The 50,546-nt window shown below is 48.0% G+C and carries 45 protein-coding genes (1 of these 45 only partly in view); 21 read left to right on the top strand and 24 right to left on the bottom strand.

What is annotated here, in order from left to right; all coding sequences use genetic code 11:
* Positions 1-166: 166 nt before the first annotated feature.
* Positions 167-1,687 (bottom strand): leucyl aminopeptidase, encoded by a 1,521-nt coding sequence (locus tag AC58UW_RS23785; RefSeq protein ID WP_497423065.1) that lies wholly within the window; start codon positions 1,685-1,687, stop codon positions 167-169.
* A gap of 21 nt (positions 1,688-1,708) precedes the next feature.
* Positions 1,709-2,722, bottom strand: coding sequence for an aldo/keto reductase (locus tag AC58UW_RS23780; protein WP_497423064.1), 1,014 nt, complete (start codon positions 2,720-2,722; stop codon positions 1,709-1,711).
* Positions 2,723-3,033: 311 nt separating this feature from the next.
* Between AC58UW_RS23780 and AC58UW_RS23775 the strand changes: the two genes are divergently transcribed.
* Positions 3,034-3,213 carry a hypothetical protein gene (locus AC58UW_RS23775; RefSeq protein WP_497423063.1) on the top strand — a complete coding sequence of 60 codons (180 nt, stop codon included), beginning with the start codon at positions 3,034-3,036 and terminating at the stop codon, positions 3,211-3,213.
* 169 nt (positions 3,214-3,382) lie between these two features.
* Here AC58UW_RS23775 and AC58UW_RS23770 read toward each other — a convergent pair whose 3' ends face one another.
* Positions 3,383-4,810, bottom strand: coding sequence for an anti-sigma-I factor RsgI family protein (locus AC58UW_RS23770; RefSeq protein WP_497423062.1), 1,428 nt, complete (start codon positions 4,808-4,810; stop codon positions 3,383-3,385).
* Between the two features lie 29 nt (positions 4,811-4,839).
* Positions 4,840-5,619 (bottom strand): RNA polymerase sigma factor SigI, encoded by a 780-nt coding sequence (gene sigI, locus AC58UW_RS23765; protein ID WP_127455543.1) that lies wholly within the window; start codon positions 5,617-5,619, stop codon positions 4,840-4,842.
* Between the two features lie 196 nt (positions 5,620-5,815).
* Between sigI and AC58UW_RS23760 the strand changes: the two genes are divergently transcribed.
* Positions 5,816-6,457 (top strand): helix-turn-helix domain-containing protein, encoded by a 642-nt coding sequence (locus tag AC58UW_RS23760; RefSeq protein ID WP_497423061.1) that lies wholly within the window; start codon positions 5,816-5,818, stop codon positions 6,455-6,457.
* Here AC58UW_RS23760 and AC58UW_RS23755 read toward each other — a convergent pair.
* On the bottom strand, positions 6,428-6,841 hold the full coding sequence (locus AC58UW_RS23755; protein ID WP_497423060.1) for a hypothetical protein: 414 nt from the start codon (positions 6,839-6,841) through the stop codon (positions 6,428-6,430). The two genes, AC58UW_RS23760 and AC58UW_RS23755, sit on opposite strands and share 30 nt — an antisense overlap.
* Before the next feature lie 351 nt (positions 6,842-7,192).
* On the opposite strand from AC58UW_RS23755, the gene AC58UW_RS23750 reads away from it, so the two are divergent.
* On the top strand, positions 7,193-8,014 hold the full coding sequence (locus tag AC58UW_RS23750) for a LytR/AlgR family response regulator transcription factor (RefSeq protein WP_497423059.1): 822 nt from the start codon (positions 7,193-7,195) through the stop codon (positions 8,012-8,014).
* A 69-nt stretch (positions 8,015-8,083) separates the two neighbouring features.
* Here AC58UW_RS23750 and AC58UW_RS23745 read toward each other — a convergent pair whose 3' ends face one another.
* Positions 8,084-8,506, bottom strand: a complete 423-nt coding sequence (locus AC58UW_RS23745; RefSeq protein WP_497423058.1) for a hypothetical protein — start codon at positions 8,504-8,506, stop codon at positions 8,084-8,086.
* A 219-nt stretch (positions 8,507-8,725) separates the two neighbouring features.
* Between AC58UW_RS23745 and AC58UW_RS23740 the strand changes: the two genes are divergently transcribed.
* The 8 genes from AC58UW_RS23740 to AC58UW_RS23705 all read left to right on the top strand — a co-directional run bounded on the left by AC58UW_RS23740 (position 8,726) and on the right by AC58UW_RS23705 (position 21,162).
* Positions 8,726-9,136 (top strand): DUF4912 domain-containing protein, encoded by a 411-nt coding sequence (locus AC58UW_RS23740; RefSeq protein ID WP_497423057.1) that lies wholly within the window; start codon positions 8,726-8,728, stop codon positions 9,134-9,136.
* Between the two features lie 9 nt (positions 9,137-9,145).
* Complete coding sequence (locus tag AC58UW_RS23735) at positions 9,146-11,980, top strand: 1,4-alpha-glucan branching protein domain-containing protein (protein ID WP_497423056.1); 2,835 nt, start codon at positions 9,146-9,148, stop codon at positions 11,978-11,980.
* A 30-nt stretch (positions 11,981-12,010) separates the two neighbouring features.
* Positions 12,011-14,419: a sugar phosphate nucleotidyltransferase gene (locus AC58UW_RS23730; RefSeq protein ID WP_497423055.1), complete on the top strand. Its 2,409-nt coding sequence runs from the start codon at positions 12,011-12,013 to the stop codon at positions 14,417-14,419.
* Between the two features lie 73 nt (positions 14,420-14,492).
* Positions 14,493-14,705, top strand: a complete 213-nt coding sequence (locus AC58UW_RS23725; protein ID WP_246069161.1) for a hypothetical protein — start codon at positions 14,493-14,495, stop codon at positions 14,703-14,705.
* 121 nt (positions 14,706-14,826) lie between these two features.
* Entirely contained in the window at positions 14,827-15,387 is a 561-nt protein-coding gene (locus AC58UW_RS23720) for a DUF4912 domain-containing protein (RefSeq protein WP_497423054.1), read from the top strand.
* Positions 15,384-18,305, top strand: a complete 2,922-nt coding sequence (locus tag AC58UW_RS23715) for a 1,4-alpha-glucan branching protein domain-containing protein (RefSeq protein WP_497423053.1) — start codon at positions 15,384-15,386, stop codon at positions 18,303-18,305. The genes AC58UW_RS23720 and AC58UW_RS23715 overlap by 4 nt, the downstream gene beginning before the upstream one ends.
* A gap of 183 nt (positions 18,306-18,488) precedes the next feature.
* On the top strand, positions 18,489-20,453 hold the full coding sequence (locus AC58UW_RS23710; protein WP_497423052.1) for a glycoside hydrolase family 15 protein: 1,965 nt from the start codon (positions 18,489-18,491) through the stop codon (positions 20,451-20,453).
* A 160-nt stretch (positions 20,454-20,613) separates the two neighbouring features.
* Positions 20,614-21,162 carry a winged helix DNA-binding protein gene (locus tag AC58UW_RS23705; RefSeq protein WP_497423051.1) on the top strand — a complete coding sequence of 183 codons (549 nt, stop codon included), beginning with the start codon at positions 20,614-20,616 and terminating at the stop codon, positions 21,160-21,162.
* A gap of 24 nt (positions 21,163-21,186) precedes the next feature.
* On the opposite strand, the gene AC58UW_RS23700 is transcribed toward AC58UW_RS23705, so the two are convergent.
* From AC58UW_RS23700 to leuB, 3 genes are all read right to left on the bottom strand, one after another.
* Positions 21,187-21,576, bottom strand: coding sequence for a glycine cleavage system protein H (locus AC58UW_RS23700; protein ID WP_497423050.1), 390 nt, complete (start codon positions 21,574-21,576; stop codon positions 21,187-21,189).
* Between the two features lie 74 nt (positions 21,577-21,650).
* Positions 21,651-22,199 carry a peroxiredoxin gene (locus AC58UW_RS23695; protein WP_497423049.1) on the bottom strand — a complete coding sequence of 183 codons (549 nt, stop codon included), beginning with the start codon at positions 22,197-22,199 and terminating at the stop codon, positions 21,651-21,653.
* Between the two features lie 587 nt (positions 22,200-22,786).
* Entirely contained in the window at positions 22,787-23,866 is a 1,080-nt protein-coding gene (leuB, locus tag AC58UW_RS23690; RefSeq protein WP_497423048.1) for a 3-isopropylmalate dehydrogenase, read from the bottom strand.
* A gap of 377 nt (positions 23,867-24,243) precedes the next feature.
* Here leuB and AC58UW_RS23685 point away from each other — a divergent pair, with 377 nt between their 5' ends.
* Positions 24,244-25,101 (top strand): SDR family oxidoreductase, encoded by an 858-nt coding sequence (locus AC58UW_RS23685; RefSeq protein WP_497423047.1) that lies wholly within the window; start codon positions 24,244-24,246, stop codon positions 25,099-25,101.
* Between the two features lie 16 nt (positions 25,102-25,117).
* On the opposite strand, the gene AC58UW_RS23680 is transcribed toward AC58UW_RS23685, so the two are convergent.
* The 6 genes from AC58UW_RS23680 to ilvB all read right to left on the bottom strand — a co-directional run bounded on the left by AC58UW_RS23680 (position 25,118) and on the right by ilvB (position 32,379).
* The gene (locus tag AC58UW_RS23680) at positions 25,118-25,573 is read right to left on the bottom strand and encodes a DUF2269 family protein (protein ID WP_497423046.1); all 456 of its coding nucleotides are present in this window, start codon (positions 25,571-25,573) and stop codon (positions 25,118-25,120) included.
* 245 nt (positions 25,574-25,818) lie between these two features.
* Positions 25,819-27,015 carry an aminotransferase-like domain-containing protein gene (locus tag AC58UW_RS23675; protein WP_497423045.1) on the bottom strand — a complete coding sequence of 399 codons (1,197 nt, stop codon included), beginning with the start codon at positions 27,013-27,015 and terminating at the stop codon, positions 25,819-25,821.
* A gap of 94 nt (positions 27,016-27,109) precedes the next feature.
* Positions 27,110-28,657 (bottom strand): 2-isopropylmalate synthase, encoded by a 1,548-nt coding sequence (locus AC58UW_RS23670; protein WP_497423044.1) that lies wholly within the window; start codon positions 28,655-28,657, stop codon positions 27,110-27,112.
* A gap of 332 nt (positions 28,658-28,989) precedes the next feature.
* Positions 28,990-29,982: a ketol-acid reductoisomerase gene (gene ilvC, locus AC58UW_RS23665; RefSeq protein ID WP_497423043.1), complete on the bottom strand. Its 993-nt coding sequence runs from the start codon at positions 29,980-29,982 to the stop codon at positions 28,990-28,992.
* A gap of 160 nt (positions 29,983-30,142) precedes the next feature.
* Positions 30,143-30,634, bottom strand: coding sequence for an acetolactate synthase small subunit (ilvN, locus tag AC58UW_RS23660; protein WP_145659093.1), 492 nt, complete (start codon positions 30,632-30,634; stop codon positions 30,143-30,145).
* Entirely contained in the window at positions 30,634-32,379 is a 1,746-nt protein-coding gene (gene ilvB, locus AC58UW_RS23655; RefSeq protein ID WP_497423042.1) for a biosynthetic-type acetolactate synthase large subunit, read from the bottom strand. The genes ilvN and ilvB overlap by 1 nt, the downstream gene beginning before the upstream one ends.
* Positions 32,380-32,896: 517 nt before the next feature.
* Here ilvB and AC58UW_RS23650 point away from each other — a divergent pair.
* The 3 genes from AC58UW_RS23650 to AC58UW_RS23640 are packed head-to-tail and all read left to right on the top strand — an operon-like array spanning position 32,897 to position 36,815.
* On the top strand, positions 32,897-34,417 hold the full coding sequence (locus AC58UW_RS23650) for a spore germination protein (protein ID WP_497423041.1): 1,521 nt from the start codon (positions 32,897-32,899) through the stop codon (positions 34,415-34,417).
* A gap of 24 nt (positions 34,418-34,441) precedes the next feature.
* Positions 34,442-35,665: a Ger(x)C family spore germination protein gene (locus AC58UW_RS23645; protein WP_497423040.1), complete on the top strand. Its 1,224-nt coding sequence runs from the start codon at positions 34,442-34,444 to the stop codon at positions 35,663-35,665.
* 28 nt (positions 35,666-35,693) lie between these two features.
* The gene (locus AC58UW_RS23640) at positions 35,694-36,815 is read left to right on the top strand and encodes a GerAB/ArcD/ProY family transporter (RefSeq protein ID WP_497423039.1); all 1,122 of its coding nucleotides are present in this window, start codon (positions 35,694-35,696) and stop codon (positions 36,813-36,815) included.
* Between the two features lie 56 nt (positions 36,816-36,871).
* On the opposite strand, the gene rplT is transcribed toward AC58UW_RS23640, so the two are convergent.
* From rplT to AC58UW_RS23620, 4 genes are all read right to left on the bottom strand, one after another.
* On the bottom strand, positions 36,872-37,231 hold the full coding sequence (rplT, locus tag AC58UW_RS23635; RefSeq protein WP_127455519.1) for a 50S ribosomal protein L20: 360 nt from the start codon (positions 37,229-37,231) through the stop codon (positions 36,872-36,874).
* A 48-nt stretch (positions 37,232-37,279) separates the two neighbouring features.
* Positions 37,280-37,483 carry a 50S ribosomal protein L35 gene (rpmI, locus tag AC58UW_RS23630; protein ID WP_497423038.1) on the bottom strand — a complete coding sequence of 68 codons (204 nt, stop codon included), beginning with the start codon at positions 37,481-37,483 and terminating at the stop codon, positions 37,280-37,282.
* Positions 37,484-37,513: 30 nt separating this feature from the next.
* On the bottom strand, positions 37,514-38,014 hold the full coding sequence (gene infC, locus AC58UW_RS23625) for a translation initiation factor IF-3 (protein ID WP_497423037.1): 501 nt from the start codon (positions 38,012-38,014) through the stop codon (positions 37,514-37,516).
* Positions 38,015-38,239: 225 nt separating this feature from the next.
* The gene (locus AC58UW_RS23620; RefSeq protein WP_497423036.1) at positions 38,240-39,475 is read right to left on the bottom strand and encodes a glycosyltransferase family 2 protein; all 1,236 of its coding nucleotides are present in this window, start codon (positions 39,473-39,475) and stop codon (positions 38,240-38,242) included.
* Between the two features lie 810 nt (positions 39,476-40,285).
* Here AC58UW_RS23620 and AC58UW_RS23615 point away from each other — a divergent pair.
* Positions 40,286-40,813, top strand: coding sequence for a phosphatase PAP2 family protein (locus AC58UW_RS23615; protein ID WP_497423035.1), 528 nt, complete (start codon positions 40,286-40,288; stop codon positions 40,811-40,813).
* Positions 40,814-40,818: 5 nt separating this feature from the next.
* The gene (locus tag AC58UW_RS23610) at positions 40,819-41,946 is read left to right on the top strand and encodes an MGDG synthase family glycosyltransferase (RefSeq protein ID WP_497423034.1); all 1,128 of its coding nucleotides are present in this window, start codon (positions 40,819-40,821) and stop codon (positions 41,944-41,946) included.
* Between the two features lie 68 nt (positions 41,947-42,014).
* Here AC58UW_RS23610 and trmB read toward each other — a convergent pair whose 3' ends face one another.
* Positions 42,015-42,761, bottom strand: coding sequence for a tRNA (guanosine(46)-N7)-methyltransferase TrmB (trmB, locus tag AC58UW_RS23605; RefSeq protein WP_497423033.1), 747 nt, complete (start codon positions 42,759-42,761; stop codon positions 42,015-42,017).
* A gap of 729 nt (positions 42,762-43,490) precedes the next feature.
* Positions 43,491-44,099, bottom strand: a complete 609-nt coding sequence (locus tag AC58UW_RS23600; protein ID WP_497423032.1) for a WGxxGxxG-CTERM domain-containing protein — start codon at positions 44,097-44,099, stop codon at positions 43,491-43,493.
* A 152-nt stretch (positions 44,100-44,251) separates the two neighbouring features.
* On the opposite strand from AC58UW_RS23600, the gene mnmL reads away from it, so the two are divergent.
* From mnmL to AC58UW_RS23580, 4 genes are all read left to right on the top strand, one after another.
* Positions 44,252-45,214: a tRNA modification radical SAM protein MnmL/YtqA gene (gene mnmL / locus AC58UW_RS23595; RefSeq protein WP_497423031.1), complete on the top strand. Its 963-nt coding sequence runs from the start codon at positions 44,252-44,254 to the stop codon at positions 45,212-45,214.
* 81 nt (positions 45,215-45,295) lie between these two features.
* Complete coding sequence (locus AC58UW_RS23590) at positions 45,296-45,919, top strand: c-type cytochrome (RefSeq protein ID WP_497423030.1); 624 nt, start codon at positions 45,296-45,298, stop codon at positions 45,917-45,919.
* 41 nt (positions 45,920-45,960) lie between these two features.
* Positions 45,961-46,539 (top strand): tRNA 5-(aminomethyl)-2-thiouridylate-methyltransferase MnmM, encoded by a 579-nt coding sequence (gene mnmM / locus AC58UW_RS23585; RefSeq protein WP_497423029.1) that lies wholly within the window; start codon positions 45,961-45,963, stop codon positions 46,537-46,539.
* Between the two features lie 78 nt (positions 46,540-46,617).
* Positions 46,618-47,583 carry a type I phosphomannose isomerase catalytic subunit gene (locus tag AC58UW_RS23580; RefSeq protein ID WP_497423028.1) on the top strand — a complete coding sequence of 322 codons (966 nt, stop codon included), beginning with the start codon at positions 46,618-46,620 and terminating at the stop codon, positions 47,581-47,583.
* Between the two features lie 95 nt (positions 47,584-47,678).
* Here the strand turns inward: AC58UW_RS23580 and AC58UW_RS23575 are convergent, their stop codons facing one another.
* From AC58UW_RS23575 to AC58UW_RS23565, 3 genes are all read right to left on the bottom strand, one after another.
* Positions 47,679-49,178 carry an IMP dehydrogenase gene (locus tag AC58UW_RS23575; RefSeq protein ID WP_497423027.1) on the bottom strand — a complete coding sequence of 500 codons (1,500 nt, stop codon included), beginning with the start codon at positions 49,176-49,178 and terminating at the stop codon, positions 47,679-47,681.
* 96 nt (positions 49,179-49,274) lie between these two features.
* On the bottom strand, positions 49,275-49,697 hold the full coding sequence (locus tag AC58UW_RS23570; protein ID WP_497423026.1) for a pyridoxamine 5'-phosphate oxidase family protein: 423 nt from the start codon (positions 49,695-49,697) through the stop codon (positions 49,275-49,277).
* Positions 49,698-49,838: 141 nt separating this feature from the next.
* Positions 49,839-50,546, bottom strand: the end of a protein-coding gene (locus tag AC58UW_RS23565; protein ID WP_497423025.1) for a B12-binding domain-containing radical SAM protein. 1,056 nt of this gene lie beyond the right edge of the window; the window shows 708 of its 1,764 coding nt (coding positions 1,057-1,764); its start codon lies beyond the right edge, outside the window; the stop codon is at positions 49,839-49,841.

Here is a 50,546-nt window from a genome sequence, read left to right as displayed (position 1 = left end):
GCAAGCGAATCCACGGTGCGATAGGTTACATGTCACCAGCTCGCTTTGCTGCGCAGTTCAAGAACAAAAAAACGGGATAAGAGTGTCCACTTTCTTGACAGAGGTCCAAAATTCCATTTATTCATGCTGTTACTGTGTTACTCCACTAAATAACGGTAGTATTTCCCTATAATATATAAGTGGCGCTTTGATCGCCGCATAAATAAGCAGCTAATGTCCGGACCATAACACCCGTTGCCCCTTTGGGCTCAATGCCTTTGGCTGACCATAACCAGGCGGTGCCGCCTGTATCCAGATGAATCCATGGCGTTTCTTCGGCGAAGTACCCGATGAAAAGTCCTCCGGTGATAGCCCCCGCCCAGCGGTCTGATGAGGCTTGATTCTTGATATCGGCCACATCGCTTTTCAGCATATCGCGATATTCCGGGTAGTTTGGCAGCTGCCAGAGCTTCTCTCCCGCTTCACCAGCCGCTTGAAGCAGCGGTTTCAGGAACTCATCATCGTTCGTCACAGCCCCCGTCGCTACATCGGCAAAAGAGATTAAGATAGCTCCTGTCAAAGTAGCTACATCAATCAGACGGTTCGCTCCGAGCTTCTTCGCGTAGGTAATGCCCTCCGCCAAGATAATACGGCCTTCAGCGTCCGTATTCAGCACTTCTACGGAGTGTCCGCTTAGCATCGTCACGATATCGCCTGGACGATAAGCCGAGCCGGACGTCATATTTTCCGCTGACGGTATGACGACGACAATGTTAATCTTCGGTTTCAGCTGCCCGACGACGTGAAGAGCTCCAAGCAGCGTTGCGGCTCCGCCCATATCGCTGATCATCTCTTCCATGCCGTCGGGGCTTTTCATCGAGATGCCGCCGGTATCGAAGGTCACGCCCTTACCGACGAGGCCGAGCACGTCGGCTGAGTCCGGATCACCCTTATACTGCAGGGTGATCATCCGTGGCGGGTTGGCACTACCAGCGCCAACCGCGATCAGACCGCCCATCCCCCGGGCGGCGATCTCGTGCTCGTCCAGCACCTCGCAGCCGAAGCCGTAATGCTGGGCAAGCTTCATGGCTTCCTCTGCGAGGGTAGCCGGAAGGAGCTTATTGGCCGGGAGGTTCGTGAGATCCCGGGCATAGTTCGTGCCCTCCGCAACCGCCTCAGCGGCTGCGATCGCGGATGTCAGAAGCGCTGCATCTGCAGCCGCATCTGTGAGCAGTACCGCCCGGCGCAGCTCTGCGCGCGCCGGCTCGTTAATGCGGTACACCGCGATGCGGTATGTACCGAGAAGCAGCCCTTCGGTCAGCGCCGTGACGGCGGACCTGCTGTCGATGCCGCTTGGCAGCTTCAGCGCCAAGCTATCGAGCTTCAGCGCGAGTGCCTCGCGCGCTGCATGCACGGCGGCTGCTCGCAGCGTATCGCGCGATGTTGCGGGGCCGATCCCCGCAACGAGCACGTACGCGTACGGCAGCAGCCCGTGGGTGGGCAGCGCCTCGAGCTCGCCTGAGGCGCCGGTGAAGATGCCCTTCGCGCGCATGCGCTGAAGGGCTTGGTCGAGCTGCGGCTCGCCGAGGACGGTGTCCTCGCGCAGCTCAGCTTCACTTAGGCAGACGAGGACGGCGTCTGCCCCTTGATCGTTATGCGTGAATGACGTGAACACGCCTGTCGTAATTGCTGTGTTTTTTGCAAACATAGTGTCATTCTCCCTGTTAGCTTAATAGAAAGATGCTGCCTTCTGAATAACTGACTGCATGGGCAGGTGATACGGGCATTTCTCTTCACAAATCGGCTTCTCTTTGCATGGATCATGGTCAGCACAGCCTACTATTCTATCCTTTTGTCTTTGGAAAAATCCCTCACCCTTCGGCAGCAAACCAAATTTCTCCCTGAATCTGCTCGCAATCATCACATCCGGAATGGCGATTTCGAGTGGGCACGAGCAGTAGTTGCAGCGTCTGCAATCGTGCTGACCGAGTTCAACAGCCAATTGTTCGAGCTCTTGGCGCTCTTCCGTCCCAACCTCCTGCTCTTGAGCAGCCAGGTTTTCCTGCACTTCCTTAACGCTGACCATCCCCGAAATGGTAACATGTACGTTCTGGCTGTACGGATATCGGATGGCACGGTCAACGGGCTGAATGAATCCGCCTGATAAAGGCTTCATCGCAACTTTCATTAGATCCATCTCTGTCGCTTTGGGAATAAGCTCCTCTAAAGCAAAAGGCTGAGCTAAATTCAAATGAAACAAAATTTGATCGAATTGCCCCTTAGCGATCCATTTCGTTAGCAAATCCGGTCGGTGTCCGGAAATGCCGATGAAGCGGACTTTGCCTTCTCGCTGAGCTTCCAGAGCGGCCTTGTAAGCACCTTCGATGTCCATTGCCTTTTTAAATTCAGTTACGTAGTTTACATAGTGAATTTGGAGTAAATCGACATGGTCCGTTTTCATCCGCACCAGGCTTCGCTCAATCTCAGCCTTCGCCGTTTCATAATCTCGCGCCCCTGTTTTCGTCGCCAAGAAGTACTCGTCCCTGCGATGCGAAATGCATTCGCCGATGATCTCTTCGCTGTTGCGATAGGCGGCTGCGGTGTCGATATAATTAATGCCGTGATCCAAGGCATAGTTCAATGCTTCTCTAGCCTGTTCCAGGGGGACATTTGGAAGATTCATTGCACCAAAGCCCAGTGATGATACGTTATAACCGGATTTACCGAATCTCGAATATCTCAAGCCAATATCTCCCTTCCATTCCGTTAGCGAGGATAAGAATAATTGCACATGCAACTATTGTAATACAACTTTATCCTACTTTCCACGAGATCGTGCATGCTTGGGGGAACTACAGGGCGCTATATCATTAAAAAGCAGCCAAATGGAAGGCTCGTGGGAACTACAGGGCGTTATTCCCTCAAAATGAGTACCAATTCTGCGTAAATCGGAGAAATAAGAGATCAGAGTTCCGCTACCTGCGTCCAAACGCCTGATTTGCAATAAATAGAGGACCATAGTTCCCCTTATGTGTGCGGGGTGTGGGGTGTGGGGTGTGGGGTCCGTGGTGTGGGGTGCGGGTTACGGGTTACGGGTTACGGGTTACGGGTTACGGGTTACGGGTTACGGGTTACGGGTTACGCGTTACGCGTTACGGGTTACGGGTTACGGGTTCGGGTTACGCGGTACGGGTTACGGGTTACGCGGTACGGGTTACGCATTGCCGGTTGTGAATTATGAGTTGCAGATTGCCGGTTCTACACTCACCGCTCCTCGTTTCCCGTTCTGCACTCCCCGTTTCGCGCGCTCTACTCTCCGTTCCCCGCTCATCATTCACCATCCTCCACCTCTCTCCACACAAAAAAAACCCAGGCCACTCCAAAGAGTGTACCCGGGGTCTCATCAATCGTCCTTGCCATCATTCTTCTGGCCCCAATCCCGATTGCCCCAATTCCAATTGAAATTGTGATCATTCCCTGACTTTGGAGTCGATGTTGGCTTCGTTGTTGCCGTTGGTTTTGCTGTCGGCTTCTCCGTCGGTTTCGCCGTCGGTTTGCTCGTGCTTGTTGGTTTAACGGTCGGCTTTACACTAGGCTTCGGAGTCTCTCGTGGCTTAGACGATGATCCATTTTTCGGATCATCGTCATTGTCGTCCCCACGGCCTGGCCTTGGTGTATTTTTGTTATCATCGTTATTATTCTTGCCGTTGTTATCCCTGCCATTGTTATCTTTGCCGTTTTTATCATCGTTGTCGTTCTTGCCAGTTTTGTCGTTGTTATCGTCACGACCGTTTTTACCATCCTGGCCGTTCTTGTTGTCATTGCGATTGCTTCTAGGTGTCGGCGTAGGTGTCGGCTTCACGCTAGGCTTACCATTGTTATCGTTCTTACCAAGTTTGGTATTGTTATTAGTGCCATTGCCGTTCTTGTCATTCTTATCAGGGCTTGGATTGCTTTTGCCTTTATCCCGGTCGTCTTGAATTTGCTGAATTCGCGCGTTCAATTTCCCTGATTTTTCATCGGCGACAAGTCTTTGCAGCGAAGACTTATCGATAGGCTTCGATGATGGCACCAGCTTATCTATCCCACCGTTTTCTTTGGCTAACTGATGGATGGAGACGCTTTTGATGTCATCCAGAGATACTTTTGCCCCATTGTCTACGGCATTGAGATAAATGGCATATTTACCTGCGGATACACCGCTGGCTTTTGCTTCTTGTCTTACTTCTTGCGGTGCTGCGAAAGCAGTCACTTCATAATTCTTGACTTGCTCGGGATGAGCTTGCTCAATATGTTTGCTAACCTGATTCTTCATCTTCGTGGCTATCGCTTCATCATTCACTGCTGCTTTTTGTTCTACGACTGTAGATGAGATGATGATATCGCCTTCCCCTTTGGCAAGGGCTCCCTGCTCCGCTTTATCCAAGATGTCTGAGGTAACAGCTTCTAGCGACTTGCCCTTGAACACCAAGGTGCTGATTAACTCATCGCCGTCTGAATTTAATCCCTGTAAATCTTGAACAACCTCTTCGTTATCAATACCAATCTCGATACTTGGATTGATATCTATGGTTACGTAAGCAACCACTTGGCCACCTGGCACACTTCCCGTCAATGTGGATACCAAGACGAAACACAAGACAATTGCAGCAGTCAAACCAGATAGAATCCCTATTTGCGGTACCCGGAAACGCCTCGTCGCAGGTGCAAACAGTATCTCTTCCCCTACTTCACAATTTCGTGTTCCCCTAGGGAGCTTCTCAAATCGACCCTCTGGACTCATGACAATAATGGAGCTGTCGCTTATTTCCATTACGATTCCCTTGTTCATGCGCTGTTCTTCCTTTCTTAATGCAGTCCTCATTCTCGAATATGTAAATAATCCCGCAAGTAAGGGTATGGACCGTTGTAAATGAGAGCAATAGCAATCAAATATTTACGGTTGCGCTCCAAGGTTTTTCTAGAAACCTGTACTTGCTCCAGCAGCTCTTTAATGGGTAGCTGCCGTTTCGTTAGAAGAGTCCGCATAAGTTCCGCATCCTGTGCCAGCGTCCGACCGATGCCGAAAAGCATCTGTCTGGAATCGTCATGTTTAGGAGAGGCTTCCGTCAATTCAGAGAAATCGATATCAAAATCACTTAAGCAGCGACTGAAATCCATGATTTCACTTCGCCGTTCTTCAAGTCCTTTTTGCTTTTCATAAGCTTCTATGGCTTGATGAACCTCAATCGGATTAAGTAGGTTATCTTCATCATCTTCCTGATCGAATGAACTATAAGGAATCTGTCCTTTGAAACGTTGTTCTTTACGCAAGAAATCAATTAATCTTCTCCGCATAACAGTTTCGGCAAACCCGAGGAAAGATCTCCCCATAACCGAAGAGTATTGATTAATGGCTTCGTTAAATGCCCCTAAAGCAATGCTGAATTCATCATCCCTAGCCGGATCTATATATCTTTTACAGAACCTGCTTGTCACTTTAGCCACATAAGGCTGATAGTCTGAAATAAATTGATTCCTAAGTCTTAGGTCTCCTGATTGAATTTGATGTATGGTAACCTCAAGGGAAGAGGCATAGGATTCACTTTGACCCTGGGATTCCTTTTTTCCAAGGAACCTTTTGAATAGTACCAGTAGCACCTTTCCACCTCACAGTATAGTATTTTCGTCCTTATGTATATCAATTCGGGGGGTACAATATATGTAAATCAGAAATAAAAAGCAAATTTATTATAACATAGATGTCCAAATGAGCACCTACTGGGAAATAAAACCTTTGTAGACGATTTCATTTTAATCTAGAATCCTTTACAATTAAGGTAAGGAGGTGTTTCATTTGGAACAAGGTAATCAATTTGGCAAGTTTCTAGAGACGCTGCGAGGTAAAATGTCCTTGCGCAAGGTTGCCAGCAAAAGCGGCCTATCTCATGCGTACATTCGAGATTTAGAGCTCGGACGTAATCGTACCACGAATGACATCATCAAGCCATCCCCTGACACCTTAAGGAAGCTTTCGCAAGCCTATCAATATCCTTACACGGATCTTTTAATGAAAGCCGGATATCTGGAAGAAGCGTCATCTTGGCAGACGCCTAACGAAATCCGTTTAGATAATGTCTGGTATGTGGAGTTCGGTACGAAATCGATCAAGTACGTCTCGCAAGATGGAATTGTGGAAGAAAACGTAGAATCTCTCGTGGCTTTTACTAGTTTCATAGAAGCATTAATGGATCTTCAATTTGTAAAAATGGATATGCATTTGTTCGTTAATCTGAACAAAATAAAAAAGTATGCCCCCTCAGAAGGCAAACTTTATTTTGATACTTATGAAGACGAGCCTTGTGTCACCATCGCTGCTATGGCGCAGATGAAATATCATCAAATGCTTGTGGACTATGTAGCTCGCAACACAGGTACAGCTGCCCAGACCGATGGCGATATCCGCCACTTATCGTTGAAAGCTAAGCTCCTTACCTAGCATAACATAGATGAATAGAGCTGTTGCGATACCAAGCATTTGAATCGGCATCAGTGCGCTTAGCACACTGTCTGGATAGGAATGTCGGTAAATAATTCCGATGATTACGACAATAATGAACAGGTAGAAGCCTGCATTTTCTTTGGTTGGTAATATTCGTGTGTAATGCGTCAGGAACGTAAAGCCCAACCGAAGCTTGTGTATGCCTACAAGAATGCCGCATTTCACGCATATCGCCAGCAGCAGGATGATAACGGTGTTACCCGGATCATTTTTCATGTCAGCATAGGAAGTGAGCGGGGTCAGTTCCCATATCGCGAGGACACCTGTAGACACAATCACAGACAGGATGTACCCGGATAATGCGAGGATGACCGCGGGCATTGGGTAAAATCTCCACACAGATACTAGCAGCACACATATGATACTTATATATAAAATAGGCCTTTGGCCAAGGTATGTGACCAACGTTCCAGCAAGGAATGCCAAAGCAATCGGCATCCAGTGCGGCTTTATTTTTTGTCTGAATAGAACCAATGAGAATAGAATCATGGGAACAAAATCAAGACAGGTCAAGATAAATATCGCCCATGTAAACAAATACTAACCCCTCATTTCTAAGCTTGCTCTTAAGAAATTACGTCACTTAACTCTACAACTAGAATTATACAGGATAATAGATCTTTTGCGTTCAATGTGGACTAAGTTGGCTGTTTCAGAGCATGAGCTGACAGAATGCATGGATGGATGAAAGAAATGGAGTGCGATGATCGTATGGGGCATCATTACACCGTTGCCATTGTGGAAGATAATTATTGGGTTGGCAAATTACTGGAAAGCTATTGTCAGCAGTGCGGACTAGACGTCGTCTCGATCGCCACGGATGGCGAACAATTCATTCGGATGTATGACCAGCTTCTTCCGGATGTGCTGCTCGTCGATATTGGCCTGGAAGGCAAACTGGACGGGATTTCCATGGTACAGACGCTACGAAGAGCTGGTTATCAGCAGAAGGTCATCATGGTTAGCGGAACTACAAATATAGATCATATCCTCACGAGCTTTCATGACCTAGGATCTCTTTATTTCTTATCTAAGCCCGTGATGTTGCCTAAATTTCAAGCTGCCATTCGCAAAGCAATTGCCGAAATTCAATTGGAACGCAGTCATACGCAGCAAGTATCACCCCCAATGAAAACAACTTGGATCACCGTGAAAAACCAAAAATCGCAGTTACCCATCTCGGAGGAGTCGATTCTCTTCATTGAAAAAGAGGACAAGCGATTATCAAGAATTCATCTCATGAATGGTGCACACATGGATTCCAGCACCAATTTATCGGATATCTTATCTCAGAGCTCGCCTATGCTGTTTAGTCCCTTCAAGGGCTTTCTAGTCAATATGCGACACGTTGTAAGTTATGTGAAGGAAAGCGGTTTTCCTACATCCCGCAGATTTCTTATTCACTTGAATCACACGCCGGTTAAAATTCCTTTAAGCAGAAGTTTGCAAAAAGAGTTCGGGCGATTGCTCCAGGGCATTCATGACCACGTCTAGTCTCGTCCAAACAAAAAGCCGCTCCTTCTTCCGTTGGGAGAATGATAGCGGCTTTTATCGTTATAACCTCTACATGGGCTTAGAGGTTTTTTTGTTTTTTAGCTTATCGCGGCGTACACTCAGCATTTTCAATCGTTTCATGAGCTGCTCTTCCCATTCGGCATCCGCAAAAGATTTGGCCACCATAAGCAGATCCAGCGCCATATCAATTTGGCTGCGCACAATATCCATAGGCTCTTCGCCTTCATGATTAACACAATTGTCATGCAGCAGATGGTCTTTCCCATCTACATACTCCACAAAATCAACCTCAGCCGCCCCATCGCCGTGGGCATATTCTGCCAATATCTCGTATTCGCTCTCTACCAGATAGTGAACCTCAATGTGGTGACATACCGGGCAGAAGAGAATAGGCACATTATGAATTTGTGTACGGATGTGCTTCAATGTACCTTTTGTTCCAATCATACTAGCGCCACAACAAAAACTCATCGATATCACTCCCTTTGAGCTTTCCGTGAGGAAAACTTGCATCGTAGCATCATCTTTGTCACCCGGATTAATCCAATATATTCGCCTTAAAAGTGCGAAATTCCTTTTTTACGAGACATCTAGATTTTAGCAAACCACGCATATTTTTCTGTCGAAAAGCGAATGCTTTTACAAGAAAATGGTCATCGAATACACGATTTCCAGAAAAGAGGAATGGCCTTGAAAACTTCACCAATCTCGGAGTATGAGGTTCCTGGGAGATATGACAAGGACTTACTCCATCTTATGATTGTAGGTGCAAATTCGCTTTATGTATATTGGGAAATATCTGATAGACGCAGGTGGCTGGTGTCTCAGCATTTTGAATGTGACTTTGGCGCCATGCCGTCCGTCCTCCGCTTGTACGATGTGACCCATTTGCTCTTTAATGGACATAATGCCCATGCCTACTGGGATACAACCATGTTGCCCGAAACAACTCATTCGTACATACATCAAGCTGGGGCTAATCGCAGCTATATCGTGGATGTAGGTACGTACACGTGGGAGCATGAGTTCATCCCTTTACTTCGATCCAATTGTGTCGTAACCCCCAAAGATTCGGAAGAGGATTGGGGAGAACCGAGGTGACGATAAGTTTTGATTAATCGCATGAAATCAAAGCCTGAGATTAAGGGGTATTTCGCCCTCGTACTGCATGCCCATCTTCCTTATATCAGCCACCAAGGCCCGGACGTTGCTTTGGAAGAGTGTTGGTTTTTTGAAGCCATGACAGAAACGTATTTGCCATTATTGGAAGTTATGCATCAGCTATCACAGGATCAAATTGATTTCCGGATGACCTTTTCCATAACTCCGACACTCTTATCCCTGTTCAGCGACCCATTCTGGCATGCCAAATATCGCGCTTACCTCCAAGAAGATATTGCGCTAGCAGACAGCGAGAAGGTTCGATTACAACAGGACCCCGTTCTCCTTCCGGTTGCCAAACAGTACTCGCAGAGACTCCAAAAGCTTCAGAATCTGTACGAGAGTTATAACGGGAATGTCATTGTTGCCTTCAAACATTTTCAGGAGTTAGGATACATTGAAATCGTAACTACCGCCGCAACGCACGCCTATCTGCCGCTCTTGCAAACGGAAGAATCCATCCGAGCGCAGGTCCTAACGGCTGTGAAAGACTTTGAGCGTTATTTCGACCAAAAGCCACGCGGCTTCTGGTTACCCGAATGCGGCTATACGCCAGGGATTGAGCGGATGTTGAGCGAAGCTGGGATCCAGTATTTTTTCACGGATGCCACCGCTGTTGCTTTTGCTTCCCCTCACCCCCACCGGGAACAGTTAGCTCCTCTGATGACGTCGCCGGATGGTGTGACGGCTTTTCCGTGCGATCCGGCATCTGTTCACCAGATTTGTTCCCCTGAGGATGGCTACTGCAACGATTTCCTCTATCGAGATTATTATTCGGATAACGGCTCTGGCTTCAAATACGACCGCAATACAAGTAAAGGCCGACTCAAAATGCCCTATCATCCAGCACTTGCGTTAGAAAAAGCGGGCGAGCATGCGGATGATTTTCTCAGACATCGCCAAAAGCAGGTACAACAAGCGCATCGCTGGCTGGATCGAAAGCCGGTCATCGTCTCCATTTATCAAGCGGAGCTTTTTGGGCATTGGTGGTATGAAGGTCCCCACTTTCTTGATCAGCTTTGCCGCAAAATGTTTCTCGATCAGACGACATTGAAAATGGTAACACCCAGCGAGTACCTCGATGAGTATCCAGCCGCTGGTGTCGGCCAATTGAACGCTTCCAGTGCAGGGCGTAACCACAGCTCTGAAACATGGCTGCAAGCATGCAATGATTGGATCTACCGTCATCTTCACGAAGCTGAAGGACGGATGATTCAGTTAGCCACCAATCAGGAGCACATCATCCACTCTGATAAAGAGAATGCCGACGTGTTCAAGCGAGCCTTAAATCAAGCCTCCAGAGAGCTCATGCTGGCTCAGAGCAGCGATTGGGCGTTCATGATGGACATGGCAACCTACACTGATTATGCCAGCCGCCGGATAAAAAAACATCTTGGCTGCTTTCACCAGCTTTGCGATCAATTGGATCGTAATCAGATCGCTGAGGATTTCCTTGCTGCTCTGGAGGAACTCGACTATTGCCTTCCTGATATCGAGTATCAATCTTTCAAGAGCATCAACCTCCAATCACCTGTGCCAATTATTCCGAGCAGAAATGATTGGGAAACCTTACTGGAGGAAACAAAGCATCACCCCAATGTGTTCATGCTGGCCTGGGAATATCCGCCCAAACAGGTCGGCGGCCTATCGAAAGCCGTCCATGAACTATCGGAAACCCTTGCTTCTCGCGGAGAAATAGTCCATGTCATCACGACGTCCTATGAAGGGGCACCTTCTTTTGAGAAGAAAAATGGCGTCTATGTCCATCGATTGCCCGTCCAGCACTCCGGAGATACTTCTTTTTACCACTGGACCTTCGAAATGAATCTAGCCATGACGGATCATCTGGTCAAATGGAAAGAAAACGGCGGCCGCATTGATCTTTTACATGCGCATGATTGGATGGTTTTTCACACAGCGAGAGAAATAAAAATGAGTTATAACATCCCTCTAATAACGACGATTCACGCAACGGAATGGGGAAGAAATCAAGGGCATTTAGGTTCCGACTTACAGCGCAAAATTCATCAATTAGAGTGGAAGCTGACTTATGAGGCCAGCCGTGTTTTTGTTTGCAGCTCCTATATGAAAAATGAAGTTGTCCGAATATTCAATTTGCCTGTGGATAAAGTCACCGTTCATCCGAATGGCATTCAGCTCCCTCCAACATCAAGTAAGGAATCAGGGAAACGTCCTCGTGATCTTGCGAAACAGGATAAAGTCATTTTCTATATTGGCAGGCTTGTTTATGAAAAGGGAGTTCACACGCTTATCCATGCCATGCCAGGCATCCTATCGCATGTGCCCCAAGCTAAGCTCATCATAGCTGGCTCAGGACCGATGGAGCATGAACTTCGCACGTTAGCAGCCCATTTAGGAGATCGCGTCTTATTTACAGGCTTCATTGACGAGAACTACCGTATCCAGCTCTATCAATATGCCAATGTTTGTGTCATTCCGAGCTTGTATGAGCCATTCGGAATCGTTGCCTTGGAGGCTATGGCGAGCCGGCGGCCGCTCGTACTCTCGGATACAGGCGGTCTGGCGGAAATCATTCGACATGGCGTCGATGGTTATAAAGCTCTGCCAGGACACGTTGATTCGCTCTCATGGCATATTACCGAAATGCTGCTGCATCCCAAATTGGCCGCCAAAATGGCCGACAGCGCCTACCAGCTGCTTGAGAAAACCTACCAATGGAGCCATATCGCTGCGCTCATTCAGGAGGATTACCGCAAACTGATCGACAATCTCTCCGACATTCCGGTTACAGCAAAAAGTTGAGCAAATGCTTTAAAGTGAGGAGGACCCACTATGAAGGCTGTTATTATGGCTGGAGGCAAAGGCACGCGGCTTCGCCCCCTTACTTGCCATCTTCCCAAACCCATGGTGCCTCTCCTGGGAAGACCGTGCATGGCCTATATTATTGAACTGCTTCACAAATACGGCATCCAAGACATTGCCGTCACGATGCAGTATAAACCTGAAGTGATTCGCGACTATTTTGGCGATGGAGAAGCGTTTAACGTCAATCTCCACTATTTTGAAGAGACGAGTCCCCTGGGTACAGCCGGAAGCGTCAAGCAGGCGCACGAATTTCTAGACGATACCTTCGTAGTCATTAGCGGTGATGCCCTAACCGATTTCGATCTGGAGCAGGCGCTCGCTTTTCATAAAGAAAAACAAGCCAAAGCCACGTTACTGCTGACCCGTGTCCCTCATCCGCTAGAATACGGCGTGGTCATGACCGATCAGAACGGCCTGATTACCCGCTTCATGGAGAAACCAAGCTGGGGAGAAGTATTTAGCGACACAGTTAATACGGGCATCTACATCATGGAGCCAGAGCTGCTAGAGCGCGTGCCGCTGGATCAAGAATTTGACTTTAGTCAGCAGCTTTTCCCGGCATTGCTTCAAGAAAACAGAGCGCTCTTCGGCTACGTAAGCTCCGGATACTGGATGGACATTGGCAACTTGCAGCAGTATCGACAAACCCAGTTTGATATGCTTGATGGAAAGGTGCAGCTCCATATCCACGGCACTGAGATCCGGCCTCGCGTATACATCGCGGATGACGTAGAGACCAGTGATACAGCCCGCGTGGTTGGGCCTGCTTTTATCGGCAAAGGAAGCAAGATTGAAGATGGGGTGGAAATCGGAGAATACTGCATCGTCGGGGAAAATAACAGGCTTTCCAAGGGCATCAAGCTAACGCGCAGCGTGCTTTGGGACCATAACCACATCGCCCCCAACAATGAATTAGCAGGTTCTACGCTAACTAGCCGCATTGTTTGTAAAGAGGCCTCATATCTCGGAGAAGGCTCGGTCGTTGGCAATCATGTCATCATTGGGGAAAAGAGCCGGATCGAACCTAATGTGAAAATATGGCCCCATAAACAAATTCGTGATAAATCCCGCCTTCACACTTCTCATATCTGGGGGGAGCATGCTGCCAAAACGTTATTCAAAACCCGCGGAGTAAGCGGCCTTCCCAATCTCGAATTAACGCCTGAGATGACCGCCAAATTCGGAACAGCCTACGGTGCAACCCTTGCTGCCGGCAAAACGCTCACAGTAAGCTGCGCTCCGCATACCTTCACTCGTTTGCTAAAGCGCGCTTTGACAGCAAGCTTGCAATCCGTCGGCACGCATGTCATTGATTTGGGAGATTGCTTAGCACCGGCAGCCTCGTTTGCCATTCGTCACTTGGGTGCCGCAGGCGGTATCCATCTGGACTGGTCAGGCAACGAGAACGATCGGTGCCTGCTAGCTTGTATGGATGCCGAGGGAATGCCTATTACAAGATCAGCCGAGCGCAAAGTGGAAAACAGCTTTTGGCAGGAAGACTATGGACGGGCATCTATGAATCACCTAGGCAGCTATAAGGACGAAACACATTGGTTTCAAACCTATATCCGCACATTGTCCGAGGAAATCGCAGACGAAGGTGATGGATTACCCCTATCGACGATGAAGATCGTCATTGAGGCCAGCCCTTGGCTGCAGCCTTATCTGGTGCCATTTTTCGAGAAATTAGGGATTGAAGCGATTCATGTGACTACTGTAAATAACCAAGAACCTCTTCCTCTATTCACATCGCTAGCCAGGGCTAATCTGGGTTTGCGCATTTTGGACGATGGCCGCACCCTGCAGCTTGTGACGGAGAAGGGAGCGCTTGTCGATTCGGATCTGCAAACCGTTTTCTTGTACCTGTGCTACCTGCACAGCCGGCCAGGAGCAACAATCGGTGCTCCCGTCAGCGCGCCTGAACTCCTCGAGAGCATGGCCGAGGGGCTGGGCGCGACAATCGTTCGTACCAAGGAATGGGAACGCGCCATTCTCGAGGCCACCGAGCAAGCGCGGATGCATCCGTTGTTCGACTCGCTTTTTGCCATTGGACTTGTCGTTCTTCATCTAGGCAGAACCGGCTTGCCGCTTTCTGAGCTTCTGGCTCTGATTCCGACTTTCTATCTGCACCGTGAGCAAATCGATTGTCCTTGGGACGCCAAGGGTGAAGTGATGCGGAGCATGATGAACAAGGCGAAGGATACTCCAGTTGATTTGGTGGACGGAATCAAATTTTATCACGAGAATGGATGGATTTTGCTGCTGCCCGATAGTGAAGATCCTGTATTTAGGCTTGTCGCCCAATCCCAAAATCCAACTCTTGCCGAGGAGCTAATCCATTCCTATCGAGACCACATTCTAAATGTGTTGCAATAAGCATAATATATGACAGATATATCCATTAGCGGGTGATCCGAAGTCTTAAGATGAAGGGGAGAGCGGCGTGAATATGATTCCAAGTGTTTCCAGGCAGATCGCTTTTGTGCAGTATGACGATCAATCCTCCAGTATGACGGTTCAATATCATACCGGTTTCAAGGCATCTTATACGAATATTAATCAGGATGATTATCTGTTGATTCTGAGCTCTGTCAATCGATATGATTCTTTAATGAGGCTTACGGAAACCCGGTACATGGAAGGTCAACCTCCAATCAAGTAAAGCACATACAGGAGATCTCCCCCTTCTTGAAAGGAGGAGATTTTTCGTTTCCTAAGCGTGTATGCTACAATGTTGTCCAAAAGGTCAATACCATTTATTTCCCATTATGACCTAAGAAAAGGTGAGTCTGATTCCTACCCAAGCTTTCACTGCCCATCACAATGACAGGGACACACTCCACTTGCTGGTGCAGTCATCGGCTACTCTTTTTGCCTATTGGCAGCTTTCTTCCAGAAAGAAAAAAATGGTGCAGGATCACTTCGGAGCGGACTGGCTCCTGCTTCAGCCTACGCTGCGTTTTTATGAATCTACGGTCGAACAAGCCGTCAGCACTCATCTATCGGTTGCGATTTCTGAACTCCCCCTTCCCCAAGGAGAATGCTGCTTCCTAAACGGTTTTCTACCCGGCCAGCTTTACTTCGCAGAACTCGGCATTAAGAATGAGCAGGGACAATTTCTCCCGCTTCTGCGTTCTAATACGATTCAGACTCCCCATATACATACGAATCAAGAACTTCCTTCAAACGCTTTAACACTGGATAACCAAGTTACCTACAGGCCTGCTGTCGTTTCCATTCAGCTTAAGGCTTCTATAGCTCATGAGCAATTCTCAGCCTATTCCGTGTACTTACCCAAGTGCACACCCCCAGCAGATTCGGAATTCGGAGGCGATCTCGATTGAGCACAAACGTACACGGTTATGTTGCTTTGCTTCTGCATGCCCATATCCCTTACGTGCGTCATAATGAAGCAGAAATTACGCTAGAAGAACGTTGGTTTTTCGAAGGGGTTGTGGACAGCTATCTGCCTTTGATTGAAATGATGGATCGGCTGCTTGAGGAGAATGTACCTTTCGGGCTGACTTTATCCCTGTCTCCGCCGCTTCTTGCCATGCTCGCTGATGCCGGCTTACAGAAACGGCTTCGCAAGCATCTAGCCTCCCTTTGCGAGCTGTCACAGCGCGAAGTGATTCGCCTATGGGGTCATGCCGACTTTGGCCCCACGGCCAGGCTTTACGCCGATCACTATCATCGGCTGCTTGCTTTGTACGATCGCCTGCGGGGCGATCTGATCGGTAAATTCCGCAGCCTAAGAAGCTCGGGCTGCTTAGAACTAATCACGTGCGCTGCGACACATGCCTTCTTGCCCCTGGTCAAGAATGACGCCGCGCTGCGCGCGCAGCTTGAAGCCGCCGTCCAGGAATTTAGGCGGCATTTCGGGTCCTCTCCGGCAGGCATCTGGCTGCCGGAGTGCGGCTATACGCCATCTGTGGAGCCCCATTTGCAGGCGCTGGGGCTGCGCTATTTCGTTGTTGATGCCCACGCGTTTGCTGCGTCTGGGGCATCAACAAGCTATCCCCTGCGCACGCCTAGCGGCGCCTGCGCTTACGCTCGGGACCTCGAAGCCGGCGCTCAAGTATGGAGCGCCGAAAGCGGTTACCCGAGCGACCCCGACTATCGCGAATATTACCGCGATATCGGCTTTGACCTCGGCCGCAGCGGCGGCGCCGAGTGGGAGTACTTGAAGCCCTATGTGCTGCCGGACGGCGCACGCATTCATACGGGCTTCAAGTACCACCGCGTCACCGGCCCAGGTGACGCCAAAGCGCCCTACCACCCGGCGCAGGCCGCGCAGAAAGCTCAGCAGCATGCTGAGCATTTCGTCGCCAGCCGGGTGGCGCAGCTGCGCCGCCTCGAAGCGGCGCCGCAGCCACCGGTCATCGTATGCCCATACGATGCCGAGCTGTTCGGGCACTGGTGGCACGAAGGCCACCAGTGGCTAGAGGCGGTGCTGCGCGGCCTGGCGGCTGCGCGCTGCGAGACGGCGACATTAGGCGGCTACGCAGCCGCCAATGCGCCGACGACGGCGGCCACGCTGCCGGCGTGCAGCTGGGGCCGCGGCGGCTTCGCCGAGGTCTGGCTGCAGCCGCGCAGCCAGTGGGTGCATCCGCTGCTGCACGCAGCGGAGGATCGCTTGGTGCTTGCGGCGCATAAGCACCGTAAGCCAGAGCTGCTCAGCAGCCTGCAGGTCCGAGCGCTGAATCAAGCCGCGCGGGAGCTGATGCTCGCGCAAAGCAGCGACTGGACCTTCATCCTGGATGCGGAAACTGTAACCAGTTATGCCGTGAAACGAATCGAGACACATCTCGCTTCTCTCCATAAATTGGTAGATGCTTTTGACGATGATAAAGCTGGGATCACAGACAGAGTGCTTTCTGAACTTGTGCTGACCTTGGAGCGGCAAACTCCCTTTTTGCCCGAGGTTCATTACCGCTTATTTCAACCTGCTTCATCGATCAGCTTTTTTCGTGATGCCGCCCAGCGTTCATTCGACACTCCTTCCCAACCTGAAGCTCAACTGCCTATTCGCGTTCTGATGCTTGCCTGGGAATATCCGCCACGTGTCATCGGAGGTCTCGCCAGAGCCGTCCGTGACCTATCTGTACAGCTTGCTGCAAGCGGTTTGGAAATTCATGTCGTCACATGCTTGGCTCCTGATTGCTCGTCCTACGAGCTGCTCGATGGTGTGCATATTCATCGCGTAGACGTATTTTCATCCGCTGAGCCCCTCCATTTCCTTGATTGGGTGTTTCAGATGAACTTGGCTTTCACGGATACCGTCCAGCACTTATCAGCTCAAGGACAGCAATTCGATATCATTCATGCTCATGATTGGCTCGTCTACTATACCGCCAAAGAGTGTAAACAGTTCCTGCACATCCCGCTGCTGGCCACGATTCACGCGACGGAGTCGGGACGCAATCTAGGCAAGCTGGATACGCCAGCCCAAAAGCGCATTCATGCGCTAGAACATAAGTTAGCACACGAAGCCGACCATCTTGTGGTCTGCAGTCCTTATATGCTGCAAGAAGTTATGCACCTTTTTCATACTCCTTTTCATAAAATGACCCATATCCCTAATGGCGTTATGCCCTTTCAGGTACCTGATGCAAAAGATGTGACCGCTAACCCGGTACTTTCTCATCTACTTTCGGTTCCGCATGGAGATGTTCCTCGTCCCATCCTTGCTTTCCTCGGAAGGCTTGTCTTTGAAAAGGGTGTACATCTCCTCATTAGCGCCATGCAGCATGTTCTTAAGGAATTTCCTGCTGCTCATTTGGTTATTGCCGGTACGGGGCCAGAGCTTGAAACGCTCCAACTCTTGGCCGCTCCGCTGAGCGACAATATCAGTTTCACCGGCTTCTTGGATGAAACCGACAAAAACCTGCTATTACACCGCGCTGAGCTCTGTATATTCCCTAGTCTCTACGAGCCCTTCGGCCTTGTTGCTTTGGAAGCTATGGCTAGCGGTACGCCGCTTATCGTTTCGGATACGGGCGGTCTATCCGACATCGTAGACCAGGGAATTAACGGGTATAAGGTTCCTCCAGGAGATGCTAACCTGCTTGCCATGCAAATTGTTCAGCTTTTACAAAATCCCGCTGCTGCTTCTGAACTCGCTGCTCATGCTTTGGCCAAAATCCACGAAAGCTTTGGGTGGGAGCAGATCAGTGCCATAACGGTAACTGTGTACACAAAATTAATCGCTCACGAGCAACCATCAGGTATAATCCCGCATCAAAAGGAAATAATCAAATAATATGGGGAACTATGCCAAATGAAAGCGTGTCCAGTTGAAATTTTCAGGATTTTTTCAAAGAATCATTGATTCCTTGGTAATTATTAGGTAACCTATTGGCAGGCCTTGTGCTAGCGATGTTCTGTACTGAACATGATTTGAACTTGCTGGACAATCAAACAAAAGAGTGGGGAAGTGATTGTATTGCCTAGACATCTGGTCATCGGAAACGGAAAATTTCTTATTAATCTCGATCAGCATTCCTATATGCGAGATCTGTACTATCCTTTCGTAGGCCAGCTTAATCATATTGGCGGTTATCAATGCCGTGTCGGTATTTGGGTGGATGGTGACTTTGCCTGGCTGAATTCCCCCGAGTGGCAGTTCCAGCTTGGTTATGTGGAGGATTCTCTTGTCACTGAAGTAAGAGCTACGCATCCTGGTCTTGGCATCACCTTACTCATGAATGACGGGGTTCATCAGCGCGAGGATATTTATCTTAAACGTATCCAAATTACGAATCACAAACATACCGTTCGCGAAGTGAGGATGTTCTTCAATCAGGACTTGCTTATTAATGAGACCGAGGTCGGCGACACTGCTGCCTTCTATCCATTGACGAACACGGTATTCCATTATAAAAAAGACAGATATTTCATGTTCAACGGCAGCACCGGAACAGAAGGCATTTATCAATACTCTACAGGTGTCAAAAGATTTTATAACGCCGAAGGCACGTGGCGCGATGCGGAAGACGGGCATTTGATGGGCAATGCCATCGCTCAAGGGTCTGTCGATAGCACGATCTCCTTTCGACTTTTCGTGCCGCCTAATGCCGACCAAACGCTCTACTACTGGATGGGCGCAGGCAAAACGCTCGAGGAAGTCAAGAAGCTTGACGCCTACGTCAAAGACAGCCACCCCGGCAAACTGCTTGATCGCGTAACCGTATACTGGCAGCGCTGGGCGAATAAGATCGAACGGGATTACGGAGATTTGAATGTAGATGTGCAGCGCCTCTTCAAACAAAGCTTGCTCCTTGTAAGGACGCAAACGGATGTGAATGGTGCGATTATCGCCGCGAACGATTCGGACATCATGCAGAGCAACCGGGATCATTACAGCTACATGTGGCCTCGGGATGGCGCCTTAATTGCTTACTCCATGTCCATGGCCGGCTACCAAGGGATGATTATTCCTTTCTTCAACTTCTGTGCGAACGTGCTGTCTCCTGAAGGTTACTTGCATCATAAATATAATCCGGACGGCACCGTAGGCTCCAGTTGGCATCCCTATATTCACTCCGGACGTGTCCAGCTCCCTATTCAAGAAGATGAAACAGCCCTTGTTCTCTTCGCTCTCTGGGCAGACTTCCAGAAAAATGGAAGCCTTGAGTTCGCGCAATCTCTCTATCGCAATTTAATTCGCAGAGCGGCCAGATTCATGTCCACTTACATTGATCAGGAATTGAACCTGCCGAAGCCAAGCTACGATCTATGGGAAGAGCGTTACGGAATCTACACGTTTACCGCTTCAGCTGTGTATGGCGGACTTATCGCGGCTTCCAACTTCAGCAACCTCTTCGGGGACGAAGAGCGCAGCAACCGCTATAAGCATACGGCGGAGAAAATTAAAGCCGGTATACTCAAGCATCTGTGGGATGAGAATGAAGGCCGATTCGTTCGCGGTTTGTACATGGAGGACGGCGAATGGGTCAAAGATATGACGCTCGAAAGTTCCGTTTACGGTATTTTTGAATTTGGCGTCCTGCCTGCGGACGATGAGCGTGTTGTCGGTACGATGAAGGCGAATAAAGAAGGTCTTAGAATTAAAACAGAAGTCGGTGGCATCGCCCGCTATCATCATGATTATTACTTCCAACGCTCCACCGATATCGAAAATGTACCAGGGAATCCTTGGATCATCTGTACGCTTTGGATCGCTGAGTGGGAAATCGAATACGCCAAAACACTGGCTGATCTCGAAGCCCCCCGCCAAACGTTAGAATGGGTCGTCAAACACGCAATGGAAAGCGGTGTCCTGTCGGAGCAATTGGATCCTTTCACAGGCGATCCGGTGTCCGTCGCCCCTCTTACCTGGTCGCATGCGACTTATGTGCTTGCCGTTGTGAAGTATTTAAACAAATACAAACAACTCTCAAAGCAGTAATTTATGTTGAACCGCAGGGCTAACACTTTGTTTGAATAAAGTGTAGCCCTGCGGTTTTTTGTTGTTGCCTTTAACTTCGATTTCCTACGCGATATTGTTTCCGAGAAACTTTATTTGCTGGAGCTTTTTTGCTATACTTATCCTGAAAAGAGAGGCAGGTATGACTATGATCGATAAGCAAAAAGAGCCCTTTGTGCGTGAGATCATCGCTTCTTTTACGAAGCTGGCTCAGCGCATTCAAGAGAATGATGATGAAGAGCATCAATGGCTTATCCAGCATTGCAGCAATCCAGCTCTCATTGACATCATTAAAGAGATGACCGTTACGATGCTGCACGTGCTTGATGCCGTTGGGAAGCTGGAACCGGTAAATGGCATTACCGTCTCCAAAAGATTCGACATTCCGAAAGGCAGCGTTTCCAAAATCACGAGAAAATTAATAACCCTAGGGCTCATTCAGACAGAATCTCTACCCGATAATAAAAAAGAAATCATATACCGCACCACTTCGCTCGGCATGGAGCTCTATCACCTGCATGCTCAGCTAGATCGCCACTTGGAAGAGCGTACTTTCCAAGTGATGGACAAATACGATGCCGATCAGCTTCGCTTCATTACCACTTTTCTGCAGGATCTCGTGCAGAGTTCCTGGATAGATCAAGAGCAGCCACCTGCGCCAACAAAAAAGCCACAGGACCCTATAAAGTAGTCCTGCGGCCCTGCGGCTGTTCCCTCACTCAAAGGAATAACTCGACGCATACGTCTGCGCATCCCACAGCTGTTCCAGCTCCGAAGGCTCGCTGCATGCTACTCTGAACAGCCACCCTTTATCATAGGGCGACTCAATCAGCATCATCGTAGCCCGCTCCAGCAGCATGTTAACAGCAATGACTTCGCCAGATACCGGCGCAAGCAAATCATGCTCACTTTCGGCGGTCTCCAAGGAACCAGCATAAGAGCCTTGCCCCAGCACCGCTCCACGCTCCGGAAGCTCGATGAATAAGACCATCCCCCACGCAAGCAAGCCGATTTCCGTCAGGCCGATGACGGCCTCATTCCCCTCTTTACGTATCCAATAATGATCTCTTGTATATTGCAGATGCGTAGGTACGGTCACGTTCATTCTCCTTCATGAAGAAAAGCTCCCCCGCCGCATTCGCATGCCAGCTAAGAGGAGCTTCTCTATGTATGAAAAGCTTATTTTACGACAAGGTTTTTGTCGCCTGGTTTCCAGTTCATTGGGCACAATCCGCCGGATTGAAGCGCTTGAAGCACGCGAAGTGTTTCTTCTACGCTGCGGCCTACATCGTTGTGGTTAACAACTTCGTATTTCATTTCGCCTTCTGGATCGATGATGAAAAGACCGCGAAGCGCGATACCTTCTTCTTCGATTAGAACGCCGTAGTCACGTGCTACGGATTTCGTGATGTCAGCAGCAAGTGGGAATTCCAATTTGCCAAGACCATTGTCGTTGACAGGTGTATTGATCCATGCTTTGTGAGTGTGGATGCTGTCGATGGAAACGCCAAGAATTTCAGTGTCCAATTCTTTGAATTGAGCAGCAGCATAGCTAAGCGCTGTAATTTCTGTCGGACATACGAATGTGAAGTCCAATGGGTAGAAGAACAATACTAACCATTTGCCTTTGTAATCAGACAAAGATACTTTACCAAACGCTGTACCATCACCTGTAGCTGTCTCCATTGTAAAATCTGGAGCTTGTTTACCAACTAAACGCTCTGCCATGTGTATAATTCCTCCTCAAATCTATCTTCTTCGTATAAAATGGTATCATCCGAATAGATGAAAGTCAATAATTAGACCTCATACAATATAATAATTACTTTAAAATATGAAAGGTCCTTGAACAAGCGTAATTCCGCTTCCTTTTCCATATATGTTGACGCTGGGCTACCTTCGACCGAGGCGAAGAAACCTGCTTCATGCACCTATTTGTTCCCATAGGCTTAGCTAGAATCACTTCTCAAGCGCAAGCATAGACGGTCTCATTCTATGTTGTATTTTGTACAACATTATCCCGAGATTAGGGAGCAGAATGCCCCGCTATTGTACTTTATGCAACATAGAGGGGTGAAAAACGCTTATATTCGAACTTTTGAGCTCAAATGGTTGCACTTTGTACAATGAAGGAAAGCATAGCCTGGTAAAGACCGCTTCTATCTTGTACAAAATGCAACATAGGCTACGATGTTGAGAAGCCCTCGAAGCCCATCGTTATGATACAACGCTGCCAACCCGTTTCCTCCCACGCAAAACAAAAGAAAGAGCTTGCTCGCTGCAGCACAGAATGCTTAGCGGGCAAGCTCCTATTCCTATTTGCGCATTGCGTCTACAATCAGTTGGCCCATAGCCAATGTTCCGATTGCTTTGCTCTTATCGACAGCGATGTCGCCTGTGCGGTTGCCTGCATCAAGCACTTCTTTCACGGCGCGTTCAATTGAATCCGCTGCATCGTGATAGCCGAAAGTCAGACGGAACATCAAAGCAACGGATAGAATCGTCGCGATTGGATTGGAAATACCTTGGCCTGCGATATCAGGCGCAGAACCGTGTACCGGCTCATACAAGCCGAAGCTGCCTTCGCCAAGCGATGCGGATGCCAGCATCCCGATGGAACCTGTCAGCATCGCAGCTTCGTCGCTTAAGATGTCGCCGAACATGTTCTCTGTTACGATGACGTCGAAGGAAGACGGACGGCGCAGCAATTGCATCGCACAGTTGTCTACAAGCACGTGCTCAAGTTCAACATCCGGATAGTCAACCGCAATACGGTTAACCGTTTCACGCCATAGGCGGGAAGTTTCCAGAACGTTTGCTTTATCAACGGAAGCAAGCTTTTTGCGGCGCGTGCGAGCAATATCAAACGCTTGACGAGCAATACGCTCGATTTCGGAAACGTTATATGCGCATGTGTCCACAGCTTCATGACCGTTCGCAGTTTCACGACGAAATTTCTCGCCGAAGTAGATACCGCCTGTCAATTCACGAACAACGATCAGATCCGTACCTTCAAGTACTTCTGGTTTCAACGTAGAAGCTTCTTTCAAGCAGTCAAAGATGAAAGCTGGACGAATGTTAGAGAACAAACCAAGCGCTTTACGAATACCCAGAAGACCTGTTTCCGGACGAGTTTCTTTAGGGTTGTTATCCCATTTTGGTCCGCCTACAGCACCTAGAAGAACAGCATCTGCAGATTGACAAACTTTCAATGTTTCTTCCGGAAGCGGTGTACCTGTCTCATCAATGGCAATTCCACCAAACAACGCGTGCTCTGTTTCAAATTGATAACCGAATAGTTCTTCTGTACGTTTCAATACTTTTTCCGCTTCTGCAACGACTTCTGGACCAATGCCGTCTCCAGCGATTACAGCAATTTTTTTCACATCTGCCATGACTGTCATTCACTCCTTAGAATAGTAAAGCTGCTTGGTAAGCATCTCTATCGACTATATGATGCTCTCATTGTAACATAAGATAACCCTTTTCATTAGATATAAAAGCTATTGCTTTAATAGGTTCCTCCTATAACAATAATAAGGCTTCTTTCAAAAGTTGGATATTGACACCGCTTCAAGTAGTAACTATAATTGTTACAACAGTAGTTAGAGCTAAGTGAGGCTCTTTCCGCTATGGAACACAGGCTGGCACAACCGACTTTGAGGTAAATAGGAGCTCCAATCCGAGAGCTTTTATTTTATATCAAAGTTGTAACAGTTATTGTTATAACAATTAGCATGACAACAACAAATTATTTTAGGAGGATTAGAAAATGAAAATTTTAGTCACAGGCGCAACAGGTAAATTGGGAATGAAAGTTGTAGAAACGCTGTTGAAAACAGTACCGGCAAGTCAGCTGGCTGTCAGTGTCCGTAATCCAGAGAAAGCGGAAGGATTGCGTGCTCGTGGCGTAGACGTTCGTCTAGGAGATTTTGATCGTCCAGAAACATTGGAAACTGCCTTTGCAGGTATTGATCGCTTATTAATGATTTCGGCGGATGGAGACACGGAAACAAGAATTCGGCAGCATACCAATGCTGTAGCTGCAGCAGAGCTTGCTGGCGTTAAACTTATTGCCTATACCAGCTTAGCCAATGCAAGTGACAGTACCATTTTCCTTGCTCCGGTGCACCGTACAACAGAAGAAGCTATCGTCAAAACAGGCATCCCTTATACTTTCTTACGCAACAACTGGTACTTGGAGAATGAATTGTCGAGTATTGGGGGCGTGATGGCAGGAGCTCCTTGGGTGACCTCTGCTGGCTCTGGCAAGGTGGGTTGGGCACTGCAACAAGAATACGCGGAAGCGGCGGCCGCTGTATTGGTTGGGAACGGACACGAGAATAAAATTTATGAGCTTTCAGGTAAACTGATCACTCAAGCTGAACTAGCGTCTGCACTTGGCGTGGTAGTAGGCAAGGAAGTTCCTGTACAGCAGGTCGATGACGCCACTTATGCCGACATTTTGAAAAGTGTCGGCGTCCCCGACTTCGTCATCCCAATCCTTGTAGCTATCCAGCAAGGCATTCGAGAAGGTACGCTTGAGGTCGAAAGCGACGATTTCGAGAAGCTGCTCGGCCGCCCAGCTACGCCGATCTATGAAGCCCTGACTCAGATCGTTAACCCGTAGTAATTTTCACCTTTCACTAGCTAGGCTTTACAATCATAAAGATGAACAAGATAAGACCAATAGCCGATGCACCATAGAAGTAGTTGCGAGCCTTTACCCATTGAACGAGTTGCTCAGCTGGCAAGTTAGAAGCCTTTTGGTTGGCTGGGTCAAGCACCCAGCCTCCGAGCTTTTTCTGATATGGCGTGGCGAAGCCAATGGCAATAATCTGAATCAGCACGTAGGCAACCAGTGATCCGAATAGCCAAATTTGCATGAAGGAGCCGTAATCGCCCAGCCAAATCAGCAGCAACCCTGTCAATACAGCCAGTGTTCCTCCTATTTTCGGAAAAATTTCAAGCCGTGCCCCTACACGTAAAGACGAGCGAAGTTCATCTAACGATTGATTTTTCCTAAGAAGCACATGGGCGAAATACGTCGGCCCTACCCCGATGATGGCTGATAGCACATGAATCAGAACCAGAAGCTTCATTCCGAACACCCTTTCGTTTGTAGTATAAAGATAACGAACTGCTTCATCATACAATCGAAAGAATTGTACCATCCATGTTTAATTTGTTAGATCTGGTTTCTCGATCCAGTTAAATGATTAAGTTTTCATCAAATTTAAATCCGTGGTTTCCTCTCCTGTCACTTGTCTAGTTCTCAATAGCACATGATATAAGAAAGGGACTATCTCAAAGTAGAAAAATCTACTCTCGAGACAGTCCCTTTTTTTTATACGCTTTGTAGGTAAGATTCCATGGCTTTCGCCAGTTTTTGCATACCGAGAATCGTGTTCTCGCGATCCGTGTGTGTGTAGTTCAGGCGCATGGTGTTGTACTGTGGATTCTCCGCATAGAATGTGGATCCAGGAACAAAAGCAACGCCTTCTTTTACTGCAATTTTCAGCAGATCCTCAGCGCGAATATGTGGCGGAAGTTCGACCCAGATGAACATGCCGCCCTTCGGTTCTTCCCACTTCAGACCCGGCCAATTCAACTCTTTCAAAAGACCTGACATGAATTTCATCCGATCCAAATACTGCTCACGAATCAAAGAGATGTGCGCGTCTAGATCGAAATGCTCAAGCAAATGGTACAACGTTTGCTGATCAATCGTACTGGAGTGCAAATCGGCCGATTGCTTAAAACGGGCGATTTGACGAATGATTGTCTCGTCCCCCATCACCCAGCCTGTCCGGAAAGCAGGCGCTACCGTTTTGGAGAAGGTACTCGTGTAAACCACATTACCGCCTTCGGCTTTACCGCCAAGCGAGAAAATGGATGGGTACGTTTCATTTTCATCAAATTGAATTTCACCGTATGGGTCATCCTCAAGAATCAGCACATCCGCTTCGCGGCAAATGTTTAGCAAGCCCTGACGGCGCTCTAAGCTCCACGCACGGCCTGCCGGATTCGAAAATGTCGGAATGACATAAACGAGCTTCGGATTATGCTCGGCGACTTTGGCAGCCAAATCTTCCAGAATCATACCATCGTTATCGCTATCAACGGAATAAATCTTGGCACCTTTAGCTTGAAAAACTTGAATCGCCGCCAAGTATGTCGGTCTTTCTACCAAAATGATATCGCCTTCATCAATCATTACGCGTGTCAACAAATCGATCGCTTGCTGGGAGCCAGTCGTTAACAGCATCTCGTCTGGTGTGACGTGCATGTTTTTGGCAGCCATACGTTTGCATAAGGACTCGCGCAGCGGCTTGTACCCTTCGGTTAATCCATATTGCAGCGCTGACTTCCCGCCGCCAACAACTCGTTTAAACGCATCGCTCACCGCGTCCAATGGGAAAAACTCTTCAGCTGGCAATCCGCCGGCAAAAGAAATGATCGAGCTGCCCTGTGTCAGCTTAAGAATTTCTCGTACCGCCGAGGATGAGAAACCTTCTAGCGATTTAGAAAATCGATATTTCATAATTGGACGCATCCTTTCGCATTTGTAGAAAGCACCCCTCCTCTAGCTTGGAGGTGAGGTGCTTATCCAGTAGTCCCGTGGACTTAGGGTGATATTAAATCAACGTAACGTTGCTTCTATTGCTTGTTGGGGTTTTGCGTTTATCAATGAGTCTGTTCACAGCGTCCAGATAAGCCTTGGCGCTTGCTTCAAGAATATCTGTCGAGATGCCGCGTCCTTGAACGGACACATCGTTCTGCTTCAGAACGACATGCACTTCCCCGAGCGCATCTTTCCCGTGAGAAACAGACTTGATGGAGTAGTCATCCAACTCGACTTCTTCCTTCGTTGCTTTGTCAATGGCGTTGTAAATGGCATCAACAGAGCCGTTACCCACAGCACTTTCCGCCACTTCGCTGCCGTCTTGGAAACGAACATGCACGGTAGCTGTTGGTGTCATTTGATTGCCGTAGGTCACTTGAAGCGTACCAAGCGCGAAAATTTCCGGCGTTTCGATCAGCTTCTCTTCGATCAGCGCACGGATATCTTCGTCTTCCACCTGCTTCTTGCGGTCAGCCAAATCCTTGAACTTGCCGAACGCCACGTTCACTTGCTCGTCTGCGAGGTCGTAGCCGAGGTCGATCAACTTCTCGCGGAATGCATGGCGGCCGGAGTGTTTACCCATCACGAGCTTACTTTCCTTGACACCAATGGTCTCAGGGGAAATAATCTCGTAAGTCGTTTTCTCTTTGAGCATTCCATCCTGATGGATGCCGGACTCATGAGCGAACGCGTTAGCGCCGACGATCGCTTTATTGCCTGGCACCACCATGCCGGTCAGCTTGCTGACCAAACGGCTGGTGCGGTAGATCTCGTTCAGTACAAGCGAGGTCTTCGCTTGGTAGAAGTCCTGGCGTGTCTCCAGCGCCAGCACAACTTCCTCGATCGAGGTGTTCCCAGCTCGCTCGCCAATGCCGTTGATGGTGCCTTCGATTTGATCGGCACCATTCAGAACCGCCGCTAGCGCGTTAGCTGTCGCCATGCCAAGATCGTCATGGCAGTGCGCGCTCAGCTGAATTTTCTCAATGCCTGGCACGGTGTCCTTCAGCATTTTGAAAATATTCCCATAATCGTACGGTGTCATATAACCGACTGTATCAGGAATATTCACGACCGAAGCGCCGGCGCGGATCGCCATTGCTGTTACTTCTGCGATGAAATCAAGCTCCGTACGTCCGGCATCCTCGAGTGAAAACTCGATTTTGCTGAAATACTTCTTCGCATATTTAATCGCAGCTTCCGCTGTCTCCAGCACTTGGTGCTTCTCCATCTTCAGCTTATGCTTCCGATGGATAGGGGACGTCGCCAGGAACAGATGAATACAAGGGTCCTGAGCGCCCTGCAGCGCTTCACGGACGGCCTCGATGTCCGACTCCTTCGAGCGGGACAGACCGATTACAGAGGCGTTCTTAACAGCTTTCGCTACGGCATTAACGCCTGCCAAGTCACCAGGTGATGCAGCTGGGAAGCCAGCCTCCATCCGATCGACACCCAGCTTCTCAAGTTGAAGCGCGATTTCGACCTTCTCCTGTGTGTTCAGGTTCACGCCTGGCGATTGTTCTCCGTCTCTGAGCGTTGTATCAAAGATGTAGATTTTGCGCACCATGGTCACCTCCTAAAAGATTACGACTGTTCGAATTAAACATTCCAAGCTTACCCATTGACCGTTCCGTTCTTCAGTATTTGTCTCCGATCGTTTCTTGAAACCATGTCCCTCTGATTGGAATAAAACAAAAAGTCGGGACACGTTTTCAAATACGAACGCTACGCTTCTCCGACAAACACTGAGCCCTCCACTGGGTTGTTCTTCGAAGTTTAAAAGGCACACTCGCCAATTTTTACTCGTCTAAATAGTATTCACAGGGAGTGACTGGGAAATTCTCCGCAATCACTCCCTGTGGGATGAATAACTATATGATTCAATTAAGCATTAAATTACTTTTTGATCCAGTGCATCATTTCGCGTAGTTCTGCACCAACAACCTCAATCGGGTGTTGAGCTTCGTTACGGCGAGTTGCGTTCATGAACGCGAAGTTGGATTGGTTTTCCAAGATGAAGTCGCGAGCGAATTTACCTTGTTGGATATCTGTAAGAACAGCTTTCATTTCTTTCTTCGTTTCAGCTGTGATGATGCGAGGTCCTGTTACATAGTCACCATACTCCGCTGTGTTGGAGATGGAGCTGCGCATGGAGGAGATTCCGCCTTCATACATCATGTCAACGATCAATTTCAACTCGTGCAAGCACTCGAAGTAAGCCATTTCAGGTGCATAACCAGCTTCAACCAATGTTTCGAAACCTGCTTTAACCAGTTCAGATGCACCGCCGCAAAGAACAGCTTGCTCACCGAACAAATCAGTTTCTGTTTCTTCACGGAAGGAAGTTTCGATAACCCCTGCGCGTGTACAGCCAATACCTTTTGCATAAGCAAGTCCGATTGCTTTTGCGTTGCCCGTAGCGTCTTTCTCGATCGCGATCAAACCAGGAACGCCGAAGCCTTCAACATAAGTACGACGTACCATGTGACCTGGAGATTTAGGAGCAACCAAGAATACATCTGTACCTTCAGGAGCTACGATTTGACCAAAATGGATGTTAAAGCCGTGGGAGAACATCAAAGCTGCGCCTTGTTTCATGTTCGGTTGAATGGACTCACGGAATACACGAGCTTGCGTTTCGTCCGGCATCAAGATTTGAATGACATCAGCGCGTGCTGCTGCTTCTTCAACAGATACAACTTCGAAACCGTCATTCTTTGCTGCGTTCCATGAACGGCCTTCACGAAGACCGATAATTACATTCAAACCGCTGTCACGCAAGTTTTGTGCTTGTGCGTGCCCTTGGGAACCATAACCAACAACCGCAATCGTTTTGCCTTTAAGTACCGCTAAGTCTGCATCTTTTTCATAGTAAGTAGTAACTGCCATTTCGTATAAATCCTCCTTTGATATGATGAATCCGTATTGTCTACCCCTTGAGTGGGTGTTTCAACGATGAACCCTGAACGACTAGCCTTTTAAAGCGCTAAAGAGTCTATCGCTCAAAGCCCCACTCAAGGAGGCTTTACCTACTTTTTCACATGACTGATTATTTAACTGAGCCCCGAATCATGGCCGTTGCTCCCGTACGAGACAGCTCACGGATACCATATGGACGAAGCAATTCTACCATAGCATCTATTTTATCTGAATCTCCGACAACTTGCACGATAATTGAAGCTGGACCAATATCGACAACCGCGGCACGGAATGTTTCAACAATTCCGAGAATTTCAGGACGCATGATCGGTTCAGCATTTACTTTGATAAGTGCTAATTCTCTAGCTACCATCGGGTTGGAGCTGAGGTCGACGACTTTGATGACGTCAATCAGCTTGTACAGCTGCTTGGAAATTTGCTCCAAGGTGCTGTCATCCCCCGTTGTTACAATAACCATCCGGGAAAGTCCGAGTTCTTCGGACTCCCCTACAGTAATACTTTCAATATTAAAGCCTCTGCGTCCAAACAAACCGGATACTCGCTGCAGAACACCAGGCTGATTGTTTACGAGTACGGAAACTGTATGTTTAGTTGTCGTCATCATTCCGAATCCCCCATTAACATGTCGCTAATTGTATCGCCCGCTTTAACCATTGGGAACACGTTCTCTCCTTTTGGTACGACGAAATCAATCAAGACCGGTCCAGGTGTATCAAGCGCTTCCTGCCAAGCTTTTCTTGCTTCTTCCTTCGTCGTGGCACGCAGACCTTTTACCCCGTAAGCTTCAGCAAGCTTCACGAAATCCGGGCTGCCTGCCAAATCGATATGGCTGTAGCGGTTATTATAAATGATTTCTTGCCATTGACGAACCATGCCGAGCACTTGGTTATTCAGAATAACAATTTTCACCGGAATGTTATTAATCGCACAGATCGCTAGCTCTTGCGCGCACATTTGAACGCCGCCGTCACCATTGATGGAAACAACCAATTTATCCGGGTTCCCCATTTGCGCGCCGATCGCGGAAGGGAAACCAAAGCCCATCGTACCAAGTCCACCGGACGTTACCAGGGAGCGAGGGTTTTTGAACTTGTAGAACTGAGCAGCCCACATTTGGTGCTGACCAACGTCAGTTGTAACGATCGCTTCGCCTTTTGTTGTTTCGCTGATCATTTCAACAACGTATTGCGGCTTCAATTCTATTTCTGTATCACCGTATTTCAGAGGGAACTTCTCTTTGTTTGCTTGAACTTCAGCAATCCATGCTTCGCTTTTCGCAGGCTTAGCTTTAAGATTGGCTAAAGCCAGAACAGCTTTCACATCGCCAACGCACGGGATATCCGTTTTTACGTTCTTGCCGATTTCCGCAGGATCTACATCGATGTGCGCAATTGTTTTCACTCTAGGTGCAAAACCGTTCAAGTTCATCGTCACACGGTCATCAAATCTCGAACCGATGGAAATCAGGAGGTCCGCATTCTGAATGGCTGTGTTCGCCGTGTACGTTCCGTGCATCCCTGGCATACCGAGCCATAGCTCGTGCGCACTTGGGAACCCGCTGAGTCCGAGCAGTGTAGTTGCCACCGGAATTTGTGTAGCATTCACGAACTCGATCAGCTCTTTGGAAGCGTCTGAGTAGACAACGCCGCCACCAGCGATGATCACTGGACGTTCTGCTTCTTCGATTGCTTTCAGCAATTTATCAACTTGCAGCTTGTTAGGCTGAACTGTCGGGTTGTAGCCGCGGATGTTTACATCCGATACCGGCTTAAATATCGTTTTATGAGCGGAGACATCCTTTGGTATGTCAATGAGAACCGGACCTTTACGACCTGAGTTCGCAATATGGAACGCTTCATGAATGATGCGCGGCAGATCTTCTACATCACGAACCAAGTAGCTGTGTTTCGTAATCGGCATCGTAATCCCCGTAATATCTGCCTCTTGGAAAGCATCCGTACCGATGAAGTTCGTTGCAACGTTCCCTGTAATAACAACGAGCGGAACAGAATCCATGTAGGCGGTAGCTATCCCAGTGACGAGATTCGTAGCCCCCGGCCCTGATGTAGCGATACATACGCCAACCTTGCCTGTGGAACGTGCATATCCATCGGCAGCGTGAATGGCTCCTTGCTCATGTCTTGTCAGTAGGTGGTTAAAATCGGAAAAGCCATGCATCGCATCGTAGATGTACAGAACAGCGCCGCCCGGATATCCAAAGACGCAGTCCACACCCTCCAGCAATAAGCTTCTTAGCAAAATTTCAGATCCTGTGATCAGGTCTGGCTTCATCAGCTTGTCAATCAGTTCTTCTTTTGACCTCTTTGGTTCAGTTTGAACATTCATTGTGATCCTCCTCTCAAAAAATAAGTCCCTGTTATGCATCGAGCTTTCTTAGACAATAAGAAAAACCCCTGTCCATCCCGCACACGCACGTAACGTGTTAAACGGGACGAAAGGGGTTTAAGCTTCCGTGGTACCACCCAAATTTGCTACATGCCTCACAGCATACAGCCTTAGCAGGTATGTTCGTATAGAACAATACCCTCAGCACTATAACGTGTGCTTTTCCGATTCTCCCTAGTGCTTACAGACAATGCTATAAGTCTTCAGGAAAACAGCTCCGAGGTGACTTCGTACGTAAGGGATTAAGGCGATGGTTTCAGCAAGCCCAACGCTCTCTGCGCATAAGTGCCCTTATGACTTCTTCCTCTTCATAGCCGATTTATTCGTGAACACCATCCGTTAAGATGATATTAGAGATTATTATATGCATCCCCGGAGCATTAGTCAATAGCATATCGAATAAAACAAACGAAAGTGAGGGAATATACTACCAATTCAGGAAATGAGGGCTTCGCTGATGACATCTTCTCTGAAACCCGCTATCCCTTTATCGACGGATTTGCATACGAATATATCGACGCTGAAAGAAGCTCTTGGCGATTCTCCAGATGTCATTACTCGCCTACTCGATATGCAGGTTACTCAGGATCAACTCTCCGTTGCATTAATCTATATAGATGGGCTTGTCCAATCAGAATCTATACATAAGCACCTCATTGAGCCCTTATTAAATGTTCAGGCAACTGAGCAGACAAGCGAGCAATATTGTGGAGTTCACGAAATCCTGCAGCAAACCCTTTCCGTTGGCGAGCTATATGAAGCCAAATATGATAATGAGCTGCTGAATGCCATTTTGGAGGGCAGCACAGCTATTCTAATCGATGGATTCGACGAGGCTTTTATTGCCAGCACGAACGGCTGGGAGAAGCGAGCGATTGAAGAACCACAATCGCAAACTGTGATTAGGGGACCGAAGGAGAGCTTTACGGAGGACATTCGAACGAATTTGACCCTGCTGCGCAGAAAAATCAAGTCGCCTGATCTTCGCTTTGAAAGCATGAAGATTGGCCGCTACACCAGGACCGAGATCATCCTAACCTACCTGCAGGGCGTCGCCAATGAAATGGTACTGAATGAAGCGCGCAGACGGCTTAAACTCATTGATACGGACAGCATTCTGGAGAGCGCGTATATCGAGGAATTCATCGAGGATAAAGGCTATACGCCTTTTCCCACCATGTTGAACACCGAACGGCCTGACACAGCAGCAGCGGGTTTACTTGAAGGGCAAATTGTCATTTTGGTCGACGGAACTCCATTCGCTTTATTGGCTCCCGTGACGTTCTTCAAGTTTCTGCAATCAAGTGAGGACTACTATCAGCGGTATGATATCGCTTCCTTCGTGCGTCTTATTCGGTACGCATCTTTCTTCGTCTCCATGCTGCTTCCGTCTCTCTATATCGCTATTACCACTTTTCACCAAGAGATGCTGCCTACAACACTGCTCATCAGCCTTGCCGCCCAACGGGAAGGCGTGCCTTTCCCTGCGCTTGTGGAAGCGTTCCTGATGGAGATCACGTTCGAGGTGCTGCGTGAAGCAGGGGTGAGGATGCCCCGCGTTGTCGGACCCGCCATCTCCATTGTAGGCGCACTTGTTCTCGGACAAGCTGCCGTGCAAGCCGGGCTCGTATCCGCAGCGATGGTTATCGTTGTGTCCTTTACAGCCATTTCCAATTTCGTCACACCCGCGATTAACTTGGCAGTAGCAGCAAGACTGATCCGCTTCATGCTTATGCTTTTAGCCGGATTGCTGGGACTGTTCGGGATTCTATTCGGCTGTATGTTCATCCTTATTCACATGTGTTCACTTAAATCGTTCGGCCTGCCTTATATGGCGCCGATTTCTCCTTTTATTCCATCCAATGTGAAGGATATCTTCATCCGGCTTCCATGGTGGAAATTAATCACGAGGCCGTTAGTGCTAACCAAGAATGTTTACAGACAGCGTCCTACGGCAAAAAATCAAAAGAAAAAATAACTGCGCACGGAGGAGACTGGATGCATGCAAACCAAGCGCCGAGTGGTATTGACAAGCCTAATCTCTTTCGTTATTTGCTGCTTGTGCACGAGCTGCTGGGATCGGACTGAATTAAATAAGATCGCCATCACCTCAGCAACCGCCATAGATTGGGAGGATGATCACTGGAAAGTCTCTTATCAAGTGGTCATCCCACAATCCATCTCCAACGCAGGTGGAACAGCGATCCAGCAGGCTCCTGTATTGGTGTTCTCTACAAACGGGGATTCCATCCAATCCGCCGTTCAAAGAGCCAGCTTAGAGATGCCTCGAACGATGTTCTTCGCTCATAACCGGGTCGTCGTCATTGGCGAAAGCGCAGCTCGCAAAGGCATTTCTCCCATCATTGACGTTTATTTAAGAAGCGCGAGCTCCAGGGAAACCGTAAGCTTGCTCGTGAGCAGAGACGAGGGACGAAGAATTCTAGAGCAAATTTTACCCCTTGAAAAAATCCCAGGCGCAGCCTTGAGAAACATGGTGCTCAACGAGGACAAGACCGATGGCAACCTCAAGCAAGTCATGCTCTATCAGCTCGCGATGGGGATGGCTAATGATTCTGGCTATTCGACCATACCTGAAGTATTTATCTCAGGCGAAGGTGCCGAATCGACTTCGATCGAAAATTTAAAGAGCACAAATTTCAATACGAAGCTCAAAATGGGACGCATCGGGGTTTTTCAAAAAGATAAGCTAATCGGCTGGTTGAACGGGCATGAAGGCTACGGACTCAGCTGGATTAAAGGAGACATCAGTCAATCTATCTTATTTTTCGGATGCTCGGAGAAAAGTGAGCGGTCTCACTCCGCCATACGCATTACCAAGGCTTCAACCAAGCTAACCCCTGTTAATATCCAAGGAAAATGGGTCATCAAGGCTGCGGTAAAAGCCAGCGGACAGCTGCTTGAAAACGGGTGCAAGATCGATGCCTCAAAACCCGAAGGCAGTCGTGAAATGGAGCAACTCATCGGACATACCATCTCCGAGCTTATGTTAATTTCCTTGCATAAAACCCAAAGCATGAAAGCAGATGTATTGGGTTTTGCAGGCCTCATTCATAGGAAAGATCCGAAAGCCTGGGAGAAGTTAAAGCCAGACTGGGAAGAATATTTTGCCCAAATACAGATGGAGTCCTCTTTTCAAATCGAGATTGAGAACATCGGCATGAACAGCAAGTCCATGAAGCAGCTTATTGATAGTAACAGTCAATAAAGGCATTCGGAAGAAGGAGTCTAACTGCATGGAACGAATCAGCAACTACCAAATTGCCGTTATGATTATTCTTTTCCAAATCGGCAGTACGCCTTTATTTGCCATTGGCAGCAAAGCAAAGCAGGATTCATGGCTTGCTATGATCGTCGCGGCAATCGTTGGCTTACTTCTGCTATGGATGTTCCTCTATATCCAAAGCATCGCGCCTAATCAATCTCTCATCGTCTTAATGCGCATCTGCTTCGGCAAAATAGCAGGCGGCATGCTGAGCTGCTGCTTTCTTATTTACTTTGCTTATGAATCCATGAGAAACGTACGAGACTTCGGCGAAATCACGAGCGTAACGCTGCTCACTCGAACGCCTAAATTTGTCGTCATGCTGCTCGTCATCCTGCTCGCCGCCTACATGATTATTATGGGGATTGAAACCTTTTGCCGCGTTGCCGAAAGCTTAATACTGCCCGTGCTTTTCAGCTATGGCGTCCTTTGCCTCCTCATTTTCGGCTCCAAATTAGTCAACATTGAACGTATTCAACCTATTATGGAAAAAGGTTTCAAGCCAATTATACAGGCGGCCTTTCCCGATCTGGTCTCTTTCCCCTTTGGCCAAATGGTCGTATTTCTGATGTTTTGGCACCTCATGGCAGATAAAAACAAAGTGAAGAGTATCAGTGTTTTCACCTATCTTGGGGTAGCAGTATTCCTCGTTGGGATGAATATGATGAATGTGTTGGTGCTAGGTCCTTCCTTGATTGGCAACAGTACTCTGCCCTTTTTGCAGACCGTGCAGCTCATTCAGGTTGGCGATATTTTTGAACGATTGGATGTCTTCGTCACCCTGCTGCTATTTCTCGGCCTATTCGTTAAACTAACCGCGTTCTTCTGGGCAGCCGCTTATGGGGTTTCCCAGCTTACGGGCTGCAGAGCCAAGCTCTCTATTTGCTTTGTCGGCGCTGTGATTTTCGCATCTTCCTTTCTTGAGCCTAACTACACCTATCACATCTGGTTAGGTCTAGCGGTGAGCGTTAAGCTGTTCCCCATTTTTCAAATTCTGCTTCCACTCGCCATGCTCATCGCCATTTTACTCCGCAAACTGAAGAAAAACCCGCCTTCGGAAGACACCCAAACCCCCAGCGAGAATGCGTGTTAAAATAAAAAAAAGCTTGCCCCCTTTGCGGGACAAGCTTCCTGAACGCGAAGCGAAGCTTACGCGTTTACTTTTGCTTTTGCAGCTGTTGCCAAATCGTTGAACGCTTTAGCATCGTTTACAGCCAAATCAGCCAAGATTTTGCGGTTGATGTCGATACCAGCCAATTTAAGGCCGTGCATCAATTTGCTGTAGCTCAAGCCGTTTTGACGAGCGCCTGCATTGATACGAGTAATCCACAGTCTGCGGAAATTACGTTTCGTTTGGCGACGGTCACGGTAAGCATACACTAAAGATTTCATTACTTGCTCTTTAGCTGTTTTAAATAAACGATGTTTGGAACCGAAATAACCTTTTGCCAATTTCAAAATTTTCTTACGACGGTGAGCGCGAATAAATCCGCCCTTGACTCTTGCCATTGTTAACTACCTCCTGGGATGTATAAATAATGTTCGAATTTTAAAAGATTAACCTTTAATTAGTGTCAACTGTTGTTTCAAACGACGTACATCGCCAGGAGCCATAACTGGGTTCGTGGACAAAACGCGTTTTTGCTTGGATGATTTACCGGAAAGCAAGTGGTTCTTACCTTGTTTGTATCTCATCACTTTACCTGAGCCAGTAATCTTGAAACGGCCTTTCAGGCTGCTGTGTGTTTTCATTTTCGGCATGGTGTTGTTCCTCCTAATTTAGTATACCGCTTAGGTTGTTACCTTCGGCGTTAAGATCATGATCATGCTTCTTCCCTCAAGCTTAGGAGCGCGCTCCTGTGAGGAAATGTCGGCTGTTTCAGTAGCCAGACGTTCAAGCACTCTGCGACCAATTTCCGAGTGCGCTATTTCGCGCCCGCGGAACCTGACGCTGGCTTTCACTTTATCGCCCTCGCCAAGGAATTTAACCGCATTGCGAAGCTTCGTTTGGAAGTCATGCTCATCGATTGTCGCGCTTAAGCGAATCTCTTTGATATCCACGATCTTCTGGTTCTTACGAGCTTCTTTCTCTTTCTTCTGTGTTTCATAACGGAATTTACCGTAATCCATAATGCGGCATACCGGCGGTTTCGCCGTTGGTGCCACGTTTACCAAATCCAAGTTCGCGTCTTGTGCGATTTGAAGAGCTTCGCGAATCGGCGTAATGCCGAGTTGTTCTCCGTCCGCCCCGATTAGGCGTACTTCCTTCACACGAATCTCATCATTAATCATATGGTCTTTGCTAATAGTGTTCCACCTCCAAAAAGTATGTACCTCTATCCAATATAAAAAAGATGTGGGCGCGCAGTGGCCCACATCTTCATCAATAACAGGTTTAAGCAACCTATTGAGCATTCATGATGATTCATTCAAACCAGCCAACAATGTAGTCGGTCAGGTGAGAAGCGGGCGCCTCTGCTTTTACTTGAAGTATAATATCATCTCGGTGAAGAAAAGTCAACTCACTTGTTTACTTTTCATTTCATCCAGGCGAATGACGCGTGTATGCTCGGTGTGGCTCCATTGCTTGTTGTTTTGCGTAAAGAACGCATAGAACGTAATTGGCCACCACGAAACCATAAACACAGGGTATAAAATTAAATATTTATAAACTTTGCGTGGCGCCTTCTCAATGATCATGGAGAGTGGCAGCAGCACGAAAATGGCGAAACTCACGGTGTTAAAGAAGACCGGATTGATATCGGCAAGCATGGGGGTTTCCGACCAGCCCGGCGTTACGGATTTGATCCAAAGCAGCACAGTGATAATCGCTCCGAAGAAAAAGTTATATACGTTAGCGGAGTAAATAGCCGCGTCAATCTTCGTCCAGCTGCCTTCTTTGATCCCTTGCCACAATAGCGGGAAGAAGTAACGCTTAGCCACATCAAAATGCCCTTGCATCCAGCGCAGACGCTGTTTGGCAGACGCTTTGAACGTAAGCGGCTTCTCATCGTAAACAAAAGCTTCGTAATTGTAAGTCGGTCTAATTCCCATCTTGATACAACGCATCGAGAACTCCAAGTCCTCAACTAGGCTAGTAGCTCCCCAACCAATCTGCTTTAGCAGCTTGGACTCAAAACACATGCCCGTACCGCCCAAATAGTTGGCAAGGCCCAAGTTCGTGCGGGGCATCTGCCAGAAACGGTTTGCAAAGTAGTACGAAATTGCATAGGATCCTGTAACCCAGGAATCATTCGGATTCTTGCTATCTAAGTAAGCCTGAATCACTCTAGAGCCGGAACAAAGATCATTGTTCATGTGAAGCAGGTAGTCCGGGCTAGCAAGATTGTCGGCATCGAACATGACAACCGCGTCATACTGACGCTCGCGCTTCCAAAGCTCTTTCAGCATCCATTCAATCGCATAACCCTTACCTCTTAAGTTAGGGTTATGACGCTCCATGGCATAAACGCCATGACTGCGTGTAATTGCAGCTGTGTTATCCGTACAGTTATCACAAATCACGAAGATGTCATAGAGCTCTTTGGGGTAATCCAAAGACTTCAGATTCTCGATCAATGCGCCAACGACTTGCTCCTCGTTATGAGCTGCGACCAGAACAGCAAACGATTTTTGCGGTGCAAATTTCTGTTTGTTTCTTGGACGGTACCATCCGAAGAAGGTTAAAAAAAACTGATACGCACCGACGAGCGCCAAGCCAATCTGAAACGTAAGCACAATCTTGTCAAGCATGAAGCAAAGTCCCCCTTTTTGTTTATGCACACAAGCTATCTTTTTATACGCATAGTGCGCAATTATGTACAGGTGAATTAACCGTTCTTGATTTTCCTCTCTTTCCCCCTGTTTGTCAAAGTCTACAAAAACCGAAAAATAGCCAGTTCTCGGAGATTTAAGGGGAACGGACACAAACTTTGCAGCATGTGCTTGAAATCAGATCGTTAAAGTCCTGTTTTCAACGTTTTTCATTTTATTGTGTACAAAAAGTTCACCATTTAGACCAACCAGCAACCCCTCATGTGTTTCGGGTTTATTATAAGTCACCCGAGCTTCCCCTGACAACTTTTGCCGGGTCCGATCCAATAACGGCACCTGGAACAGATTCCGAGGTATCCTTCATAACATTCGCCGGACTTTCACGCAGAGAGTCCGTCATCCGAAAATCTCATTCAAGAGGACCATCTCATCAGACTTACAGCATAACGGACTCCTTAGCATCGATGCCATACGACCTAAGCACTGACTTTCTTTCGGGCATTTTCAACCTGAACCGCGCTGTATCGACAGCTTATATTAATAATCCTAAATTGAAAGGGTTTTCAAAATGACTGATCTAGGCACATTGGATCGGGATATCTCTTCGACATTTAGGGTAAAATAAAAGGAATACTCTACCATTATTTCCATGAATACTCCTTTTTACCCGATAATAAAAATGTAAACGCATTTTTCTAAAAATTTATTACTGCGTTAATCTCCCTTTAATAAATGTTCTTTATAATTTGAAATAGCAGATATCTCAAGTTTCGAAGGAGGCTACTACTCATGAGCAGAGTCGTGAACTGGCTTCAGCATCATGAAACACGCATGTTCCACTTTGTGAATCAACGTATTCAGCACTTCTTCCTCGATCATTTCTTTTCTAGAATTACGCATTTAGGAGGAGCGACGGCGACGATCTTCCTTTCACTTTGCTGCGCCTTGTTTGGGCAAGGAGCACTGCAAACAGCTGGTATTCAAGCTCTCATAGCCCTAACAATCAGTCACATACCGGTTGCTATCATTAAAAAGAAATATCCACGGCTCCGGCCTTATCTGGTTCATCCCCAGACGATCACATACAAAAATCCATTAACGGATCATTCCTTTCCGTCTGGACATACAACTGCTATTTTCTCGATCATCATTCCGTTCATTGCAGCCATGCCTATTCTTGGTATGATCCTTCTGCCGCTTGCGCTCATCGTTGGTCTATCACGTATCTACCTAGGGCTGCATTATCCATCCGATTGTTTCGTTGGTAGTTTGATCGGCACGGCAGCATCTCTAACAACTGTAGCTTTATGGGGGTAAAATGAATGGATGCTGTGCAGGGTAAAAAGCGGGTTCTCATCCTCTCTGAAGGTTTCGGAGCAGGTCATACTCAAGCAGCCTATGCGCTCGCTGTAAGCTTAGAAAAGCGATGCACAACGATTGAAACACGTGTATTAGAACTGGGGTCTTTCCTGCATCCGACAATTGCGCCTTGGATTATCCAGGCTTACAAAAAGACGCTGACCACAAGTCCTAAGCTTTACGGTCGGTTATACCGCTCTCAGTACAAGAAATCGTTAAACCGGTTAACGCAATTAGCGCTGCACCGCATTTTTTACGCACAGACGGCGGAGATTATCCAGAGCTGGGCTCCTCAAGCCATCGTCTGCACACACCCATTTCCCAGCGTCGTCGTGTCACGGCTCAAAAGAGCCGGTCTTACCATTCCGCTCTGCACCGTCATCACGGATTATGATGTGCACGGGACATGGGTCAGCCGTGAAGTGAATAAATATATGGTTTCGACAGAGGATGTCAAAAACAAACTGCTTGGACGAGGCATCCCTGCGGCCCAGGTCGAAATCACAGGAATTCCTGTCCATCCCAGCTTCCGCGTCGCGCACGATAAAGCGATAATTAGGCAGCAATTCCAGTTAGCCGCGATGCCTACAGTGCTCGTAATGGGCGGCGGTTGGGGCTTAATCGGGGGCGATTCGCTCAGCGAGCATCTCATTGCATGGAGAGACCGAGTGCAGTTCATCTTTTGCCTAGGAAATAATGCCAAAATATTAACCAAACTCGCTGCGGACGAACGTTATCAGCATCCAAACATCCGCTTGCTTGGATTTACGCCAGATATTGACAAATTAATGGAGGTTTCGGACTTACTGGTTACCAAGCCAGGTGGAATGACCTGTTCCGAGGGTCTTGCTAAGTCCATTCCGATGCTGTTCTATGATCCGATCCCAGGACAAGAGGAAGAGAACGTGCTCTATTTTACCGAGCAAGGCTTCGGTGAACCCATCCGATCCGCCGATACAATCTCGAGCTGGTTGACGATGCTCGTTAGCCGATATACGGACGTCCAGGCCAGACGCGTTTGGAATTACAGGCAACGCATGAATACGCCTTCAGCTGATTGTTCGGAGGTCATTCTCCAAGTGATGGGTTAACAGTCGGTTAAACGCAAAAAAGGCTTCCTCTTCTGCCAGCAGAAGTAGGAAAGCCTTTTTTTATGCGTTTATTCTGCTTTTGCCTTACTCAATTGATCGAGATGAGCAGCAAGAACGTCCTGACCAATCACAACTTCACAACGGTGAATGTTCATGCCTTTTGTCGCGAATTTCGTTTCGTATTCCGTCATGACATGATCCGGATGAAACCCTTCAGCATGCAGATTCAGAGAAATATTACGCATTCTTAAGCCCATATCGGCAAAAGAATTCAGCGAGAATTCGAAGAGCGATTGCGAATCGGTTTTCAAATGAATCTCGCCGTTCGCATTCAGAATTTGCTGATATTTGGCAACAAAGCCCGGATGCGTCAAACGTCTGCGGGCATGCTTTTTCTTCGGCCATGGATCACTGAAATTCAGATAAACCCGCTCCAGCTCTCCTTCAGCAAAAGCTTCTTCAATATGTTCAATATTGAACAGCATCAGTTTCAAATTCGGGATGTTCGTCGCCAACTCTGATTCTTCTGAATCTGTTTCTTCCTCGGTATTAATCTCATGAGCGAGCTTCGCTTTCTCACTAGCTTTGCGAATCAGCTCATCATACATATCCACGCCAATGAAATTAATATCGGGATATTTCTTACTCATCTCACTGATGAAGCGCCCTTTCCCCATTCCAAGCTCAGCATGAATTGGGTTATTATTGCCAAACAGCTCGGCCCATTTGCCTTTATAATCTTTGGCATTGAGAATAACGAGCTCCTTCTGGCGTTCTATATCTTCTCGAATTCCTTTTCTTCCCCGTAACCGCATCTATTATTTGCCTCCTACACGTACAAGCTATCGAATACAAATCATAGACCATTCTTGGGAAAAAATCAAAGGGATACATTCGGATCGGCATATTTCACGCCGCTGCTTAGCGCCTGAGCTTCCCTCACAGTAAGCTCAGGCGGACAAGGTATCTGATGAAAAAGTAGTTATCATGATTATCTCATCTTTTCAGCATTTTAATAGTAGTTTTGGTTTGGAAAGATATCTTTATGAATGGCAAATCATGAGAAAAAACACAAAAAAGCTTAGTTAAATTGATGTTTCCGGGCGTTGCCGTCAGCGGCCTTGTAACATTTCCTAATATTTAGCTACTCGGGCTTGAGGGATAAGGAATATAAGGAATATGTTGCAACAGCGTGCTATATTGTATTTTGTGCAATCATTTGGCTGTAATTGAGCCTCAGCATGCCTCTATCTTGTACTTTATACAACGATTTAAGCACTAAACTGCTCACAGCTCACCTTTTTACAACAAATGGTTGTATTTTGTGCAATGAAAGACTGCATTCGCAGTCAGAACACGCCATTATGTTGTATAAAATACAACGTATGCCCTCGACCTTACTGCCGAGCCGCCACTTCGTCACCTCATCCACCGTCTCACCAAACCGATTAATCACATTGTAACGGGAAATAGTGCTGCCAATGCTTCGCATCCCCCAAAACATGTAAAGAAAAAACGCCCTCCGTTAGGAAGGCGCTCATTAGTTACTTATAGCTCTCGTCTCTCCGTTTATTGCCTCCCCTTAATCCAGCCAAACCTATTAAACCTACTAAACCAAGCCATCCCCAATCCATACTGTTGTCGGTAGCTGTGGTCGCATAAGCGCGATATGATGACGTATCATAATTGCCGCGATTCGTTCCCGCTGTACCGGTCGTACTCATCCGATCCATCATATTGTTGCCATAACCGTTAATTTGGCCTAAGACGCCAGTGCCCGTACTTTTCCCCGTATACGTATTAGTGGTTGTTCCATCTGCCCCGTACCTACCAGTGTTGTAGTTGCTTGGACTAGTAGTTGTAGTTGGAGCAACCGGACTTGTAATCGGAGTTGTAACTCCATTATACGTATTCGTATTGGTCATCGTCCCCGTTCCGTTCATTAAGCCTGTCCCCGCGCTAGTCCCCGTCACAGCGTCGTAATTACTGCCTGTATAGCCCGATGTTGTCGTAGTCCCCGTCCCCATTGTCCCTGAAGTACCCGTGTGAGCGTTCATAGTCGGTGTACTCATATTTGCGTGCGCCCCAACTGCCCCAAAGCTCAATGCTGTCGTTAAAGCTACCGCCAATGTCACTGTACGAAACTTTTTCACTTTTTCATTTCCCCTCTCGGCATATGATCGTCATGCAAAGTTATCATGCTCTGATAAGCCCTCTTTTAACGGGGAAGTTGGTGGAAAGGCAGGGGTCGCTTTCATGTTTATTTTTCGCTACAATAAGGGGGAAGGAAGGGAGTTCTAATCTGATGTCTACAATCATACAAGAATCGCCTCAGCTCTGGGGAGATAAACGTTTCCATACATGGAATTATGAAATGCGCGAAGCGTTCGGAGGCAAAGTGTTTAAAGTCATGCTGGACGCTGGCTTCACTTGTCCGAATCGCGATGGCAATATTGCAACTGGCGGGTGCACATTTTGCAGTGCGAGAGGCTCTGGCGATTTTGCCGGAAGCCGCCGCGACGATCTCGTTACGCAATTTAACAAGATCAGAGATCTGCAGCATCAGAAATGGCCGGAAGCCCAATATATCGGCTATTTTCAAGCCTATACGAATACGTATGCACCCGTGGAGCAGCTGCGCGAGTATTATGAAGTCATTTTACAGCAGCCAGGCGTAGTAGGGTTATCCATTGCTACGCGGCCCGATTGCTTGCCGGATGATGTTATCGAATATTTGGCTGAGCTGAACCAACGAACTTATCTTTGGGTCGAAATGGGCCTACAAACCGTGCATGAATCAACGTCTCAGCTTATCAACCGCGCACATGACACTCAGTGCTATTTGGATGCCGTGGCCAAGCTTAGGAAGCATAATATCCGTACGTGTGCGCACATTATTTACGGATTGCCTGGGGAAACCCATGAAATGATGCTAGACACCGGCAGAGCTGTCGCTCAAATGGATGTACAGGGCATCAAAATTCATTTGCTTCATTTAATGCGTAAAACGCCTATGGTGAAACAATATGAAGCCGGACTGCTCGAATTTCTTGAAAAAGATGAGTATGTGAAGCTCATTGTCGATACGCTTGAGTTTCTGCCGCCGGAAATGATCGTTCATCGATTAACTGGAGATGCTCCACGCGATTTGCTGATTGGGCCGATGTGGAGCCTTAAAAAGTGGGAAGTGCTTAATAGCTTCGACAAGCTATTAACAGAACGAAATACATGGCAAGGCAAATATTGGAAAGGTAAAGCCAACAAATAAATAACGGCCAGATCAAACCCATTTCGATTTCGAACCGTTTCCTATTATATAGTGAGAGCTTATATAAAGGAGATGGGTGCAATGAAGAAAAGGGTTGGAGCAGCTTTTGTTGGATTCATGTTAGTCATGTCAGGATGCGGAGCGGCGCCCCAAACGGCGGCGCCAGTTTCTGTAGCGCCGTCACCATCCGCGGCGGCGAGTGCCACGCCTGCGCCTGCCGCGCAGACGGCGACACCAACAGCCGCGGCTACGCCAGCGGCAGCTACAACAACGCCGGCTACGCCAGTGCCGGCGGTAAGCAGTACGCCGCAGCCAAGCGCAGCGGCTGCAACACCTAGCGCAGCGGCACCAACCGCTGCGCCGCCACCGGCGTCGGCTACGGCGAAGCCGACGCCGGTGCCTACCCCGACGCCCGCGCCTGCGAGCGCGGCGCCTACCCCATCCGCGAAGCCGCAGGCTACGGATGCCGGTGTTACGACAGCGGCGCAGGCGCAAGCGCTGTTCAAGGACAACTGCATGGCCTGCCATGGGGCTGGCCTTGAAGGGGACTTCGGGCCGAACCTGACGAAGGTCGGTTCGCGTAAAACCAAAGATGAGATTGTGCAGCAAATCAACAAGGGCAGTGGCGATATGCCACCTTTCCAAAAAGCGTTAAAGGCCGAAGAAATCGAAGCGCTGGCCACCTGGCTGGCCGCCAAAAAATAACTGTCGCTCACAAGCACAATCAGCATGGAGGCTTTCTTCGTATGGGTTTTGTTTCTGTTTTGGGCTTTGCTCATCAACTAATCGGCCAGCGTGTTCAACCAGGCGATACCGCCATTGACGCGACACTCGGCAACGGCGTAGACACCGTCTTCCTTGCGAAGCAGGTGGGGCGCCGCGGCCGTGTGTACGGCTTCGATATCCAGCAGCAAGCGCTGGATCAAACCAAGATGCGTCTGGAGAAGGATCTTCCAGACGCATCTTCTTCTGTGCACATGAGCTTATGCAGCCATGAGCTCATGGAAACAGTAGTGCCGGATGACCGCCATGGCAAGGTAGCCGCGGTCACATTCAACCTCGGCTACCTGCCTGGCGCCGATTCGGCAACGATCACTAAGCAGGAATCGACCCTTCCTGCTCTGGAAGCCGCGCTCCGCCTGCTTCGCAAAGGCGGAATTGTCACCATCGTGCTGTACAGCGGGCACAATGGCGGCTCCGAAGAAGCGACTGCCGTCGAAGCTTGGGCACAGCAGCTCCCGCTCTCAGCTTATCAGGTGCTGCGCTATCAATTTATGAATACTAGTACGCATGCCCCCTATCTCTTGGCTCTAGAAAAAAGATAGACCCATGGTATAATGCTACATAGGTAGTAGATTTACTATTTTTACTACTTATTAAATACATAGAGAGTAGGGATAGCAGTGAAATCATACCCGCTACAATTTCAACCTGAGATGAAAGAACGTGTCTGGGGAGGCAGAGCCCTGGAGAAGTTTGGATTTCAGTTGCCGGAAGGCGCGATTGGCGAAGGCTGGATGATCGGCGACCACCCGAACGGAACAACGAAAGTTATTAACGGAGAACTTGAAGGCCTTGGTTTGGATGAAATCCGCGAGAAATACGGTAAAACGTTATTCGGCACCAAAGGCTTTTCCGAAAAAAACGGACGTTTCCCACTCCTGATTAAACTTTTGGATTGTGAAGACGATCTGTCCGTTCAAGTTCACCCCAATGATCACTATCACAATTTGGCCGCGGGAGAACTAGGCAAAACCGAAATGTGGTACATCCTAGATGCCAAGCCCGGTGCCAAAATTATATATGGCATGAAGGAAGGCGTTACACGCGAAAGCTTAGCGCAAGCCATTAGCGAGAATCGTATCTTGGACTGCCTGCAAGAAGTTCCTGTAGAAGCAGGTGATTCCTTCTATATCCCTGCCGGAACTGTTCATGCACTAGGTGCTGGCGTATTGGTAGCAGAAATTCAGCAAAACTCAGATACGACTTATCGTCTGTATGACTATAACCGTCCTGGATTGGATGGCAAGCCGCGCGATCTTCATATTGAAGATTCACTGAATGTCATTGCCTATGAAGGCTCAGGCTCCACGCGCATGAAAACAAACCTAACCGAAACCGGCACTTGGTTGACGCTGGCTGAATCTCCTTTTTTCATCGTCGAAAAAGGGGTAGTAGGGCCCAAGTGGGAGCTTAGCACATCGCCTGAGAGCTTCGTGATCCTCGTCATTGCTGAAGGAAATGGAGCGCTTCAATGGGAAGATGGCAGCATCTCCACCAAGCCAGGCGATTGCTTCTTGCTTCCAGCCAATCTGGGCAGCTATGCGCTTGAAGGCAGCATGACGGTAATTCGCAGCTACTTGCCTTAATCATTTAAGCGTACGCGCTCTATTACCTACAAAAAAACGCTCCAACCGACATCAATGCGATGCGGCGGAGCGCTTTTTATTTTATAAGTACCCGTCTATTCTTCCGACAAGGAGCTTTCTTTTAAGATAACGTCATGAGCGCCGCCCTCTACTAAGCTGGTTGCTGAAACAAGAGCAATTCTCGCTTTGCTTTTCAGCTCATCCAAGCTAAGCGATCCGCAGTTGCACATGGTGGATTTAATTTTGCCAAGTGTCTTGTCCAGGTTCTCCTGCAGGCTTCCTGCATAAGGCACGTAGGAATCAACGCCTTCTTCGAATAAAAGCTTGCTTTTGCCGCCTGTATCGTAACGCTGCCAGTTGCGGGCACGGTTGGAGCCTTCCCCCCAGTACTCTTTCACAAAGTTGTTGCCTACCTTCAGCTTTCTCGTTGGACTTTCATCGAAACGGGCGAAATATCTGCCCAGCATCACGAAATCCGCGCCCATCGCTAAGGCTAGAGTAATGTGGTAGTCATGCACGATACCACCATCGGAACAGATCGGAATGTAAGTCCCTGTTTCTCTGAAATACTCGTCCCTGGCTTCGACAACTTCCATGATGGCGGACGCTTGGCCGCGGCCGATCCCTTTTTGTTCCCGTGTGATACAAATCGAACCGCCACCGATTCCTACTTTCACGAAATCCGCGCCTGACTCTACGAGGTACAGGAAACCTTCCCGGTCGACAACGTTACCAGCCCCGATTTTCACATTGAAATTTTCTTTCACATACTGAACCGTTTCGCGCTGATATTCGCTGTAACCATCAGAGGAATCGATGACCAGAATGTCTACTCCCGCATCAACGAGAGCAGGAACTCTTTCTTTATAATCCTTGGTATTGATTCCTGCACCAACAATATAACTTTTGTTCGCATCAAGAAGCTCCATCGGATTTTCTTTGTGCTCATCGTAATCCTTGCGGAAAACAAGCGTTTCGAGCTTCAACTCTTCATCGACAATGGGCAAACAGTTGAGCTTGTGATCCCAAATTAAATTGTTCGCTTCTGATAGGGAAATACCCGATTTTCCGTAAATCAGCTTATCAAAAGGTGTCATAAATTCAAAAATCGGACGATCCAGTGGATCACGGCTTTTCCGGTAATCGCGACCTGTGACAATACCTAGCAGCACACCATTAGCTGTACCGTCATCAGTAATCGCTACTGTGGAATGGCCAGTCTCTTCTTTCAATGCCAGCACATCGCTTAATGTATGATCGGGCTTCAAGTTAGAACGGCTTACAACGAAGCCAGCCTTATACCCTTTCACTTTCCGTACCATTTGTGCTTCCTCTTCGATCGACTGCGAGCCAAAAATAAATGAAATCCCGCCACAACGCGCCAAAGCAATCGCCATTCCATGATCGGATACGGCTTGCATGACAGCAGATGAAAACGGGATATTGAGCGAGATGGCAGGCTCCTCGCCTTTATTGAATTTGACAAGCGGTGTTTTGAGCTTTACATTCGCCGGCGTACAAGCCTTCGTTGTAAGGTTAGGAATTAACAGAAACTCGCTGAATGTGCGGGACGGTTCTAAGTAATACGTAGCCACTTTACAATTTCCTCCTCATCGATCCATAGGTAAATTTTTTCAATCGTATCATTGAACCTTACCTGTGGTCAATGGTTTTTTCAGGAAAACATTGATTTAGCCCTTCCAAATCTGCGGTTCAGCCTCTCCGTTCCTATATTCCATGTAAGAAGGCGTTATGTCGAGGACGACGTAATTAGGATCCTGAGGGCCATCAAACCACTTTGCCATTTCTTCTGTCCATAGTTTTTCGCGCAGCGCATTGTCCTTGCTTATCGTCGCTGTCGCTTGAATCTGCAAAATGTCAGAGGACTTAATCCCATCATACCCGACCAAGATATGGACATTGGGATTGTCCTTCACCTCATCCACTTTATCCGTCTTCCGATTCGTGGCCAAATACAGGGTCAGCCCTTCATGATGCAGCGCCATATAGCGGACTTTGGGCTTCGTTCCTTCAATCGTAGCAAACGAGCAGATTTGATTTGTGTCTAGAACCTTTTCAATCTGTTCTTCCAGTTCATTCTTCGTTTCGATCATGCAGCAAATCTCCTTTCATCTTAGAGGCCATGTAGTAAGCAGCTTGTGGGTCAACTCCCCTAGATTACCCTGAAAAGGTACGTTTTTATGCGAAAAAAAGCCCCGCTCCCATCATCTTGACGATGGGCGTGGGGCTTACTTTTATACAATCGCAGTCTGGTGCTTCGGCATGCTGTAGCAGCTAGCCGGAAGCTGGGCATCCGGCGGAAAGTGTACGATAAGCAGCTCATGGCTGGAGGTATCAATCTCTCCGGTTTGCAGATACGTCTGCAAAGCGAATGGCAGCACCTCAAGCATCGCATGCTTGTGGAGATCTTTCTCATTGATGCGAAGAAGCTGAAAGTCGCCGCTTGCTAGCTCTGGCCGCTCAGCCAAAAGCTTGAGGTAAGCGTTCTGCTCGGACTTCTCCAGTGTGAAATCCCACCAGATTTTACGCGGCTTATACTTATGACCCAGGAAATAATCCAGCTTCATGAGACCTTCGATCACTGGCATATTCTTCGCTTCACGTTGAAGGAGGAACTCGCGCAAGCGGGTAAATAGGTCCTCGAGCTGATGCCCGATTTTCTGCCAGCCGCGGCCTTCCCAGAAGTCTCCGAATTCTTGGAAGAAGTCAAATGCCGACTCGAATTCATGAGCAATCAAATATTTGACCGTATGGTCCATGCGGTGCGCATTCCAATATTTCTCGAGCACATCCTCAACCCGCTTGATACGAATCAAATCGGTAAAAGGGAGGATGTCATTCCCGAGGATCTCATACGGCGCATGATCCATATACACGTAGCCATACTTATGCGCGTCTTTGCGCATCCCGGTGCCCCGCAGCATTTTGAGGAAACCAAGCTG

The organism is Paenibacillus sp. J22R160 (assembly GCF_059692135.1).
The sequence above is the reverse complement of the archived record's forward strand: the minus strand, read 5'-3'. Positions and strand labels throughout refer to the sequence as shown.

Excerpts from the sequence above, each read along its gene's own strand:
- AC58UW_RS23785 (WP_497423065.1), bottom strand. The coding sequence starts at position 1,687 with ATGTTTGCAAAAAACACAGCAATTACGACAGGCGTGTTCACGTCATTC.
- AC58UW_RS23770 (WP_497423062.1), bottom strand. The coding sequence starts at position 4,810 with ATGAACAAGGGAATCGTAATGGAAATAAGCGACAGCTCCATTATTGTC.
- AC58UW_RS23755 (WP_497423060.1), bottom strand. The coding sequence starts at position 6,841 with ATGCCCGCGGTCATCCTCGCATTATCCGGGTACATCCTGTCTGTGATT.
- AC58UW_RS23750 (WP_497423059.1), top strand. The coding sequence starts at position 7,193 with ATGCATGGATGGATGAAAGAAATGGAGTGCGATGATCGTATGGGGCAT.
- AC58UW_RS23745 (WP_497423058.1), bottom strand. The coding sequence starts at position 8,506 with ATGAGTTTTTGTTGTGGCGCTAGTATGATTGGAACAAAAGGTACATTG.
- AC58UW_RS23730 (WP_497423055.1), top strand. The coding sequence starts at position 12,011 with ATGAAGGCTGTTATTATGGCTGGAGGCAAAGGCACGCGGCTTCGCCCC.
- AC58UW_RS23725 (WP_246069161.1), top strand. The coding sequence starts at position 14,493 with ATGATTCCAAGTGTTTCCAGGCAGATCGCTTTTGTGCAGTATGACGAT.
- AC58UW_RS23705 (WP_497423051.1), top strand. The coding sequence starts at position 20,614 with ATGACTATGATCGATAAGCAAAAAGAGCCCTTTGTGCGTGAGATCATC.
- AC58UW_RS23700 (WP_497423050.1), bottom strand. The coding sequence starts at position 21,576 with ATGAACGTGACCGTACCTACGCATCTGCAATATACAAGAGATCATTAT.
- AC58UW_RS23695 (WP_497423049.1), bottom strand. The coding sequence starts at position 22,199 with ATGGCAGAGCGTTTAGTTGGTAAACAAGCTCCAGATTTTACAATGGAG.
- leuB (WP_497423048.1), bottom strand. The coding sequence starts at position 23,866 with ATGGCAGATGTGAAAAAAATTGCTGTAATCGCTGGAGACGGCATTGGT.
- AC58UW_RS23685 (WP_497423047.1), top strand. The coding sequence starts at position 24,244 with ATGAAAATTTTAGTCACAGGCGCAACAGGTAAATTGGGAATGAAAGTT.
- AC58UW_RS23680 (WP_497423046.1), bottom strand. The coding sequence starts at position 25,573 with ATGAAGCTTCTGGTTCTGATTCATGTGCTATCAGCCATCATCGGGGTA.
- AC58UW_RS23675 (WP_497423045.1), bottom strand. The coding sequence starts at position 27,015 with ATGAAATATCGATTTTCTAAATCGCTAGAAGGTTTCTCATCCTCGGCG.
- ilvC (WP_497423043.1), bottom strand. The coding sequence starts at position 29,982 with ATGGCAGTTACTACTTACTATGAAAAAGATGCAGACTTAGCGGTACTT.
- ilvN (WP_145659093.1), bottom strand. The coding sequence starts at position 30,634 with ATGACGACAACTAAACATACAGTTTCCGTACTCGTAAACAATCAGCCT.
- ilvB (WP_497423042.1), bottom strand. The coding sequence starts at position 32,379 with ATGAATGTTCAAACTGAACCAAAGAGGTCAAAAGAAGAACTGATTGAC.
- AC58UW_RS23650 (WP_497423041.1), top strand. The coding sequence starts at position 32,897 with ATGACATCTTCTCTGAAACCCGCTATCCCTTTATCGACGGATTTGCAT.
- AC58UW_RS23645 (WP_497423040.1), top strand. The coding sequence starts at position 34,442 with ATGCAAACCAAGCGCCGAGTGGTATTGACAAGCCTAATCTCTTTCGTT.
- AC58UW_RS23640 (WP_497423039.1), top strand. The coding sequence starts at position 35,694 with ATGGAACGAATCAGCAACTACCAAATTGCCGTTATGATTATTCTTTTC.
- rplT (WP_127455519.1), bottom strand. The coding sequence starts at position 37,231 with ATGGCAAGAGTCAAGGGCGGATTTATTCGCGCTCACCGTCGTAAGAAA.
- rpmI (WP_497423038.1), bottom strand. The coding sequence starts at position 37,483 with ATGCCGAAAATGAAAACACACAGCAGCCTGAAAGGCCGTTTCAAGATT.
- infC (WP_497423037.1), bottom strand. The coding sequence starts at position 38,014 with ATGATTAATGATGAGATTCGTGTGAAGGAAGTACGCCTAATCGGGGCG.
- AC58UW_RS23620 (WP_497423036.1), bottom strand. The coding sequence starts at position 39,475 with ATGCTTGACAAGATTGTGCTTACGTTTCAGATTGGCTTGGCGCTCGTC.
- AC58UW_RS23615 (WP_497423035.1), top strand. The coding sequence starts at position 40,286 with ATGAGCAGAGTCGTGAACTGGCTTCAGCATCATGAAACACGCATGTTC.
- AC58UW_RS23610 (WP_497423034.1), top strand. The coding sequence starts at position 40,819 with ATGGATGCTGTGCAGGGTAAAAAGCGGGTTCTCATCCTCTCTGAAGGT.
- trmB (WP_497423033.1), bottom strand. The coding sequence starts at position 42,761 with ATGCGGTTACGGGGAAGAAAAGGAATTCGAGAAGATATAGAACGCCAG.
- mnmL (WP_497423031.1), top strand. The coding sequence starts at position 44,252 with ATGTCTACAATCATACAAGAATCGCCTCAGCTCTGGGGAGATAAACGT.
- AC58UW_RS23590 (WP_497423030.1), top strand. The coding sequence starts at position 45,296 with ATGAAGAAAAGGGTTGGAGCAGCTTTTGTTGGATTCATGTTAGTCATG.
- mnmM (WP_497423029.1), top strand. The coding sequence starts at position 45,961 with ATGGGTTTTGTTTCTGTTTTGGGCTTTGCTCATCAACTAATCGGCCAG.
- AC58UW_RS23570 (WP_497423026.1), bottom strand. The coding sequence starts at position 49,697 with ATGATCGAAACGAAGAATGAACTGGAAGAACAGATTGAAAAGGTTCTA.